Origin of the sequence: Falsiroseomonas stagni DSM 19981 (genome assembly GCF_900114315.1) — a bacterium.
In the GTDB taxonomy this organism is placed as follows: domain Bacteria; phylum Pseudomonadota; class Alphaproteobacteria; order Acetobacterales; family Acetobacteraceae; genus Falsiroseomonas; species Falsiroseomonas stagni.
Genome location: NZ_FOSQ01000015.1, coordinates 56974 through 113394, shown reverse-complemented (window position 1 = coordinate 113394; position 56421 = coordinate 56974). Strand labels below are relative to the sequence as shown.

Here is a 56421-nt window from a genome sequence, read left to right as displayed (position 1 = left end):
GCGTATTCCTTGTCGCCGCCGAGTTCACCGCAATACAGCACCGCATCCGTCGCGGAATCCTCGGCCAGCGCCGCCAGGTATTCATGCGGGTTGCGGCCGATCACCAGGTCGCCACCCATATGGATCACGGCGCGCTGGCCGATCCCCGCCTCCGTCAGCAGCCGCGCGATCGCCAGCGTCAGCGTGCCGCTGCGGCACAGCAGCGTCACGCGGCCCGGCGTGATGAATTCCGGCGCGATGGAGCCCAGCAGCATCTGCCCCGGCACCGCCAGGCCCAGCGTATTCGGCCCCACCAGCCAGCATCCAGCCTCCCGCGCGATGGTCGCGGCCTTCAGGCTGTCATGCACCGGGACGTATTCGGCCGCGGCGACGATCAGCGGGATGCGCGCCGCGACGCCATCGCGCACGGCATCCAGTACGCCATCCGGCGGCGTGTAGAGCACCGCCGCATCCGCCGGCGCATCGAGCTGCGAGAGGTCGTCCAGCAGCGGCAGCCCATCCTGGATGGTTCCGCCACGGCCGGGCGCGATGCCGGCCACGATCGATGTGCCCGCCGCACGCATGGCGGCGACCTGCGCGCTGGCGTAGCGTCCGGTAGGATTGACGATGACGACGCGTTGCGGCGCGCTGTGCAGGAATGTGGGTGTCATGGGGGGCGGAGCATGCGGTTGACGGAGTGGGACGGCAAGGTGGCGCTGCGTCGTCACGGCATATCGCTGCCCGATGCCGCGCTGATCACCGGCGACTTGCCGCCGCCCGGCTTCGATGACGCGGTGGTCAAGGCGCAGCTGCTGGAAGGCGGGCGCGGCAAGCGCGGCCTGGTGCGGCGTGCGGAGGGCGATGTGCCCGGCACGGCGCGAACCATCCGCGGCCTCCTCGGCGATCCCGCCGCGCCGCTGATGCTGGAACAGCCCGTGGCGATCGTGCAGGAGATCTTCCTCGCGCTGCGCGTCGACGGCACCGCGCAGGCGATCGAGGTGCTCTGCGCGCCCGATGGCGGCGTGGAGGTGGAGTCGGGCGCGCCGCCGCTGCGCTGGCACATCCTGCCGGAGGCGCCGGGCGCCATCGCCACGGGGCTGCGCGTGCTGCGCGACCGCTTCGCCCCCGACATCGCCGCGCGCCTGTCACGCCTGGCCGTGCGACTCGCCCGCGTGATGGTGGCCGAGGACCTGGAGAGCCTGGAGATCAACCCCCTCGCCCGCCTCGCGGACGGCACGCTGCTGGCCTGCGACTGCAAGGCGGTGCGGGACGAAGCCGCGGGCTTCCGGCACGACAACGCCGGCACCGCCCTTTCCGCGGCGCTGGAGGAAGCGGCGCTGACGCCGCTGGAACGCCGCGCGCGGGACCAGGGCTTCCAGATGGTGGAAATCCCCGGCGGCCGCGTCGCCATGGTCACGGCCGGCGCGGGGCTCGGCATGATGATGCTGGACCTGCTGGGCGATGCCGGCTGCCCCGCCGCGTGCTTCATGGACAACGCCCAGGGCGGCCCGGCCGAGACCGCCGTGCAGCGCTTCGCCGCGGCCTTCGAGATGGCGGAACGGCCCGGCATCGACGCGGTGCTGTTCTACACCACCCTCGCCTCCCGCCCCCTGAAGGGCCGGGTGGAGGCGCTGGCGGCGGCGCTGCGGGAGAAGCCGTCCCCCAAGCCGCTCTTCGTCGGCTTGGCGGCCGGCCACGCCGCGCTGGCGGGCTATTCGATGGAACGCGCGGCCGCGGACCTCGCCGCCGTCGGCGTCACGGCGCTGGAGGCAGACCCGCATGCGCTGGTCCGCCGCCTGGCCGCGACGATCGGCGGTTCATAGCACCGCATAGACATCGTAGACGGGGCCATCGGGAAAGCGATGCCCGACGGCCACCGCCAGCAGCCGGTTCAGCCATTCATGCGGCCCCGGCCCGGTTTCGAACCGGATCGCCGTGCGCATGTAGTAGCTGCCCGGCGGCACGGCCTCCCCGGCCGCCATCCGCGCCGCGACATCGGGTGGGGCGTGGCGCACGCCCTGGTAGGTGATGCCGATCACCTGTCCGTCATCGGCCTGCAGCACCGCCCGCACATCCAGCCGCGTCGCGCCATCGCCGCCCGTCAGCAGCCAATCCGCCCCGCCGGGCAGGACCGTGCCGTTCAGCCCCGGCCCGTGGAAGCGGCCCCCGGTGATGAGGGCGACCCGGCGTTCGCCCAGCGGCATGTCGCCGATGACCTGCGGCGCGGCCACGGCGATTTCCATGCGGAACAGGAAATCGGTGGCAAGCTCCATGCGTTCCATCGTGGCGTTCACCGCTGGCGCCAGGGCAGGCCATCGGCCTTCCAGCCGGCGACGCTGCCGCGATGCCCCTCCGCATCCACCGGGCCTTCGAAGCCATCGGCGACGTTGAAGGCGTGCGGGAAGCCCGCGGCCTGCGCCGCCTGCCCGGCCGCCAGGCTGCGCGCGCCCGACCGGCAGATGAAGTAGAGCTTCGAGGTGGCCGATGCGCCGGCGCGGCGCAGATGCTCCGCGAAGGCGCCATTCACCTGCATCGTCGGATAGACCTGCCACGGGATCAGCACGACCTGCTTGCCGAATTCGGACAGGTCCGGCACGCCCACGAAATTCCATTCCGCATCGGTGCGCACATCGACCAGCACCGCATCGGGATCCTCGGCCAGGGCCTGGAAGGTGGCGCGGGGACTGACATCCGGAACACCGGGCATGGGGGAATCTCCCTCGGAGTTGAATGGGGCCAGGATGGCCAAAGCCATACCTGGCGGCAACCTTCGCCGCGCACCGGCCTTTCCTGACGGTGCACTGCAAGGACCCGTAGCACCCATGTCAGGCATTACCCAGGACAACCGCATCCCGCTGACCGGCCGCGACATCGAATTGACCGATACCGATGTGCCGGTGGCCGACCATCGCGACCATATGGGCCGTCCCACCGTGAACAGCGTGGGGGAGACCTTCCGCCAGGACTGGCCCTGGATCGTCGCGTTGATCGCGCTGATCGCCTTCGATATCGCCGCCCTCGGCGGCTATTTCCGCTGAACGGCGTCAGGCCGTCTCCCGGAAGATCTCCCGCCCGATCAGCAGGCGCCTGATCTCGCTGGTGCCGGCGCCAATCTCGTAGAGCTTGGCGTCGCGCAGCAGCCGCCCCGCCGGATAATCGTTGATGTAGCCGTTGCCGCCGAGAATCTGGATGGCATCGAGCGCCGCCTTCGTCGCCGCTTCCGCCGCGAAGAGGATCGCCCCGGCCGCATCCTTGCGCGTCGTCCTGCCGCGGTCGCAGGCCTTCGCCACGGCGTAGACATAGGCGCGGCACGCATTCAGCTGCGTGTACATGTCCGCCACCTTGCCCTGGATGAACTGGAATTCGCCGATCGGCTGGCCGAACTGCTTGCGGTCATGGATGTAGGGCACCACCAGGTCGAGGCATGCCTGGAGGATCCCGATCGGCCCCGCCGCGAGCACCGCGCGTTCATAGTCGAGGCCCGACATCAGCACGCGCACGCCGCCGCCCACGGCGCCGAGCACATTCTCCTCCGGCACCTCGCAATCCTCGAAGACCAGTTCGCTGGTCGGGCTGCCACGCATGCCGAGCTTGTCGAGCTTCTGCGCCGGGCGGAATCCCTTGAAGCCGCGCTCGATCAGGAAGGCGCTGATGCCCTTCGGCCCGGCGGCGGGATCGGTCTTCGCATAGACCACGAGGGTCTCGGCGTAATGCGCGTTGGTGATCCACAGCTTGGTGCCGTTCAGCACCCAGCGATCGCCGCGCTTCTCCGCCCGCAGCTTCATGGAGACGACGTCGGAGCCCGCGGAGGGCTCGCTCATCGCCAGCGCGCCCAGATGCTCCCCGCTGATGAGCTTCGGCAGGTAGCGGCGCTTCTGGTCCTCCGTCCCGTTGCGGCGGATCTGGTTGACGCAGAGATTGCTGTGCGCGCCGTAGGAAAGCCCGACCGAGGCGCTGGCGCGGCTCACTTCCTCCATGGCCACGCAATGGGCGAGGTAGCCCATGCCGGCGCCGCCATACTCCTCCTCCACCGTGATGCCATGCAGGCCGAGTGCGCCCATCTCCGGCCACAGGTAGCGGGGAAATTCGTCGGTGCGGTCGATTTCCGCCGCGATGGGCGCGACGCGGGCATCGGAGAAGGCGCGCACGCTGTCGCGCAGGGCATCGACCTCATCGCCCAGGTCGAAATCGAGCAGCGGGAGCTGGTTGGCGGACATGGCTTCAGTCCTTCGTCGCGAAGCGGCGGCGCAACTCGCCGCGCATGATTTTTCCCGTCGTCGTCTGGGGCAGAGCGTCCACGAATTCCACCTGGCGGGGGTAGAGGTGGCCCGCGAGGCGCGTCGCCACGCTGCGCTGGATATCGCTGACCAGCGCCTGGTCCGCCACGATGCCGGGCTTCGGCACCACCACCGCGCAGACGCGTTCCGTCCGCAGCGCGTCCGGCAGGCCGATGACGGCCACCGCGGCGATGGCCGGGTGCGACTGGAGAAAATCCTCGATCTCGCCGGGGCCGATGCGATAGCCGGCGGAGGTGATGACATCATCGTCGCGACCGACGAAGGTGACGTAATCCTCCTCATCCATCACCGCCTGGTCGCCGGTCAGCAGCCAGTCGCCGTGGAACTTCGCGGCCGTCGCCTCCGGGCGGTTCCAGTAGCCCAGGAACATCACGGGATCGGGCGCGCGGATGGCGATGGTGCCTTCAGCGCCGCGCGGCAGCACCGCACCATCGGGGCCGAGGATCGCCACCTCATGCCCCGGCACCGGCTTGCCGATGGCGCCGGGCTTCACGGGGAACAGGCCGGCGCAAGAGGAGATCGTCAGGTTGCATTCGGTCTGGCCGTAGAATTCGTTGATCGTCAGGCCGAAGGCAGCGCGGCCCCAATCCAGCATCTCCGCGCCCAGGCTTTCGCCCCCGCTGCCGACGCTGCGGAGGTCCAGGCCGAAACTGGCGGGATTGGGCACCTGCCGCAGCATGCGGAGTGCTGTGGGAGGCAGGAAGGCGTTGCGCACGCGGTAATGCGCCATCAGCCGCAGCGCGTAATCGGGATCGAACTTCGCCATGCGGTGCGCGACGACGGTGACGCCGTGGTACAGGCTCGGCAGCAGCACATCGAGCAGCCCGCCGATCCAGGCCCAATCGGCGGGCGTCCAGAAGGTATCCTCCGGCTGGGGAAAGAATTCATGCGGCATCTCCACGCCCGGCAGATGCCCGCGCAGCACCCGATGGCCATGCAGCGCGCCTTTCGGGCTGCCCGTGGTGCCGCTGGTGTAGATGATGAGGGCGGGATCATCCGGCCCCGTAGCGACGCAGTCGTGCCGGTCGCTCGCGGGTTCGATCAGCTTGTGCAGATCGGCGCCGCCATCGATATCCAGCACGTGGCGCAGCGCCGGCAGATGATCGCGGATGAAGCGCAGCTTCCCCGCGCCGACGCCATCCGTCACCAGCGCCACCGCGGCGCAGTCGCGCAGCCGGTAGGCCAGCGCCTCCTCTCCGAACAGGGTGAAGAGCGGCACGGAGATCGCGCCGATGCGCCAGGCCGCGAGATGCGTCAGCAGCGTTTCCTGGCATTGCGGCAGCAGCACGCCGATCCGGTCCCCGCGCCCGATGCCCATGGCAAGGAAGAGGTTCGCGAGCTTGCAGGAGCGGTGGCGGAGATCGTCATAGCCGATGAGTTCCGTGACGCCATCGGCCAGCACCTGCATCATCGCGAGGCGGCGGCTGCCATCCGCCCAGCGGTCGCAGACTTCCTCCGCCAGGTTGCAGCGCGCCGGGATGTTCCAGCGGAAGCCCGCCCGCAGCGCCGCGTAAGCGTCCCCCTTCATGTCGGCCTGGTGTCGTCGATCACCTTGCCGTCGTTCTGCAGGGCCCCGGGCTCCACCAGATCGATCACGCCGCGCAGCCGCGTATGGCCGGCCAGGCTGCGCGCCAGGCTTTCCACCAGGCTCGCATCGCGCACCGGCGATTCGACGCGCAGCACCATCGTGTCCCGCGTCTCCGCCAGGCCGATCACGAGGCGTGCGCGGCCGAGGCCGGGATGGTCCCGCATCACCGCCGCCACCTGTTCCGGCCGCACGAACATGCCGCGCACCTTGGCCGCCTGGTCCGCGCGCCCCATCCAGCCCTTGATGCGCATGTTGCTGCGCCCGCAGGGCGAGGCCCCCGGCAGCACGGCGGAGAGGTCGCCGGTGGCGAAGCGGATCAGCGGATAGGTCTCGTTGAAGGTGGTAACGAGAACCTCGCCAACCTCGCCCTCCGGCATCGGATCGCCGGTGCCGGGGCGCACGATCTCCAGCAGCACATCCTCATCGACGATCAGCCCCTCCCGCGCCTCGGACTCATAGGCGACAAGGCCGAGATCGGCGGTGCCGTAGCTCTGCAGCACCGTCATGCCGCGCGCGGCGTAGAAGGCGCGCAGCGCGGGCAGATAGGCGCCGCCCGTGACGTGGCCGAGCGTCAGGGAGGACAGGTCAAGCCCGAGCGCATCACCCGCTTCGAGGATCGACTTGAGAAAATCCGGCGTGCCCGCATAGCAGGTCGGCCGCAGATGCGCCGCCGCCCGCGCCTGGCTTTCGGTGTTGCCGGGCCCGGCGGGAAAGACCGGGCAGCCCAGCGCCCGCGCGCCTTCCTCCAGCATCATCCCCGCGGGGGTGAAGTGGTAGGCGAAGCAATTGTGCAGCAACTGGCCCCGTCGCAGCCCCGTCGCGTGCAGCGCGCGCGCGAAGCGCCAGGGATCGCGCCCTTCCGGCTGCGGTTCGTGGATCGGGCCCGGGGAGGCGAAGACGCGCGGCAGATCGGCAAGCGGCAGGGTCGTGAAGCCGCCGAGCGGGGGCGCGGCCGCCTGCGCCTCGATCAGCGCGGACTTCCGCGTGACGGGCAGGTGCGCCAGCGCCGCGCGATCCGTCACCGCGTCAGCGTCCACATCCGCCAGCATCATCGCATAGGCCGGCGCCCGCGCCTTCGCATGGGCCACAAGCCGCGGCAGCGCCGCGCGCAGCGCGTCATCCCGCGCCGCCGCGCTCCGCGTCTCCCGGTCGTCGTAATGGGTCACAGCCACCGCTTTCGCCGCTTGTAGGATTTCAGGTTGCGGAAGGATTTCCGGTCCGCGCCATGACCGCCGAGGTAGAATTCCTTCACATCCTCATTGTTCGCCAGCGCCTCCGCCGATCCATCCAGCACCACCTTGCCCTGCTCCATCACATAGCCGTGCGAGGCGACCGACAGCGCCATGCGCGCATTCTGTTCGACGAGAAGAATGGTGATTCCCAGATCCTCGTTCAGCTTGCGGATGATGCCGAAGACCTCCTTCACCAGCAGCGGCGACAGGCCCATGGAGGGCTCGTCCATCAGGATCAGCGTCGGGCGCGCCATCAGCGCGCGGCCGATCGCCAGCATCTGCTGTTCGCCGCCGCTGAGGTATCCCGCCAGACCCGTGCGTTCCTTGAGACGCGGGAAGTAGTCATAGACCATCTCGATGTCGCGCTTCACGCCGGCGTTGTCGCTGCGCGTGAAGGCGCCGAGGCGGAGATTCTCCAGGCAGGTCATGTCGCTGATGATCCGTCGGCCTTCCATCACCTGGAAGATACCCTTGCGGACGATCTGATGCGCCTCGATTCCGTTCAGGCGTTCGCCAGCGAAGCGGATGTCGCCGCGCGTGACCTCCCCTTCCTCCGATTTCAGCAGGCCGGAGATCGCCTTCAGCGTGGTGGATTTGCCCGCACCATTGGCACCCAGCAGCGCGACGATCTTCCCCTTCGGCACCGTGAGCGAGAGCCCGCGGAGCACCAGGATCACATCGTTGTAGACAACCTCGATATTGTTCACCTCAAGCAAGGGTGGCTCCCCCGTCGCCGGGGGAGCCGTTGCCGGAAGCGTTGCCGCCTCGCTCACCAGCCGAGCCAGTCGCGGCGGCGCTCAAGCTCCACCACCGTCACGGGTTCGACCTTGATCGTGCCGGCCTGCACCAGTTCGGCCACCGAACCGGCCGAGGTGTTGCCGTTGACGACGGCGCGGTAGATGCCGACGCGGAGCGTGCCGCGATGGTCATCCGGGGCGAAGCTGGAGGGGTTGCAGACGCCCTCGAAGCCCCGCGGCACCCAGTTCTGCCGGGCGTAGAAGCCTTCCCGGATGCGTTCCGCCGCCACCTGGCCGCCATTGGCACCGGCGGTCTCCATCGCCTCCACCATCAGCATCGCGCTGCAGATGCCGGCGAGGTAGTGGACCGGCCGATAGGCCGTGCCGGCGGCGTCGGAGATGCGGCTGATCTCCCGCACCGCGCGCATGCCCGGCACATCCTGGCCCCAGACGGCGCCGGTGCGGACGGGGAAGATGACGCCATTCGCCGCCGTGCCCGCGGCCTTCATGGCGTTCTCATCCATGCCCCAGACATTGCCCATGAACTGGACATTCACCCCGGCCGTCTGGCAGGCGCGAAGGACGGAGATATTGGAGCCCGCGGTATTGCCGAGATAGGCGTAGTTGGCGCCGCCATTGCGCAGCGTCAGGCATTGCGCGGTGTAGTCGCCCGGCGTCAGCGCGAACTGGATCGCGGGCAGCACATCGAAGCCAAGTTCACGCGCCAGCGTCTCACCCGCTTCCTTCGGCGAATTCGGATAGGGGTGGTTGGCGCCCATATGGACGTATTTCGGCCGCCCCTGCTGGCCCCGCGCGCGCCAATCCTGCGCCGCCCATTGCAGCATGGCGCGCAGCGCGTCCGAATAGGACGGGCCGTAGAAGAAGTTGAAGGGTGCAGCCTCCACGCCCTGCCGCCCGGATCGCCCGGCGGCATCCGTCAGCGTCGCGGCATAGGACCCGCTGATGTAGGGGATGCGGTCGCGCGTGACGAAGCGCACCAGCGCTTCCGTATCCGCCGTGCCCCAGCCCTGGATGGCGACGACGCGCTGGCGCCCCGTCCAGGCCTGGTACTGGCTGACCGCGCGCGGCGCGGCATAGCCGTAGTCGAAGCCGGAGACATCGAGCTGCCGCCCATTGATGCCGTTGCGCGTGCGGTTCACCCACTGCAACGCATCCGCCACGCCCTGGCCATAGGGCACGCCCACATCGCTGGTGGCGCCCGAATTATCCATGAGGTGCCCGACCGGAATGCGCTGCGCGGCCGCGGGCAGCGCCGCCGCCATCGCCGCCATCGCGCCCATCAGCAGATGCTTGACCTTCATCGCCTTGGTCCTCCCCTTTGCCGGCGTTGGGCCGGTCAATGTGAATACGGGTAGAGCTTCCAGTACGCCTTGATCAGGCGCCACCGCCTCGCGAGCCCATCGGGCTCGAAGATCAGGAACAGGATGATGGCCGCGCCCACCACCATCTCCCGCAGGAAGGAGATGGAGGCGCCGAGCCGAAGCGCCTGGTCGATCGCGCTGCCCGCCAGCGCTTCCGCCCCCCATTGCGTCACCTCCGGCAGCATCACCATGAAGGCCGCGCCCATCAGGCTGCCCATGACGGAGCCCAGGCCGCCGATGATGACCATGCCGAGGAACTGGATGGAGAAGAGGATGTTGAAGGCCTCCACGCTGACGAAGAGCAGATAATGCGCGTAGAGCGCGCCGCCAATGCCGGCATAGAGCGAGGCGATCCCGAAGCTCAGCGTGCGGTAATAGGCCAGGTTGATGCCCATCATCTCCGCCGACAGGTAATGGTCCCGCACCGCCACCAGCGCCCGCCCATCGCGCGACCGCATCAGATTGGCGGCGCCCACGAACATGATCACCACCCAGGCCAGCGTCAGGTAGAAATAGGTCTCGTCCCGATCGAAGGCGAAGCCGAACAGTGTCGGGCTTTCCGTCATCCGCCCCGCCACGCCGCCGGTGAACCAGCGCGCGCGGGCGAAGAAATCCTCCAGGATGAACTGCGCCGCCAGCGTCGCGATGGCGAGGTAGAGGCCCTTCAGGCGGGCCGCCGGCGCGCCGAAGACGAGCCCGATCAGCGCTGTCACGATCCCCGCCAGCGGAATGCAGAGCATGACCGGCACGCCAAGATTCTCGTGCAGCCAGGCGGAGGTGAAGGCGCCGAGCCCGAAGAAGGCTGCGTGCCCGATGCTGATCTGCCCGGTGAACCCAACCAGGATGTTCAGCCCCAGCGCCGCGATGCCGAGGAAGCCGATATTGATCAGCAGGCTGAGTTCATACCGCCCCAGCAGCAGCGGCGCGGTGCACAGCAGCAGGATCCCGATGACCAGCGCGATGCGGCTGTTGCGCGTCGGAAAGATCGTGGTGTCGGCGCGGTAGCTGGTGCGGTAGTCGCCCGCGGGGGTCATCGCGACCATGTCACACGCGCTCGATATTCTTGGTGCCGAACAGCCCGTAGGGCTTGATCAGCAGGATGATGACCAGGGCGTAGAAGGGCGCAATCTGGAACATGTTGCCCCAGTTCAGCCATTCGCTGTCGATGTAGTGCGCCCAGTTCTCCAGCAGCCCGACGATCACGCCGCCCAGCACCGCGCCGATGATGCTGTCCAGCCCGCCCAGGATCACCGCCGGGAAGACCTTGATGCCGTAGAAGGACAAGGCGGAGGACACGCCATTCACCACGCCCACGACGACACCCGCGACCGACGACACGACGGCCGAGATGGCCCAGGACATGGCGAAGACCTTCGGCACGGAGACGCCGAGTGACTGCGCAACCTGCTGGTCGAAGGCCGTCGCCCGCATCGCGAGGCCATGCTTCGACGCCGTGAAGAACCAGCCGAAACCCGCCATGATGAGCAGCGAGATGCCAAGGCTGACCAGGTAGACCGTCTGCACCTCCAGCCCCAGCACGCTGATGCGTTCCACCGTGAAGATCGGCGGAAACGGCTTGGCAAAAACACCAAAAATCCACTTCATCAGCGCCTGGAAGAAGATGCCGAGGCCGATGGTTGCCATGATGACGCTGATCACCGGCTCCCCGATCAGCGGCCGCAGCACCACCACCTGCAGCACCAGGCCGAACAGCGTCATGAACACCAGGGTGAAGAGGAAGCCGGCATAGAAGGGAAGCTGCCATTCCGTCAGGAACCACCAGCACACCCAGGCGCCAACGAGCAGGAACTCCCCCTGCGCGAAGTTCACGACCTGGGATGCCTTGTAGATCAGCACGAAGGACATCGCGACCACGCCATAGAGCGCGCCGACAATCAGCCCGTTCAGCGTGAGTTGCAGCAGCAGCGTCAGGTCCATCGTCGCCCCCTATTCCGCCGCCATGGCCGGCGCCACCGTATCCGTCACGATCACGCGCAAGGTGGTGCGGATGCGCTGCTTCGTGCCGTCCTGGAAGGCGATCGTCGTATCCACGGGAATCTGTTCGTCGCCGCGGTAGATCGCCGCGATGATGTCGCCGTATTTCTGCGCGATGACGCCGCGGCGCACCTTGCGCGTGCGCGTCAGCTCCTCGTCATCCGCATCCAGTTCCTTGTAGAGCAGCACGAATTGCCGCAGGCGCTGCGCCGGCGGCAAGGTGGCATTCACCTTCACCACCTCCGCCCGCAGCAAATCCAGCACCTGCGTTCGCGCCGCCAGGTCGGAATAGGTGGTGAAGGCGATGCGGTTGCGCTCAGCCCATTTGCTCACGATGGGGAAGCGGATGCAGATCATCGCCGCCAAATGCGACTGCCCCGCGCCCAGCACCACCGCCTCCGCCACGAAGGGCGAGAATTTCAGCTTGTTCTCGATGTATTGCGGGCTGAAGCGATCGCCGCCGGATGTCTCGGCGATGTCCTTGATGCGGTCGATAACGACCAGCTGCCCGCCCTTGCCGAAATAGCCGGCATCGCCGGTATGCAGCCAGCCATCGCGGAGGTCGGCCGGCGCTTCCATGCCGAAATAGCCGCTGAACATGTTGGGATGGCGGGTCACGATCTCTCCCACGCCATTCGCATCGGGCTCATGCACGCGCAATTCGACGCTGTCGTCGAAGGGCACGCCGACCGTGTCGAAATCGACCTCCCCCTTCCGGTGCAGCGTATAGGCGCCCAGCAGTTCCGTCTGGCCGTACAATTGCCGCAGCGGCACGCCCATGGCCTGGAAGAAGCGGAAGGTCTCCGGCCCCAGCGCCGCGCCGCCCGTGGCGGCGGAGGTCAGGTTGGTGAAGCCGAGACGGTCCCGCAGCGCGCGGAACAGCAGCGTATCCGCCATGCCGGACCGCGTGCCCTTCGCCACCGCCTCCAGCCCCAACTTCATGCCAAGGTCGAACATCTTCCGCTTGAGCGGGCTCGCATCCATCACCCGCGCCCGCACCTCGGCCGCCAGCGATTCCCAGACGCGCGGCGCGAAGAGCACGAAGGTGGGCCCGATCTCCCGGAAATCGGCCATCATCGTCTCGGGCTCCTCGACGAAGTTGACCTTCATGCGCGCGATCAGCCCCCAGCCGAGGACGTAGATCTGCTCCATGATCCAGGGCAGCGGCAGGACGGAGACATATTCGTCCTGCGGCCCCTTGGGGTCCGCTTTCAGATAGGCCCGGCAATGCCGCACCAGCGCGCCGCTGGTCAGCATCGCCAGCTTCGGCCGCGCCGTGGTGCCCGATGTGGTGCAGAGGATGGCGATATCCTCCGCCTGCATCGCTGCCAGCAGCGCATCGTAATCGGCAGGGTCCTCGGAAGCCCCGATCCTGCACAATTCCTCCGCCGCCATCAGCCGCGGGTCGTCCAGCTTCCGCATCCCGCGGGGGTCGCTGTAGATGATGCGCCGCAGCCCCGGCACCTGGTCGGAGACCGCGAGCAGCTTGTCGACCTGCTCCTCATCCTCCGCGAAGACGATGGTGGCGCCGGCATGGGCCAGCAGATAGGCCACTTCCTCATCCAGCGCGTCGCGATAGATGCCGAGGCTGCGGCACCCCAGCGCATGGGCCGCGATCTCCCCCATCACCCAATCCGGCCGGTTGTCGCCGATCAGGGCGATCACCTCGCCCCGCTCGACGCCGAGGCGCTTCAGCCCCAGCGCGAACAGCCGCGTGCGAGCGTGGTAGTCGGCCCAGGTGAAGCTGCGCCAGATGCCGAACTGCTTTTCCCGCAGCGCGATCTCGTTGCCATGCTTGGCCGCATTGTCGGCCAGCAGTCGGGGAAGCGTGTCGGTCATGCGTCGATCTCGGCGGGATTCACCGCCTCATCGTCCACGCCGAGATAGGCGCGCCGCACCTGCGGATGCGCCATCACCTCCTCCGGCAGGCCCTCCGCGATCTTGCGCCCGAAGTCGAGCACCATGACACGATGGGAAATGTCCATCACCACGCCCATGTCGTGCTCGATCATCAGCACGGTCATGCCCCATTCCTGGTTGAGGTCCAGGATGAAGCGGGCCATGTCCTCCTTCTCCTCCAGGTTCATGCCCGCCATCGGCTCATCCAGCAGGATCAGCTTCGGCTTCAGCGCGACGGCGCGCGCCAGTTCCACGCGCTTGCGAAGACCATATGGAAGGGTGCCCGCCTGCGCCTTGCGCACATGCTGGATCTCGAGGAAGTCGATGATCTCCTCGACCTCCGCGCGATGGGCCAGTTCCTCGCGCTGCGCGCCGCCCCACCAATACATCATGCCGCGCAGGAAGCCGGCCTTCAGCAGATGGTGGCGGCCGACCATGATGTTGTCGAGCACGCTCATATGCCCGAACAGCGCCAGGTTCTGGAAGGTGCGCCCGATGCCGAGCCCCGCGCGCCGGTTCGGCCCCAGCTTCGTGATGTCCTGCCCATCGAACAGGATGCGCCCCTCGGTCGGGCGATACCGGCCGGAGACGCAATTGACCATGGAGGTCTTGCCCGCGCCGTTCGGGCCGATGATGGAGAAGACCTCGCCCTTGCGGACGCTGAAGGAGACGTCGGTCAGCGCCTTCACGCCGCCGAAGCGAAGGCTCACGCCCTCCGCCGACAGAATCGGATCCTCGTCGGCCACGCCGCCGTGTCCCCCCCTGGTTCGTCTCCTTGGGGCGAAGCTTACGCATGCGGCGCGGCAAGCCGCAACCCGTTACACCATGGCAGACTCGCTGCCCGTTTGCTGAGACATGTTCAGGCGCCGCCGTCGCGCAGGCGGATCGCCAGCGGCGGATCGTCGGTCGCGAAGATGTCGACGCCGATGTCGAGCATCCGGCGGATGCTCGGCGCGTGGTTGGCGCCCCACGTCCCCACCCCCAGCCCCGCCGCGCGGCAGCGCGCCAGGAATTCGGCGTCGATCACGCCTTCCGTCACGCCGATCTCGGGAAAGCCGTGATGCTTCGCCACCGCGATGATGCCGTCCAGGCCGATGTCGCGCAGCGTGGAGAGTTCGGACAGCCAGGCGACGCCCGCCAGGCCCCCGGCCTGCTGCGCCTCCGCCATCGTCTCCGCCTGGAAGCCGATGATCCAGCTGCGCGCCCGCTGCCCGCTGGCATCCAGCGTCGCCATCACCTTGGGCACGATGCCGGGATGGGGGCGGTTGTTCGCATCCACCTTGATCTCGATCCGCGGCGCCACCGCGGATGGCGCCAGGATGTCGAGATAGTCAGCCAGCGTCGGCGGCGCCTCCCCCGCCGTTCCGCGCACGCGAACGCGTGACAGTTCGGCGGCGCTGCGGGCGGAAACCGGGCCGCGCGTGTCGGTGGTGCGGTCCAGCGTCGCGTCATGCATCACGATTACCTCCCCATCCGCGGAGAGATGCACGTCGCATTCCGCCTGTTCCACCGCGAGGGTGGCGGATTCGCGGAAGGCCCGGGCGCTGTTCTCGGGCCAGAGGAAAAGGCCGCCCCGATGGGCGGCGATCAGGGTGCGGTGTGGCATGGCGCGGATGCTGGCGCGGGCGCGCGGCGAAATCCAGCCCCGGGGTCCGGGAACCGTTACCGTCCCTTCGCGCTAGGCCGGGGCACGGAGTTGTCAGCAGCGCGTGTCGGCAGAGCCGCCATATTGCACTGCACAAATCGCCGCCCCCTGCCAAGGAATACCGCCCTGCGACTCCCAGCCTCCCGCTCCCCCACCTGGGTCCTGGCGGAGACGGCGACCTCCGCCGTGTTCTCCCTGCTGTCGATGCTCGTCATCGGCCGCGTGATCGGCCCGGAGGCCACCGGCACCGGCATGGTGGCGATCGCGGCCTTCATGCTGCTGGATGTCGCCGGCGCCACGCTGTTCACGGATGCGGTGGTACAGCACCCGAGACTGACTCCGCAGCATGCCGGCAGCGCGCTGATCGGCGCCACGCTGGTGGGTTGCGCGGCGGCGCTGATCCTGGCGGCCGGCGCGCCTTTCCTGGCGAGTTCGGCGGATGCGCCGGCCGTGACGGCGCTGGCGCTGACCCTGGCGCCGCTGCTGCCGCTTTCCGCCTTCTCGGGCTGTGCCTCCGGCCTCGTGCTGCGGCAGCAGCGCTTCAAGCTGCTGGCGGCGCGGGTGCTGCTGGGCCAGCCGCTGGCGCTGGCCGTGGGGCTCGGCCTGGCGGCGCAGGGCTACGGCCCCTGGGCGATGATCGGCAACCAGGTGATCGCGACCATCACCAGCTTCCTGCTGATGGCCTTCCTCGGCCGCTTCGCCGCACGCCCCGCCATCGACCGCGCATCGCTGGCCGCGCTGTGGCCCATCGCCGGGCCGCAGGTGCTGGCGGTCTTCGTCATGGTCGGGCGCTACCGGCTGTTCCTGCTGGCGCTCGGCCTCGTGACCACGGAGGCGGTGCTGGCCGTCTGCCACTTCGCCTTCCGGATGCTGGATGCCGCACTCGTGATGGTGTGGCAGGCGACATCGCGCATCGCCATGCCGCGGCTCTGCGGCCTGCAGGGGGATGACCACGCACAGGCGGAAGCCTTCGGGGACCTCGCGCAGTTGCAGGCGCTGCTCGGCATGCCGCTGGCCGCCGGCATCGCGCTGACGGCGCCGGACCTGGTGCAGGCGCTGCTCGGCCCCGCCTGGTACCAGACCGCCCATGCCGCGCAGATCGTGGGGCTCAGCGCCGTCGTTACCTTCATCCATGGCGACACGACCAGCCTGTTCGTGGCGCGCGGCAAGCCGAAGCGGAACGTGACGGTCGCGGCGGCGGCCACCATCATCCCGCTGACGGCGCTGGCGATCTTCCAGCCCGCCACCCCGGCCGGCGTCGCCCTCGCCTGGGCGTCCCAGGCCCTCATCATGCCGCCGATCCTGACCTGGATGGTGCTGCGGGAGGTCGATCGTCCGCTGACCTGGCTGCTGGCGCGCATCGCGCCTGCCCTGGTGGCGACGGGCGCGCTGGCCGCCACCGTCATCGCGCTGGAACTCACGCTGCAGCTCTCCGCGATGGCGGAGCTGCTGGCGGCCGCGGCGCTGGGCGCCAGCGTCTATGGCGCGGTGGCCTGGATGATGCTGCGCGGTCGCCTGCCGCGCGCCCTGTCCCGCCGCGCCGGCCTGGTCGCCGCCGAATAGCCCGGAGGATTTCGTCCCCATGCCGGCCCGCACGCTGCTGCTGCTGCAGACGCACTACTTCGACGCCGGGGCGGCACGCGCCTTCCGTCGCCTGGTGGCGGAGGCGCCCGCCCATTTCGATTGCCGCGTGCTGATGCACCTGCCGCCCGGCGCGCCCGTGCCGCCGCGCCTCGCGCGCCATCCGCACCACATCGTCCGCACCGATGCGCTGCGCGCCATGCCCTATCCCCGAAAGACCGCGGCGGCGGACTGGACGGGCCGGGCGTGGGAGCTGTGGGGCGGCGGTCATTGCGACCTGATCCCGCTGCACGCCATGCGCGCGATGCCGGATTTCGACCGCTGCTGGGTGATGGAATACGACGTCGCCTTCACCGGCCGCTGGTCCCGCTTCTTCGATGCGTTCGAGGCCAGCGACGCGGATCTCCTCACCACCTGCGTCCGCACGCGCGACCACGACCCGCATTGGGTGTGCTGGCCCTCGCTGGCCGGGATCGAGACGCCGGAGCGGCTGGCGGAGGCCGCGACCGCCGCCTTCCTGCCGCTGTTCCGCGTCAGCCAGCGCATGTTCCGCACGATGGACGCGGCCTATGCCGCTGGCTTCGGCGGGCATCTGGAGGCCACCTGGTCCACGCTGGCGCGGCTGCGCGGCTTTGCCATCGAGGATATCGGCGGAGAGGGCCCCTTCGTCGCGCCCGGCAATGCGCGGCGCTTCTACACCTCCGCCGCCACCAGCGCCGCGCAGTTCTACCTGGCCCCCGGCACCTTCTTCGCGAAGCCCGCGATGTACCGCGCCGGCACGCGGCGGGACACGCTGTGGCATCCGGTGAAGCCCTGGCACTGGAAGGACGAGATCGGCGCGGGTTTCCGCGAATGGCGCATCATCGCCGGCGCGAAGCGCCGCGCGCTGCGGGACTGGATCGCCCGGCGCCGGGGTGGACCGGCGCCGGGCTGAGGATCAGGCCGCGCTGGCCACGACCTCATTCGCGGGCTGCGCCACGGTCCCGGACTGCCGGCGCAGATCGCCGTCGATCCGCCCGCGGCTGCGCAGCGCATCCAGCACGCGCAGCCGGATGAAGCGCCCCTCGCGGTAGTGCCGGTCGGCGAAGCCGATGGCGGCCAGCCCGTCGCGCAGCCCCTGGATCGCCTCCGCCACGCCGATGCGCGGCTGGTGGTCCGGCGCCAGGCGGCGGAACAGCCCGAAATCGACGCGGTAGCTCCGCTTGTCAGGCGGCGCATCGGCATTGATGGACAGCCGCGTGCCGGGGATCGCGGCCACGCAGGCCTCCGCCAGATCCTTCACCTGCAGGTTCCAGCCATCCGATCCCGCATTGACGGACAGCACCTGTCCCCCCGCGGCGGCATCGCGGCCGATCGCCCATGCGACGGCGCGCGCCATGTCCCGCACCTCGATCAGCGGGCGCCAGGGCGTGCCGTCCGACAGCACGCTGATCTCCCCATTCGCCAGCGCGCCCGCGACGAAATCGTTCAGCACCAGGTCGAGCCGCGTGCGCGGCGATGCGCCGCAGGCCGTCGCGAAGCGCAGGCAGGTCACGGTCATGTCGCGTGGCGCCATGGCGTGCAGCGCTTCCTCGGTCGCCACCTTGCTGCGGGCATAGGCGGTCAGCGGGTTCAGCGCGTCATCCTCCCGCCTCGGCCCGCCTTCCGCGAAGCCGTAGATGGAGCAGGAGGAGGCGAAGACGAAATGGCGCACCCCCGCCTCCCCGGCCAGCGCCGCCAGGCGGAGCGAGGCGCGGGCATTGATCTCCGCCGTGGGCGCCTCATACCGCAGGCCCATCGGGTCGTTGGAGATGGCGGCCAGGTGCACCACGGCGTCCACATCCCGCAGCAGCGACGCGGGCAGGTCCCGCACATCGCCGAAATGCTGCGCGTCCAGCAGCGATTCCGGCAGGCCTTCCGTCGTCGTCAGGCAATCCGCGAAGAAGGCGGCGTCGTAGCCGACCAGCGTGGCGCCGGGCAGCGTCGCGCGCAGATGCGCCGCGACCACGGGCCCGACATAGCCCATGTTGCCGGTGATGAGGATGCGCATGGAGGTCTTCCTCAGACGATGTCGATGGCGGGAAGAGGCACGACGAAGCGGCCGCCCCAGGCGCGGATGCCCGGCAGGCGGCAGGCCAGTTGCGCCGCCGACGCATCGGCCAGCAACAGCACGAAATCGGGCTTCGCCTGGTCCAGCGCCGCCGGCGGACGGATCGGGATGCTGGTGCCGGCAAGCATCATCCCCTGCCGGGCGGGGTCGTCATCGATCGTGAAGGCCAGCAATTCGGGGCCGATCCCGCACCACGTCAGCAGCGTGGTGGAGGCTGGCGGCACGCCGATCCCGATGACGCGTTGCCCCGCGCGCTGGACGCCGACGAGGAAATCCAGCAGCGCGCATTTGGCCTCCACAAGCTGGACGGCGAAGGCGCGATAGGCATCGGCCCCCGGCAGGCCGGCCGATGCCTCGCGGCGGCGCAGGGCCTCGATCGCCGGGGTCAGCGGCTTGCCGCGATCCTCCGCATGGCGCGCCAGCAGCCGCAGTCCGCCGCCGTCGCGCCCGGTGGCGACGGCATCGAAGATCACCAGCCCGTGCTGCGCCAGCACCATCTCCGCCGTCGCCAGCGTGAACCAGGACAGCAGGCCGTGCCGGATCCGGTCGATCCGCCTGCCTTCCATCATCCGTTGCAGCGACGGCACGTCCAGCATCAGCACGCCGCCAGGCGCCAGGAATTCGCGCAGCCCCGCCGCCAGCGCGTGCAGGGAAGGCGCTTCCGCCATCGCATCCGGCACCAGCAGCAGCGCGGGTTCCAGCCCCTCCGCCCGCAGGCGGCGCGCCTGGTCGATGGAGAATCCGCCGGCCTGCTGCTGCATGACGGGCACACCGCGGCGCGCGAGGGCGGGCAGCATGGCGCCCGGCCCGATCTCCGCCACCGGCGTCCAGGCATCCAGCCGCAGCGCCGCCACCATGGCGGCCGCGAAGCCTTCGGCCTGCCAGGGCGCCGAAGGCGGCAGCGCCACGGAAGGCGCGGGATGCGGCAGCTGGACCAGGCGGCAATCCGAACAGACCATCAGCCGCAGCGGGTGGCAGGACAGGCCGCCCCCCGGCGGCGCCGGTGCCGCATCCAGCGGCGCCAGGCCGAGATCGGCGACCACCTCCTCCAGCGCCAGGCCGCAGCAGCGGCAGGGCGGCGCGGCGGCCGGCGGGGCGCGCATGCCGTCCCAGCATGCCTCATGCAGCCAGGCCATGGCGGGCGCCCTCAGGCCGGTACCGCGGCCCGGGGCTGGTCCATCCAGGGCGCCTCGCCCGCGCTCCACATCGCTTCCAGCGCGCGCTTGTCGCGCAGCGTGTCCATGGAATGCCAGAAGCCGTCATGCTCCCAGGCCATCAGCTCGCCATCCTCGGCCAGCCGCTCCATCGGCTCCTTCTCGAAGACCGTCTCGTCGCCGGGGATGTAGTCCAGCACGCGCGGCGACAGGATGAAGAAGCCGCCATTGATGCGCATGCCGTCGCCGGGTGGCTTCTCCCGGAATTTCTCGACGCGGCCCGATTCATCGGTCTCCAGCGCGCCGAAGCGGCTGGGCGGGCGCACCGCCGTCACGGTGGCGGCGCGGCCATGGCTTTCGTGGTAGTCGATCAGCCCGCGGATATCGATCTGCGCGACGCCGTCGCCATAGGTCATGCAGAAGGGCTCGTCGCCGACGTAATCCGCCAGGCGCTTCAGCCGCCCGCCCGTCATCGTCTCCGCCCCCGTATCCACCAGCGTCACCTTCCAGGCTTCCGCGCGGCCGACATGGGTGGAGATGTCGTTGCGGCCGTAGTCGAAGGTGACGTCGGACATGTGCAGCCGGTAGTTCGCGAAGAACTCCTTGATCATGTAGCCCTTGTAGCCCAGCGCGATCACGAACTCGTTGATGCCGTGCGCCGAATAGATCTTCATGATGTGCCACAGGATCGGCCGCCCGCCGATCTCCACCATCGGCTTCGGCCGTGTCTCCGTCTCCTCCATCAGCCGGGTCCCGTAGCCGCCCGCGAGGATGACTGCCTTGCGCACCGTCATGACGTGATTTCCCTGATGGCCCGGCGCCCGCCGCGGTGCCGGAACGACTGGCTGGGGAAGCGCGGCCGCAAGGCGAAGGTTCCGCCACTCACGCGGTTGCCAGAAGCGCCCTCCCATCCGCGTGCGTCGCGGCATCTTGAGGCGCATTGCGATCGCGCAGCGCGCAGGCTGGGGCGCGACGATCACGGCGCCCGATGCGCGCCGCACGACAAGGCCCCGCCATGCCGCCGACCACCGCGCTGCTGTTCCAGACCCACTTCTTCGATCGCTGGGCGGCCCGGGCCTTCGACCAGCTCCGCGCGGGCTGCCCGCCGCATATCCAGCCGGTGGTGGTGATCCACCTGGCCCCCGGCGCGCCGGTGCCCCGGCGCCTGGCGGCGGTGCCGCACCACATCGTCCGCTCCCCGGAGATGCGCGACCCCGCCTATCCCGCCAAATCCGGCGGCGAGGCCTGGACCCTCTGGGCCGGCGGGCACACCGACCTCATCGCCCTGCATTACTGGCGCGCCCAGCCGCAGCACGCCCGCTACTGGGTGGTGGAATACGATGTCCGCTATTCCGGCCGGTGGAGCCGCTTCCTTGCCACTTTCGAGGATGACCCGGCGGACCTGCTGGTGCCCGGGCTGATCCCGCGGGTCTCCGACCCCGACTGGTACAACTGGCCGTCGCTGCATGCGCCGATGCCGGTGCCGGAATCGCGGCAGTGGCGCGCCTTCCTGCCGATCTACCGCGCCTCTGCCACCATGATGCGGGTGATGGACACGGCCTATCGCGAAGGCTGGGGCGGGCATTGCGAGGCCACCTGGCCCACGCTCGGCATGGAAGCGGGGCTGACGGTGCTCGACCTCGGCGGCGATGGGCCGATGACGCCCCGGCGCTACCGCGGGCGGCACTACACGAACACGCCGCTGCAGGTGAACCTCGCCCCCGGCACGCTGGTGTTCAAGCCGCCGCTGTACCGGATGGGCACGAGGCCCGACATGCTCTGGCACCCCGTGAAGCCCTTCTTCTGGCGGGCGGAGGTGAAGGAGGGGCTGCGCGACATCCGCCGCCGCGCCGGCATCGTCATCCGCGGCGGCCTCGCCTGGTGGCGCGGGCGGCGTGCGCCCCTGCCCGGGCCGGCGGCGGAGCCCGCGCGCCCCGCCCCCATGGCCTGACCGCCCCGCCCCCCCGGCAGGCAACCGCATCGCAGCCGGGACGTTGCGCGGATGCCCTGACCGGAGACGACCCTTCCCGTGAGCACCGCCTGCTTTCGACCGACCACCGCCGCCGATCCCGCGCCCGCGCCGCTCCTCGGCGTGGCGGTGCTGGGCGCCGCGCCAGGGCTGGCGGACCGGCTCGCCGGCTGGGGGGCGCGGGCCATACCGGGGCAGGACGAGGCGGCGCTGCGGCAGGCGCTGGCCGATCCCGGCCTCCGCTGCCTTGCCTGGCTGCCGCCCGGCGCCCTGCCCCTGCGCCGCCCGGCGGCGATCGCCACCGCGCTGCTGGCGGGCGACCATCCCGGCATCGGGCCGGGCGATGCCTGGTGCCTGGCCGCCCCGACCGCCCGGCGGCTGGCGGCCGAAGGCCCGGCCGATGCGCAAACCCTCGTCGCCCGCGCCCGCGCCAGCCTGCCGCCGCCCCCGGCGCCGCTGGCGCATCGGCGGCCGGATGGGGCGGCGCTGGGGCTGGCGGATCTGCCGGCGGCCTTCGGCAGCGGCCTGCCCTTCGCCGCCCCCTTCCATGACGACCCCATGGTCACCGCCCGGATCCTGGGCGGCTCCATCGCCACGGCGCGCAGCCCGCGGCCCACCCTGCCCGACGGCCTGGCCCCGATCGGCCCGCCGCCCGCGCCCCGGCCCGGGGAGATCCTGGCCGTGCTGGTCGTGCGGAACGAGGCGCTGCGCCTGCCCGCCGCCCTCGATGCCGCCCGCGCGCTCGGCGTCGACCGCGTCATCGTCATCGACAACCGCTCCACCGACGGCACGCGGGATGTGGCGCTGCAAGCCGGGGCGCATCTGGTCGATGCGCCGGGGGACTACCCGGCCTCCGGCTTCGGCATCGCCTGGGCCAATGCGGTGCTGGATGCCTGGGGACGCGGCCATTGGGCGCTGGTGCTGGATGCCGATGAACAGCTGGTCTTCCCGGGCAGCGACCGGGGCGGGCTGCGCGCCCTGACCCGGCACCTGGACGCGGCGGGCGCGGAAGCCTTCCGCACCATCCTGCTGGACTGCTTCCCGCGCGGGGCGCTGGCGGAGTGCGGCTATCGCGCCGGGGAGGATCTGCGCGCCGCCGCGCCGCTGTTCGAACCGCCCCGCCTGCGCCGCGAAGCGATCGAGGGCTTCCCCGGCACGCTGGACTATGGCGGGGTACGGGAGAGGCTGTTCTTCCCGGAGGCCGACCCGACGCGGGGGCTGCGCTGGGTCCGGCAGAAGCTGTTCAACCTCGGCCTGCGCATCCCGGCGCTGAGGACCGATGCCCGGTTCCTGGCGCTGGCGCCGCCGCGATCACCCACTCTGACGAAGCTGCCCCTGATCCGCTGGCGGGACGGCGCGGCGCTGCTGGCCTCCACCCACCGGATCGCGCCCATGCGGATGGCGGCGGAACAGCCGACCGGCGTGCTGCTGCACTTCAAGTTCCTGCAGGATTTCCACGAACGCGCCGTCGATGCGGTGACGCGGGGCATCCACTACGACGGTTCCCGCGAATACCGCCGCTACCTCCGCAAGCTGGAAGCCGACCCCGCCTTCGCCCTTGCCGGGCCGGACGCCCGGGAATGGCAGGGGCCGGAGGCGCTGGTGGCGCTGGGGCTGATGCAGGACACCCCGGCCTGGCAGCGGGACCGCCTGGCGGCGCACGACCAGGGGGCGCGCCTTCCGGGCTAGGGCCTGAGGACACGTGGCTGCGGGCGCGCTCGGCGGCGTCTTTCCGCGCCTGGGGCGTCGGGGTCAGGGCGACGATGGAACCCCATCGCCGCCCCGCCCCCTCCTGCCAGGCACGAAAATCCACTCGCCGATCGCATCCCGGGCCAGGTGTCCACAGGCCCTAGGCGAAGCGACGGTTTGGGGCAACAATCCGGGCATGAGCCTGTCCCTCGTCATCCATCGTCCAGAACCCGCCGATGCGGCGGATGCCAGCCCGGAGGCCGGGGGCGTGGAGGAGATGCGCAAGGCCGTGCGCGATGCCGTGTGGGAAGTGGCGGATGCGCATTGGGCGGTGGCGGAGGACAGCATCCTCGTCTCCACCGACCTGTCGCCCTCCTACCTCGTCAGTCATTTCAAGCGCGCCCTGGCGCGGCGGGGCTTCACCCGCAGCGGCCTGCTGCTGGTGACGGCCGTCGGCCCGAAGGCGGCGTGGTCCGGCCTTTCCCCGGATTCCGAGGCGTGGCTGCGCGATATGCTGCCCTGACGGCCACGCCGTCTTTTCCCCTCATGCTTGCCCAATCCTTCAGCAATTTCATCGCCCGCGAGGCCTTCGGCGCGATGCGGACCGGCGTGACTCGCGTTAGGGTTGTCGCAATCGTTAAAGAAATTGCTATACCATCGCGGGAGACGGTCCCGGCGCCCGCTACACGGGATGGTCAGGACGGTGATCGCTGTTTCGGGGAATTCCGCATGCGCTTGGCACGCTGCCGCCTGGGTCTTGCCGCCGCGTCCCTGATGGCGCTGGCGCTGGCGGCCTTCACGCCGGCCCAGGCGCAGCAGGAACCGCAGGCGCGCCTGAAGATCGTCGGCGGCCTGGCCGATGTCAGCCAGTATGTCCGGTACGAGGAACCCTTCTGGCGCCGCCGCATCACGGAACTGACGCAGGGCCGGGTGGTGGCGGAGATCGCCCCCTTCGACCGCAGCGGCATCCGCGGGCAGGAGATGCTGCAACTCATGCGCCTCGGCGTCGTGCCCTTCGGCACCGCGCTGCTGGCCATCGTGGCGACCGAGGAGCCGGAGTTCAACGCGGTGGACCTGCCGGCGCTGTCGCCGGACATGCGCACGCTGCGCCAGACCGTCGGCGCCTATCGCCCCCACATCGAACAGGTGCTGCGGGAGCGGTATTCGATCGAGCTGCTGGGCATCTACACCTACCCCGCCCAGGTGGTGTTCTGCACCCGCCCCTTCGCCGGCCTGTCGGACCTGGCCGGCCGGCGCATCCGCACCTCCTCCGTCGGGCAGTCGGAGATGGTGCAGGCCCTCGGCGCCACCCCGGTCGTGACGCCCTTCGCCGAAATGGTCCAGGCGATCCGCGGCGGCGTGGTGGAATGCGCCATCACCGGCACGCTGTCGGGCAACGCCGTCGGGCTGCATGAGGTGACGAGCCATGTGCACGCCATGGCGATCACCTGGGGCATCTCCATCTTCGGCGCCAATTCCACCGCCTGGGCGGCCCTGCCCCCCGATATCCAGGACATCATCCGCCGCGGCGTGGCGGATCTGGAGCCCGAGATCTGGAACGCCGCGGACAGGGAGACGGGTGACGGCCTGGCCTGCAATGCCGGCCAGCCCGCCTGCACCACCGGCCGCCGCGGCAGCATGACGGTGGTGCCCGTCACCGCCGCCGATGATGAGCGCCGCCGCCGCCTGCTGACGGAGGTGGTGCTGCCGCGCTGGGTGAACCGCTGCGGCATGGATTGCGTGGATGCCTGGAACGAGCACCTGGCCCCCACCCTCGGCATCCGGGCGCGGCCTGAGTAGATGCAGACCGCCCGCCGCCTCCGCCTCGCCGTCCTCGGCGCCGTCTTCGCCATCCTGCTGGCGCAGGTGGTGGCGACGGCGCTGCTGATGGAACGATCGCGCGATGCGGCCCTGACCGCGGCCAGCGACACGGCCAACCGCGTCAGCCGGGCGGTGGAAGCCTCCATCAACCGCAACTTCGTGCAGGTGGACGCCATGCTGGCGGGCCTGCCCTCCATCCTGGCGCCCTATGCCCAGAACGGGCGGTTCGATGCCAATGGCGCCGGCCGCGTGATGCGGGAGTTGAACAACCAGAACTTCACCTTCCGCGACGTGCTGCTGGTCGGGGCGGACGGGATGCCGATCGCCACCGCCCTCGCCGTCTCCCGCCGCCGGCCGCTGCCGCTCCCGCTCGGTCCCGCCTTCACCGATGCCGCGCCCCATGCCGGCAGCGTGATGATCGGCGGGCCGGTGCAAAACCCCGCCACCGGCGAATGGGCGCTGTTCTTCGCCCGCCCGATCCGGATGCCGGTCATCGGCAATGTCACCGCCGTGGCGGAGGTGCCGGTGCCGCTGGTCGGCTCCCTCCTCGCCGTCGGCGGCGAAGCGCCCGGCATGCGCGTGACGCTGGAACGCGATGACGGCACGCTGCTGGCCGCCCTGCCGCATGACGAGACACGGATCGGCCGACGCCTGGCCGTGCCCGCCGGCGCGCTGACCGGCGCCAGCCAGGCCCGCAGCCGCTTCAACGACGAACCGGTCCTCGTCTCCGTCCGCCCGACCCTCTACCCCTCCCTCTCCGTCGTCACGACGGTGGAGCGTGGCGCAGCGCTGGCGGGGTGGGAGTTCGACCGCGAACGCGCGCTGCTCGTCTCCGGCGCCTTCGCCGCCCTGGTGCTGGCGCTGGCCGCCGCCCTGCTGCTCGGCCTCCGCCAGCGGGAGAAGGTGGAGGCCGAGCGCGCGCGCTGGCGATCGACGCTGGAGAATGCGCTGGAGAGCATGTCGGACGGCTTCGTCATGTTCGGGCCCGACGACCGGCTGATCGCCTGCAACCAGCGCTACAAGGAATTCTACGCGATCAGCGCGCCCTTCATCAAAGCGGGCGCCGCCTTCCGCGACATCATGCGCGAAGGTGCCAAGCGCGGGCAGTATCCCCAGGCCGTGGGCGACCTGGAGGCCTTCATCGACGAGATGGATGCCTGGCGCCACGCCAACAACCCGCCGATCGAACGCCTGCTGCCCGATGGCCGCTGGGTGCTGATCACCGAACGCAGCACGCCGGATGGCGGCACCGTCGGCATCCGCACCGACATCACGCCGCTGAAGCGCGCGATGGACGAACTGGCCGCCGCCCGCGACGGCGCCCGCGCGGCCGGGGAGGCCAAGTCCCAGTTCCTGGCGCGCATGTCGCATGAACTGCGCACGCCGCTGAACGGCGTTCTCGGCTTCGCGCAGGTGCTGCTGCGCGACCCGAACCTGACGGATGAGCAGCGGGAGCAGGTGGAGACCCTGCACGATGCCGGCCGCCATCTGCTCGAACTCGTCAACAGCCTGCTCGACCTCTCCAAGATCGAGGCCGGCAAGCTCGACCTTCATTTGCGGGACGTGGCGGTGCGCCCGCTGCTCGACGCATGCGCCGGCCTGCTGGCGCCGGAGGTGGACCGCAAGGGCCTGATCCTGGCGCTGGACATCGCCCCCGCCACGCCCCCGGCGGTGGAGGCCGATGCCACGCGGCTGCGGCAGATGCTGCTCAACCTGCTGTCCAACGCCGTGAAGTTCACGCCGCCCGGCGGCCGCGTCGATTTCCGCGCCCTGCCGCTCTCCGGCGGCCGCCCCGGCCTGCGGATCGAGGTGAAGGATACCGGCCCCGGCGTGCCGCCGGAAAAGCGGCACCTGCTGTTCGAGGATTTCTCCCAGCTCTTCCCCGTGGCGGGGCAGGATGGCGCGGGCACGGGCCTCGGCCTTGCCATCTCCGCGCGCCTTGCCGCCGCGATGGGCGGGCAGATCGGCTGCGACAGCGCCGCCGGCCAGGGCGCGCTGTTCTGGGTGGAACTGCCGCTGCGGGAGGTCCCGCTGCCCGCCGCCGCGCTGGCCGCCGCGCCGGCGGAGATGCTGCCCGCCGCCCCGGGCCGCAGCCTGCGCGTGCTGGTGGCGGACGACGTCGCCGCCAACCGCATGGTGGCCCGCGCCATGCTGGTCGCCGCCGGCCACCGCGTGGACAGCGCCGCCGACGGCGCGGAAGCGCTGGCCGCGGTGGAGCGCGACAGCTACGACGTGGTGCTGATGGATGTGCAGATGCCGGTGATGGACGGGCTGGAAGCAACCCGCCGCATCCGGGCCCTGGATGGCGCGCGCCAGCGCGTGCCGGTGCTGGCCGTCACCGCCTCCGCCCTGCCGGAACAGGTGGCGGCCTGCCGCGCCGCCGGCATGGATGGGCACCTGGCCAAGCCGATCGACCGCGAAAGCCTCCTCGCCGCCGTGCAGCGCCTGGCCGCCGGCCATTCGCTGGATGAGAGCGGGCACGCCACCTCCCGGGAGATGCAGCAGCCGCTGCTGGATGGCGCCGCGCTGCGCAACCTGGCCGCCGACCTCGGCCCCACCGCCGATGTCGTGATCAGCGAATTCGTGGGCGAGGTGCGGCTGGGCTACGAGACCCTGTCCACCCCCGCCATCGCCCAGGACCTGCCCCGGCTGCGCCACGCCGCGCACCGGCTGCTGGGGGCCGCCCGCACGCTGGGCGCCCGGCGCCTCGGCGCGGTGACGGAGTTCATGCAGGCGGAACTCCACGCCGGCCGCGACCCCAGCGCCAGCCTGCGCCAGGTGCTGGAAGTGGCGGCGGCGACGCTGCCGCTGGTCGAGGCCCCGACGAGCCGCCTCGCCACCAATGATACCGTGCCGCCGCCGCGCCTCGCCCAGGGCGTGGGGGACTGAGGGTCAGGGCAAAGGCGCGATCCGCGCCGCCAGCAGGTCGAAGAAGCCGGGCGCGTCCAGCGTCTCCATGAGCGCGAGGTTGGCGGGCCGGCCCAGCCGGTTCCAGCGGTCGATCACCGTCCGGCCGCGCGAAGGCCCCGTCGTGCAATCGACCTCCGCCTCCGCTTCCTTCACGCCGAACAGATCCGGCGCGATCACCCAGGCGATGGCGCAGGGATCGTGCAGCGGGAAGCCTTCATGGTGCATGCGCCGCGACATCGGCAGCGCCCGCAGGATGGCCAGCGCCGCCCGCCAGCAGGCGCCGCCCTCCCGCGCCGCCAGTCCCTCGATCACCGCCGGCGTCACCTTGGCCTGGAAGGTCAGGTCCAGCGTCGCGATCGCGACCTTGAGGCCGAGGTTGAGCAGGATGGCCAGCGCCTCCGGGTCGTTCCAGGCGTTGAACTCGGCGGCCGGGGTGATGTTGCCCTCCGACCAGGCGCCGGACATCAGCACCAGATCCTGCACGCGGTCCACCAGCGCGGGTTCGGTCGCGAAGGCCAGCGCCAGGTTGGTGACGGGGCCGAGGCCGATGACCGTGACGGAACCCGGGGGCGAGGCCCGCAGCAGGTCCCGGATGGCATCGGCCGCGATCCCCGGCGCCAGCGGCGGCCCGGCGGGCAGCACCACGCCGCCCAGCCCATCATTGCCATGCACCGCCGTCTCCGCACGGAAGGGCGCCATCAGGGACCGCTCGGCCCCGGCGACGATGGGAATGTCCCGCCCCGTCAGCCCGACCACGGCGCGGGCATTGGCCGTGGTGCGGTCCAGCCCGACATTCCCGCCCGCCACGGTGATGAGCTTCACATCCAGTTCCGGCGACCCCAGCGCCAGCCACAGCGCGACGGCGTCATCCGTCCCCGGGTCGCAATCGATGATGGTGGTGCGCGGCATGGCTCGTCCCGGGTTGCGGCTGTGCGGCGCAGCATGCCACGGTGCGGCGTCCACACCCAATGGAAGCCTGATGGAGTTCTGGCAGCGGTTCGAGGCGCCCGACGGTGCGTCCGGACCCTTTTCCGCCTCCTACCCCGCGACGATGCCCGATGGCCGCGTGCTGTCCCTGCCGCTGCGCGATTTCGGCGATTTCGGCGTCGCGGGCCTCATCGCCAACCAGGCCAGCTTCCCCGTGGTGCGCGCGCTGGCGGGCTGGATGGCGGAGGCGGCGCGGCCGATCGGCGCCGAGATCGTGGTGGGCCTGCCGAGCCTCGGCCAGGTCTTCGCGCCCCTGGTGGCGGAGGCGCTGGGCCACCCGAACTGGGTCGCGCCCGGCTGGTCCCGCAAGCGGTGGTATGAGGAACGGCTGTCGGTCCCCGTCCACTCCATCACCTCCCCCGCGGAGCGCCGCCTCTGGCTCGACCCGCGGATCCTGCATCGGCTGGAGGGTCGGCGCGTGCTGCTGGTGGATGACGTGGTCAGCACCGGGGCCTCCGCCCTCGCGGGCCTGGCGCTGCTGAAGGAAGCGGGCGTCACGCCTGTCGGGCTGCTGGTCGCCATGGCGCAGGGCCATCGCTGGCAGGCGGGATGGCCGCCCGCCATCCCCGTGCGCGCCGCCTTCGCCACCCCCATCTTCCGCCCCGCGGGGGCCGGCGGCTGGCTGCCGGAAGCCGGCACCGCGCCCTACGCCCTCTGCCCGCCTTTGGATCACGCCGCATGATGAAGTCGCTTCGCGCCGCCCTGCTGGCCGCGCCGCTCCTCGCCGCCCCCGCCATGGCGCAGGATTCGATCCGCATCGGGGTGGAGGCCGGGCCCACCAGCCTCGACCCGCATTTCGCCAGCCTCATCACCAACATCGCCTTCAGCCGGCACATCTTCCAGCCGCTGATGGAACAGGATGCGCGCCAGGCGCTGCGCCCCGCCATCGCCCTGTCCATGCGCGCGGTCGATGAACTGACCTGGGAGGTGAAGCTCGACCCCGTCGCGCGCTTCCATGACGGCGCGCCGGTGACGGTGGAGGATGTGGCCTTCACCATCGCCCGCGCCGGCGACGTGCCCAACTCCCCCTCCTCCTTCCGCTACGCCACCCGCCCCATCGCGGCGGTGGAGGCTGTGGATGCGACGACGCTGCGCCTCCGCACCACCCAGCCGACGCCGCTGCTGCCGAATTTTCTGGCCCTCGTCATGATCGTGTCGAAGAAGCACGGCGAAGGCGCGACCACGCAGGACTACAATGCCGGCCGCGTCATGGTCGGCACCGGGCCCTTCCGCCATGTCTCCTGGCAGCCCGGCAGCCCCGTGGTGATGGAACGCAACCCCGGCTTCCACGGCACCGCGCCCGCCTTCGCCCGCGTGGAATTCCGGCCCATCGCCAATGCCGGCGCCCGCACCGCCGCGCTGCAATCGGGCGATGTGGACCTGATCGAGATCGTGCCGCCCGACCACCTGGCGCGCTTCCGCGCCGATGCCGCGCGCTTCACCGTGGCCGAGAGCCCGTCCAACCGCCTGCTGTTCCTGACGCTGGACAGCGACCGGGAGGACAGCCCCCATATCCGCGGCAAGGATGGCGCGCGCATCCCGAACCCGCTGCGCGATGCGCGGGTGCGGCGCGCGCTGTCGCTGGCCATCAACCGCGATGCGCTGGTCAGCCGCGTGTTGCAGGGCCAGGGGATGCCGGCGGGGGACCTCGGCCCGCCCGGCTATTTCGGCACCTCCCCGGACATGACGCCACCGCCCTTCAACCTGGAGGAGGCGCGGCGCCTGCTGGCGGAAGCCGGCTGGGCGCAGGGCTTCGCCGTGCAGGTCAACGGACCCAATGACCGCTTCGTCAATGACGAACAGGTGGTGCAGGCCATCGCGCAGATGTGGACGCGGCTCGGCCTGACCACCACGGTGGAAACGCGCACCCGCGCGGTGTGGCTCAGCGAGGCCGCGCAGCTGCGCTACAGCGTGAATTTCGCGGGCTTCTCCCCCAACCCCGAGCTGCTCGGGATGCTGGAGACGCAGATCCACAGCTGGAACACCACCCTCGGCCTCGGCACCGCCAATCGCGGCCGCTTCAGCAATGCGGAGGTCGATGCGCTGATCCAGCAGGCGCGCACGACGATCGATGACGAGCAGCGCCGGGCGCTCACGCAGCGCGCGACGCGCCTCGCGCTGGTCGACCACACCGCGCTGATCCCGCTCTATTTCGCCCAGAACACCTGGGCGATGCGCCGCGGCTTCACCTACGAACCCCGCACCGATGAGATGACGCTGGCCTTCAGCGCCGGAAGGGCTGCCCGATGACCCACGACCCCGTCGATCCCGCGCTCCGTGCCCGCGCCGTCCAGGCCGCGCGCGGTTCCGCCCGCTTCGACCTGCTGCTGATGGGCGGCACCGTGGTCGATGTCGCCACCGGCGAACTCCGCGCCGCCGATATCGGCATCGTCGGGCCGATCATCGCCTCCGTCCACGCGCCCGGAAGCCGGGAGGATGCGGAGCGGATCGAGGATGTGTCGGGCAAATTCCTCGCCCCCGGCTTCATCGACAGCCACCTGCATTACGAAAGCAGCCTGATGGCGCCGGCCGATTATGCCGCCAGCGTCGTCCCCGCCGGCACCACCACCTGCGTCTGGGACCCGCACGAACTCGCGAATGTGCTGGGCCTGCCCGGCGTGCGCTGGGCCATCGATGCGTCGCGCGACCTGCCGCTGCGGTCCCTGGTGGCGGCGCCCTCCTGCGTGCCCTCCGCGCCGGGGCTGGAGGTCGCAGGCGCCGATATCGGCCCGGCGGAGATGGCGGAGATGCTGTCCTGGCCGGAGATCGCCGGCGTGGCGGAGGTGATGGACATGCCCGGCGTGCTGCGCGGCACGCCGCATATGGCGGGCATCGTCGGCGCGGGGCTCGCTTCCGGCAAGAACGTCAACGGCCATGCCCGCGGCATGGTGGATGGCGACCTGCAAGCCTATGCCAGCGCCGGCGTCACCAGCTGCCATGAGATCGTGGGCCCGGAGGATTTCCTCCAGAAGCTCCGCACCGGCATGACGGTGGAGCTGCGCGGCAGCCACGACTACGTCCTGCCCGGCGTGCTGACGGCGCTGGCCGCGCTGCCGATGCTGCCGCCCAACCTGGTCTTCTGCACCGACGACATCTTCCCGGATGAGCTGCTGGAGAAGGGCGGGCTGCGCGACACGATTTCCCGAATCATCGCCCGCGGCATGAACCCCATCGCCGCGATCCGCTGCGCGACCTTCCACGCGGCGATGCGGCTGAAGCGCGACGATATCGGCCTGATCGGTGCCGGGCGGCAGGCGGATATCGTGGTGCTGTCGGACCTGCCCTCCGTGACGGTGGAGCGCGTCTTCACCGCGGGGAAGCTCGTTGCGCGCGACGGCAAGCTGATCGAGCCGCCGCGCCGCACCAAGGGGCCGACGGACACGGTGAAGCTCGCCGTCCAGCCCATCGAATCCTTCATGCCGCGCGTGAACGGCGTCGGCGACGGCACGGCGCGCCTGAGAAAGATCGTCGGCGCGCGGCATGGGAAGTGGGGCAGCGTGGAGGTCGCGGTCCGCAACGGCTTCGCGGTCCTCCCGCCCGACCACGCCTGCATCACCATCATCCACCGCCATGGCCGCGTGCCCGCCACGCCGCAGACCGCCATCATCGAGGGCTGGGGCAACCCGCGCGGCGCCATCGCCACCACCATCAGCCATGACAGCCACAACCTGCTGGTCCTCGGCCGCGATCCCGCCGACATGCAGGCCGCCGCCAATGCGCTGATCGAATGCGGTGGCGGCATGGCCGTGGCGCGGAACGGCAAGGTCACCGCCCTGGTCCCGCTGCCCATCGCCGGCCTGCTGGCCGAAACGCCGCCCGACGTCACCGCCGCCAATTTCGCGGCCCTGCGGCAGGAGGCCGACCAGGTGATCGACTGGCAGGGCCCCTTCCGCGTCTTCCGGGCGATGACGGGCCTGTCGCTGGCCTGCAACCCGGCGCCGCACCCGACCGACCTCGGCCTGACCGATGGCGCGACGGGGGAAATCTTCGACCCCGCGGAGCCGCTTCCCGCCTGATGGGACTTGTTGCGGCGCATCGGCCTCCTTAGCCTTCATGCCTTGAAGGCACGGAGATCACGCATGCGCCGCCGTCCCCTGCTGCTGACTGCGCTCGCCACCCTGCCCTGCCCCGCCTTCGCGCAGACCGCGCGCGCCTGGGCGCCGCCGACGCGCATGATCATCGGCTATGGCGCCGGCAACATCACCGACCAGGTGGCGCGGGTGCTGCTGGATGTGATCGGACAGCGCCATGGATGGCGCACGGCGGCGGAGAACCTGCCCGGCGCCGGCGGGATGCTGGGCGCCAACAACCTGATCCGCGCGCCCGCCGATGGCAGCGTCTGCGGCGTGGTGGCGGCGGCGGCGCTGACCATCCTGCCCCACATCCAGCGCAACCCGCGCTTCGATCCCTTCCCCGATCTCCAGGCGGTGACGGGGCTCGCGATCTCCAGCTCCTTCCTCGCGGTGAATGCGGCGCTGCCGGTGCGCAGCCTGGCTGACCTTGTGGCCTATGCGCGGTCGCGCCCGGCGGACAGCCCGGTCTTCTACTACTCCCCCGGCAACGCCACCGTGCCGCATCTGAACCTGGAAGCGCTGTCGCGGGGGCTCGACTTCCCCATGCAGCACGTGCCCTACCGCACGAGTGCCGCCGGCAACACCGACCTGCTGGCCAATCGCGTGCAGGTCACGATGGACAGCTTCTCAATCACCCTGCCGCACATCCAGTCCGGCGTGTTGCGGCCGCTGGCCTTCAACGGCACCGAACGCCATCCCCTGCTGCCGGAGGTGCCGACCATGGCGGAAGCGGCGCCCGGCATCCAGCTGATGAATGCCTGGATGGCGGTCTTCTTCCCCAAGGCCACGCCCGCCACGACGGTGGATCGCGCGGCGGCCGATATCCTGGACGCCGTCCGGTCCCCCGCCTTCGCGGAGAAGCTGCCCATCGGCACCTCCCCCTTCGCCCTCGGCCCGGCCGAACTGGCGGACCGCGTGCGGAGCGAGGGCGCGCGCATCGGCCGCCTGATCGCGGATATCGGCCTGACGCCGGATTGACGGCTGCCGGTCAGCAACAGGCGATGCAGTCGATGGAGACGAGGAAGTCGGGATGCGCCAGCTTCCGGCTCTCGATCGTCTGCCGCGCGGGGTAGTTGCCGGGCTCGAAGTAGGTCTTGAAGATCGCGTCGAACTCCGCGTAGCGGTCCATGTCCGTCAGCGCGATGGTCATCTTCACCGCGCGGTCGAGCCCGCTGCCCGAATCCTCCAGGATCGCGATGATGTTCTTCATCACCTGGTGGAGCTGCGCGGCGAAATCGCCCTTGGCGATCTGCCGGTCGCCATGGAAGGGCGTCGCGCCCGTGACATAGACCATCCCCCCCGCCTTCACGGCGTGGGAGACGCCGGATCGCATCCAGGTGACCCTGGATGACGTGATGACCTGCCTGTCCAACGCGGGAGCCTCCGGATCGTGGGGCCGCAGTGTAGGCACGCTTCCTTGTTGCGTCCCAACCCGGTTCGGGCACAATCCCTGCAATCGATTTCGGAGGAAACGGACATCATGATCCGCATCACGCGACGCCTGCTTCTGGGCACCTCGGCCGCGGCGCTGGCCGCCCCCGGCATCGCCAGCGCGCAGGCCACGACGCTTAAGGTGAAGGTCTTCCCGGGCCTCGCCAACCTGCCGCTTTTCGCCGGGCAGCACACCGGCGCCTTCGAACGCCGCGGCCTCAACATCGTCATCGAGAACACGCCCAATTCCGACGTGCTGCGGAACGGCCTTGCGGCAGGCGACCACCAGCTCGTCGTGGCCGGCGTGGACAATGCGGTGGCGATGGCCGAAGCGGGCCATGACATCGGGATCCTTATCGGCGGCGACAGCGCCTTCAACGCCTTCTACGTGAAGCCGGAGATCCAGAACTGGGCCGGGCTGCGCGGCAGGACGCTGATCGTCGATGCGCCCAACACCGCCTATGCGCTGGTTGCCTACAAGATGCTGGCGATGAACGGCCTGCCGCGCGGCAGCTACGAGATCCGGCCGACGGGCGGCACCTTCGCCCGCTACGAGCTGATGTTCAACGACCCGACCGCCCATGCCTCCATGCTGAACCCGCCCTTCTCCCTCCAGGCGGAGGATCGGGGCCTGCGGCGCCTGTCCACCGTCACCGAAGCGGTCGGCCCCTATCTCGGCAATGCGGGCTGGGCCATGCGGGCCTGGGCGGCGGCGAACCGGGACGTGGTCCATCGCTACCTCCAGGGCTATATCGAGGGCATCCGCTGGATGCTGGCGCCGGCCAACACCGATGCGGTGACGGCGCTGCTGGCCGACCGCCTGCGCATCCCCGCCCCGCTGGCGCGGCGCAACCTCGCCTTGCTGACGGCGCCGGAAACCGGCTCCGCCATCGATGGCCGCTTCGACCTGCAGGGCTTCCGCACCGTGCTGGCCGTGCGGGCGGAGGTGCTGGGCAGCTGGGGCGGCACGCCGCCGGCGCCCGACCGCTACCTCGACCTCGGCTACTGGGAACGCGCCGTCGCTTCCCTGTAGGAGACGGCCCTGTCGCCTTCGCGCCACCGCGCGAAGGCGATCAGCAGCGCGATCCCGGCCGGGATCAGCGCCAGGTCCAGCAGCAGGCGATCCGCCGGGAACAGGCGGAACAGCGCCGCCGCCATCCAGGACAGGAACAGCCCCACGCAGAAGACCTGCAGGCTGTTCCGCCCGATCGCGGCCATGGCCTGCGGGAAGGCGTGGTGCATCCAGCGCGCCTCCCGCGGCACGATGATGGACACCAGCCAGGCCAGCGACAGCGCATGGGCCAGGCGCAGCGGCGCCAGCACATCCTTGTCCGTCAGCGACAGGACCCAGGCCGGCATTTCGGGCACGAAGCCGTGCATCGACAGCTTCACCCAGAACCCCATCAGCACGACGCTGACGGCCAGCGAGACCAGCCACCAGGGCCGTGGCAGCGGCGCCGCGCCATGCAGCGCCCGCCATCCAAGCCAGACGCCGGTCATGAACAGCACCTGCCAGGCCAGCGGGTCGAAGGCGATAGAGGTCCCGCCCAGCGCCGGCGGCATCAGGCCGAGGATCTGCGTCGCGGCGTACAACCCCCAGGGCAGCAGCAGCGCCCGCGCGCCGAAACGTCCCAGCAGCAGCACGAAGCCCGGCAGCAGCAGCATGAGCAGGACGAACAGCGGCAGCACGCCCATGAAATCCGGCTGGTAGAGCCCGACCATGGCGCCCGGCAGCGCGAACCAGGGCTCATTCAGAAGCCACCCCCAGCCCCCCGCCTGCGCCACGCCGGCCAGCGGCGTCAGCCGGTCGAAGGCGAAGACCATGGCGGCAAAGCCGAGGAAGACCAGCAGATGCATCCGCCACAGCCGCCCGGCCCGCATGGCGATGTCCCGCCAGGCCGCGCCGAAGCCGTCGCGCGCGAATTTCAGGGAGAAGACGGACCCCAGCACCAGCCCCGACAGCAGCACGAATTGTTCGGAGCTGTCGGAAACACCCCAGGCCGCATGGATGCCCCAGGCGAAGGCGGTGCCGAAGGCGTGGCTGACGAAGATGGAGACCTGCATCCATCCCCGCAGCACATCGAGCCGCAGGTCGCGCGGCGGGCGCTTCAGCACCGCCATGGTCACGCCGCCACCGGCAGGAAGCGCGCCCGTAGCCGCGCCAGCAGGCCCACCGCTTCCGCCCGATGCGCGAAGAGCACCAGCAGCGCCATGAACCAGGTGAAGACCGCTTCCTTGAACAACTGCCCGCCATCGCCGTAGGGATCGATGCCGAGCGGGCTGACGGTGTGGAAGAAGATCGCGCCCGACATGGTGCCGAGCGACAGCGCCGCGCCGATCATCCGGGTGCGGGGGATCAGCACGAAGACCGCGCAGAAGATTTCCAGGATGGCGACGAACAGCCGGAAGGGCTTCTCCCCGCCCGGCGTGCCGAGCCAATCCGACAGGATGGTGAAAAGGTGGACCGAGCCCTCGTTCCCCGTCAGCTTGAACTGCTGGTACCAGGTCAGCTCATAGGCGATCCAGATCGCCGCCGGCCAGGCCAGCAGCGTCAGGATGCGATCGGCCTTGGGTGAGAGGGGGATGAAGGGGGACATCGGGGGCTCTCCGCTCGGGATCTGCCCCCTGCTTCGCCCCCGTGATGCGCCCCGTTACGCCACCGCGTGCGTGAATAGTTCGTCAGACGGCTCCACCCCCAGCCCCGGCCCATCCGGCAACACGTAGAAGCCGGCCTCGCAGGCCATGTGCCGCGCGCCCGTCGGCCGGGTCAGGCGGAGGTTCGGGTCGAAGATGCTGTGCTGGTATTCATGGCAGGGCAGTTTCTGCTGCGCGCTGGCGGCCTGGAGGCTCGCCGCCATGAAGATGCCGACGCCGATGGTGGCGTGCGGCATCACCTCGACATTGTAGGCGTGGCACAGCGCGCCGATCCGGGCGAACTCCGTGATGCCGGTGCGCCCCATCTCCGGCTGGCCGATGCCGAAGGCGCGGCGTTCCAGGCGTGGCAGCCATTCGAAGACCGTGCGCAATTCCTCCCCCAGCGCCACCGGCACGCCGACGCTGCGCGCGACCAGCGTCGTGCCCTCGATATCCTCCGGCGCGCAGGGCGCCTCCGCGAAGGCAAGCCCATGCGGTTCCAGGCGGCGGATCAGCCGGATCGCCTCCGGCGCCGTGTATTTCCAATGCAGGTCGGCCATGATCCGCGCGCGCGGGCCGAGGCCCTCCCGCAGCGCCGCGATCTCCGCCTCAGCGCCCTCATCCGCGACGACGGCGGCAAACTTGAAGCCGTTGAAGCCGCGCGCCTGCCAGTCCCGCGCGAAATCCACGCGCTCCGCCAGCGTCGCGCGCGGCAGGCCGGAGACATAGGCCGGGATGCGATCGTGCCGCCGCCCGCCGAGCAGGGTGGAGACCGGCACGCCGAGCGACTTCCCCAGCAAATCCCACAGCGCGATATCCACCGCCGCCAGCGCATCCCCGTAGAAGCCGCCGAAGAAGCCGCGGACGCGCATCAGGTCGTACAGATCCTCATGGATCACCGCCGGCGCGGCGGGGTCCCGCCCTTCCAGCACCGGCGCCAGCACATCATCCACGATGGCCCGCACGGCTTCGGGCGCCACGATGCCGTAGGTCTCGCCCCAGCCCGTCAGCCCCTTCTCCGTGTCGATCCGCAGCACCACGCTGCGGTCCTTCGTCGGGTAAAGCGTCCGGTTGCCTTTCCGCACGATGTAGCCCGCACGGTTGACGAACTCCCCTTCGCGCAGCGGGCCGAGATAGGGCACGTCGCGGGGGATCTCGATGACGAAGGCGCTGACCTTTTCGATCCTGTCAGGCATGGGGGGGATGCATCGTCATGGTGGGCCGCGCCGTCTCGATCAGCTCGCCGATCTCCGCCAGGTCGCCGGCATCGAATCTCGGCCCAGCGGCGCGCGCGCCGGTGTGGTCCAGCAGGCCGCGGCGCTTCAGCACCTCCTTCGTCGCGCGCACGCGGAAGGTCATCTGGAAGGCCAGCAGCGGCAGCGTGTCGCGATAGATGGCGCGCGCCGTCGCGCGGTCACCCGCCTTCCAGGCGCGCCACAGCGCGGCATGGGCATCGGCCAGTTCCAGGGCCGGCATGGTGCCGTTGGCCCCGCGCGCCAGCTCATCCAGCACGAAGCGCGCGCCGGCGCCGCCCATCACGCCATCCAGCGTGCCGCCGGCGGCGGCCAGGATGCGCGTGACATGCTGCCCGCAGGGCAGCGTCTCCTCCTTCACGTAGCGGATGGCGGGCACGGCGGCGGCGACGGCCGCGACGGCTTCCGGCGACAGCGCGGCGCCATTCGGCGCCGGCGCGTTCTGCAGCATGATGGCGATGCCCGGCGCGGCTTCCGCCACCGCCGCGTAGAAATGCGCCTGCTTCGCCACATCCTGCCCCGCATGGGGCGGCGCCATGATCATCGCCGCCACCGCGCCGGCCGCCATCCCCTCCCTCGCCCGCGCCGCGCTTTCCACCGGATCGGCGTGGGAGGCACCGACGATGAAGGGCAGCCGCCCCGCCAGATGCACGCCCAGCACCGCCACCATCCGCCCGCGCTCGGCGGCCGACAGCGTCTCCACCTCGCTCGCCATGCCGGGGAAGACGATGCCGTCCACGCCGGAGTCGACGGCGAAGTCGATCAGCCGCCGGAAGGCGGCCTCATCCACCTGGTTGTCCGGCGTGAAGGGCGTGGGCAGCACGGGAAAGACGCCCGAAAGACTGGTCATGAAGGTCGTTTCCTCATCCCTGGAAGTCGGGTTCCGGCAGGCCGCGAATGCCCCCCGGATCGATGGCGAAGACGCTGCCCGACAGCGGCGCGGCGGCGAGTTCCGCGGCCGAGAGCCGCACGCGGGCGCTGGTGACGAACAGGGTGTCGAAGGCATCGCCCCCGAAGGTCACGCTGGTCGGGCGCGGCACGGGCAGGTGGATCACGCGGTCGGGCCTGCCATCCGGGGCGAAGCGCGCCACGCGCCACCCATCCCACAGCGCGACCCAGACGAAACCCTCCGCATCCACCGTCAGCCCATCCGGCACGCCCTCCCCCTCCGCGAAGCTTGCGAAGGGGCGGCGGTTGCCGATCTCGCCGGTGGCGACATCGACATCGAAGGCATCGATCCGCCGCGCCGCCGAATCCGCGAGGTAGAGCACAAGGTCATCCGGGCTGAAGCCGATCCCGTTCGCGACATGCAGCCCCGCCTGCATCACCCGCGCGCTGCCATCGGCATCGATGCGATGCAGCGCCCCCGCGCCCGGCGTCGAATCCAACGCGAGCGATCCCACCCAGAAGCGCCCCGCGCGGTCGCATTTGCCGTCGTTCAGCCGCAGCGCCGCGCCTTCCGAGATCGGCGCCGCCAGCACCGCGCCAAGCCCACCGGGCCCCAGCGCCCGCAACCCGCTGCGCGCCGCCGCCACCATCCCGCCGCCGCGGCGGGGCGCCAGCGCCGCCACCAGCTCCTCCACCGGCGTCACCGCATCCTCGCCGGTCGCGGGATCGCTGCGATGCAAGGCGGGGGCCAGGATATCCACCCAATGCAGCCGCCCCTGGTGCCAGAGCGGCCCCTCCCCCAGCAGCGCCGCCGCCCGCACCGCGACCGTGACGCCGGGTGAGACAGCGGCGGGCCTGGGCGCGACCGTCAGCGTCATGGCGCTCTGCGCCGCATTGCCGGAGATGCGGCGCGCCGCCTCCATCACCTCCCGCCCCAGCGCATGCAGCCTTGCCTCGTCCAGCCGGAAGGCAGGACCGACCAGGCAGATGGCGCCCAGCGGCCGGGCACGGCGGTCCAGCACCGCGGCCGCCACGCCATTCACCCCCGCCGCCGCTTCCTCCAGCGACAGGGCGTAGCCGCGGGCGGCGGAGAGCGTCATCTCCCGCTCCAGCGCCGTGGCCTCCGGGATGGTGCGGGGCCCGGGGGCCGCCAGCGGCGCGATCCGGTCCAGCAGCGCGCGGCGCTCCGCCGCCGGCAGTTGTGCCAGCATCGCCTTCCCGCAGGCGCTGGCATGGGGCAGGGCGCGGGCGCCGACGCGGTTGACCAGCCGCACCGCCTCCTGCTCCGCCTCCCGCTGGTCCACATAGAGCACGCCATCGCCATCCAGCACCGCGAGGCGCGCCGTCTCCCCCGCCAGGCGCGCCAGGCGTTCGAGTTCGGGCGCGGCGGTGGCGCGCAGGTCGAACCCCTCCCACACCCGGTGCGCCATCTCCAGGAAGCGGGAGCCCAGCGCATAGGTCTGGGTCAGCGGGTCCTGCCGCAGCATCCGCGCCTCCACCAGCGCGGCCAGGATGCGATGGGCGGTCGGCCGCGCCAGGCCGGCGCGATCCGCGATCTCCGCGAAGCGCAGGGCCGCAGGGCTGTCGGCGACGAGGTTGAGCAGCGCGATGCCGCGTGTGAGCGCCTGCGTGCCCTGCACGCCGGGGGTCGCTGCTTCCTCATCCTCGATCGGCTTGCGCCGGTTCATGGCCTTCCCTTGCTGGCACGGAGGGGTGCGACCCGATTGACCCCGCCCCACCATGTCCATATCCTGGAACCAAGTTCCACGGCCTGCAAGGCCGGCAGGGAACACCCAGGAGGAAGCCGACCATGCGCGCCACCCGCCGCAGCCTCATCCTCGCCAGCCTCGCCCTGCCCGCGGTGGCCCCCGCCCGGGCGCAGGAAGCCTGGCCGAGCCGCCCCGTGCGCTTCATCGTCCCATTCCCCCCCGGCGGCGCGGCGGACCTGGTCGGCCGCATGCTGGCGGCGCATTTCCAGACCGCCTTCGGCCGCGGCTTCGTGATCGAGAATCGCGGCGGCGCGGGCAGTTCCATCGGCGTCGATGCGCTCGCGAAGGCGGCGCCGGATGGCTACACGATCGGCCTCATCAACATCGCCGCCAACGCCATCCTGCCGGCGGTGCGGCGCATCCCCCTGCCCTACCGCCCGATCGAGGATTTTTCTCCAGTCTCCAACCTGGCGGTCACGCCGGCGCTGGTCCTGGTGAACCCCCAGAAGCTGCCGGAGGTGCGGACCATCGCGGACCTCGTCGCCGCGGCGAAGGCGCGGCCGGAGGCACTGAACTTCGGCTCCTCGGGCGTCGGCTCCTCGCTCCATCTCGGCGTGGAGCTGTTCATGGCCAAGGCCGGCATCCGCATGACGCATGTGCCCTTCAATGGCGGCGGGCCGCTGTTGCAGGCCCTCGTCGCGGGGACCATCGACGTCTCCTTCGACGTCGCCGCCACCACCGCCCAGCTCCTGCGGGAAGGCCGCATCCGGGCGCTGGCCACGACCTCCCCCACCCGGATGCCGGACTATCCCGACCTGCCCGCGCTGAACGAAACCTATCCGGGCGCGGAGCTTGCCTCCTGGCACGGTCTCGCCGCCCCCGCGGGCACGCCGGCGCCAATCCTCGCCCGGCTGGCGCAGGAAACGCAGGTCTTCCTGCGCAGCGCGGAGACCGCCGCCCGCTACAAGCAGCTGTTCCTGGAAATGCCGCAGCAGACGGAGCCCGAGGCCTTCGCCGCCTTCATGGCCCGCGAACTCGCGACCTTCCGCGACCTCGCCCGCGCCCAAAGCATCGTGGTGGAGTGACGCCAATGCTGCGCCGGTCGCTGCTCGCCACGCCCTTCCTCGCCGCGATCCCGGCCCGCGCGCAGGCGCCCTGGCCCGACAAGCCCATCACGCTGATCGTCGGCTATGGCGCGGGCGGCGCCACCGACATCATCGCCCGCACCTTCGCGGAGCGGATGCAGCCGCTGCTCGGCCAGCCCATGGTGGTGCAGAATGTGACGGGCGCGGGCGGCACCATCGCTTCCGACCGCGTCGCCAAGGCGGCGCCGGATGGCCACACCATCCTGCTGATCCCGAATGCCCATGCCGTGGCGCCGGGCCTCTATGCGCGGCTGCCCTATGACACCACGGCCGATTTCACCGCCGTCTTCTTCGCCGGCAATTCCGCCAACGTCCTGGTCGTGCCGGCCGGGTCGCCGGACCAGACGCTCGCCGCCCTCGCCGCCCGCGGCCGCGCCGCCCCGGCCCCCTTGCAGACCGGCAGCGCCGCGCTCGCGGGCTGGCAGCCCGCCCACCAGATCATGAAGGAGGCGCTGGGCCTCACCCTGGAACACGTCCCCTATCGCAGCGGGCCGCAGGGGCAGACGGACCTCATCGCCGGGCGGCTCGATTTCATGGTGAGCAACGTGCTGGAGGTCGCGGAGCATGTCCGCGCCGGGCGCCTTCGCGCGCTGGCCGTCACCAGCCCGACGCGCAGCCCCCTGCTGCCGGAGGTCCCGACCTTCGCCGAACTCGGCGTCACCGCGCTGCAGGCCGATAGCTGGTTCGGCTTCATCGCCCCGCGCGGCACGCCGCCCGCGGCGCTGGACCGGATGCACGCCGCCTTCACCAGCATCGCGGGGGTGCCGGAGGTGGCGTCGCGCCTCCAGACCCTCGGCCTGATCCCCGCACCGATGGAGCGCGAGGCCTGGCAACGCTTCTACGTCGCGGAGGTCGCGAATTGGTCCGCCGTGCCGCGCCGGGCCAATATCCGCATCGAATGAAAGCCTTGCATTTTCATCAGTGTTCCTGATATGTTTCTAGCAACCTCTGCCTCGGTTGCGTCCGCCTCGCCCAGTCCGTCCCGACCGCTGCCGGCCCCCGCAAGAATCGGTGCTAAACGCACCTAATCGGCATAATCGGCTAAAAAGGGTTAGTGACTAAAAAGACACGGCCGCCCCTCATTCCGCCGCGGCGGCCACCGCGCAGACCGCGCAATCGCCATCCGACCCCAGCACCGCCCCGGCCGCCACCATCTGCGACAGCCGCGCCAGCGATGGCAGCCGCCGCAGGGCCGCCGCCGCCGGACGCAGGCCGAGCACCGCCTGCATCTCCGCCACCTTCAGCGCCACCGCCAGCGGGTTCAGGATGGGCAGGCGGGACCGCAGCCGCGCCGCGATCGGCGACATGCAGGTGCAGCCGAGGATGATGGCATCCACCCCATCCTCCGCCGCCGCCGCGTCGCAGGCGGCCTGGATGCGCGCGACGATGTCGCCCTCGGCGTGCTGCAACGCGCTGACATAGCCATCCGGGCGCGCGCTGCCGGCCACCACCTCTTCCGTGCCGACATGCCGGATGCGGACGCACCCACCCTCAGCCCCCGCATCCCGCATCACCTGGCGGGGCATGTAGTCGAGGGATGGCGGCCAGACCGTCACGATGGAGAAGCGCGGGCCGAGCGTGGGGACGAAGCGCAGCGTCGCCTCCGCCGCGCCGATCACGGGAATGTCCACCGCGGCCTTCAGCGCCGCGATCCCGTAGTCGGAGAAGGAATTGATCACCAGCGCGTCGCAGCCCGCGGCGGCGGCGGCCACCCCGGCCTCCGCCGTGTTCAGCGCCTGCATGGCGAATTCGAGGGGGCTGTGCGCGAAGACCGGCATCCGCGTCGGGAAGGCCTGGATGACCGTACCGGGGGCGGCGATGGCCGCGAGTTCGGCCGGCGCGCCGAGGCCCGCCACCGCGGCCTGGGTGGCACCGACAAGGCCGATCTTCATGGCGGGCGCTCCTGCTCTGGCCGGGTGGCACGCTACGCCCGGCCGTGGCGCCGCCTCAAGCCATCAGCGCCATCGCCTCCTCGCTCGGCGGATGGTCCCAGATGTCGGCGGCGTCGCGGATGTTGAAGCGGGCGCGCAGCGCATCGACGCTCGTCTCCCAATCCCGGTGATAGTCCCAGCCGACCAGGCAGGTGCTCTCCATCCCGCGCTGGAAGGCGTTGGCGAATTCGCGCGGGTTCAAATTGCCGGTGGAGGCCGCGTATCTCCCGCTCTGGTCCAGCCCGCCCTTGTTGTGGAAGGACAGCAGGCCGGTGACCGCGATCATCAGGGAATGCTTCGGCATGGACCCGCCGGCGAAGGCGTTGGCGCAGATCTCACCATTCGCATCGGTGTTGTAGCCCGACAGCATGTGGGTGATGTCGTGCGTCGCCAGCAGATCCTCCGGCATGCAGCCGGGCTCGCCGGGCAGGGCGAAGCCGCGGGCGCGGTGGAAGCGGTAGAACACGTTGCCCAGCGTGCGTTCCGGCAGCCGGCCCAGCGCCTGGAAGCGCGCCGCCTTGGCGGCGTCCCCGCGATTCTCCCGCAGCATGCGGATGGCGCGCGTCACCTGCGTCATCGGCCCGCCGGGCAGCAGCTTGGGCAGCAGCTTGCGGGCGATGCAGAACTGGCTGGCGCGGACATGCTGGTGCGCGATGTTGTCGAGGAACTTCAGCGCATCGCTGCCGCGGCCGACGAAGGCGAAATACTCGCCGACCAGCTCCGCCTTCGCGGCCTCGATCTCCACATCCACATAGGGAACGATGGTGAGGTATTCGAGCGCGCGTTCGCGATGCTCCGTCACCGGCACCAGGGCGGCGAATTCGCCGGGGCCCACGGGGCGCACCGCCAGCGGATCCAGCCCGGGCTGGCGGAACACGGTGTCCCGCATCGCCAGCAGGAACTCCGCATGGATCGGCGCCAGGTCGCGCTTGCCGTAGAGCGTGAACACCGCCTTCATCGCCGCCAGCGCCAGTTCGGCATCCCGCCGCGACCAGTCGAGTGGATGCATCGCGCCCGCCCCGTTGCCGTTTCGCAACTTGATTAACGCGATGCGCGGCGCGGTTTCAACCTACGCGAGAGCCGATCAGGGGAGAGCCAGTTCCACGAAGATGGGCAGGTGATCGCTGCCCGTCGCGTCTTCGCCGATCCAGGCGCGACGCAGAAGCGGCGCCAGCGCGGGATGCAGGAAGGCGTAGTCGATGCGTCCGCCGGGCTCCCCGTTCCATTCCGCCAGGGTGCAGCCCGTGCGTTCCGCCTGGCCGGCCTGCACCCAGGCATCGACGAACTGGCCCCGCAGCGGCACGCGATGGCCCGCCATGCCGATATCGCCGACCAGCAGCGGGTATTCCGGGTCCGCCGGGCGCAGGTTGAAATCGCCCATCAGGATGCAGGGCTCGGGCGGCGCGGGCTCGGGCCAGCCCTCGGCCCAGCTCGGATCGGTGTTGCGTTCATTCGCCCAAGCCATGCCGTCCCGCGGCGCGGAGGCGACCATGGCCTTCAGCGCCTCCACCTGCGGGATGCGCGTGCCCGGCGTCAGGTGCGACAGGTGCAGCGAATAGAGGCGGAGCGGCCCGCCCGGCAGGTCCAGCACCGCCTCCACCGCGCAGCGCTGGATGTCCTGGTCCAGCGCGGGCGGGTTGAACGGCAGCACCAGCGTCCGGGTGGACCGGATCGGCCAGCGGGACAGCACCATGTTGCCGAAGCGCCGGCGGCGGTTCACGACGCGGCCCGTCGTGGCGTCCCGGTAGCTGGCATCGACATCATAGGGCGCGCCATAGACGGCGTAGCGGTCCAGCCGCTCGGCGAACCAGGCGGCCTGGTCCACGAAATCGTTGCGCGCGAAGCCGGTCGCGACTTCCTGCAGCGCGATCACGTCCGCCGCCTCGACCTCCCGCGCGATGCGTTCCAGGTCGTAGCGGCCGTCCTGCCCCTTGCCGTACTGGATGTTGTAGCTCGCGAAGGTGATGGTCACGCGACCTCCTCCTCATCCACCGGCACCAGGTCCACGCTGACCTCCAGCCCCTGCCGCCCGCCGCCCAGCAGGATGCCCTTCACCGGGCTGACATCGGCATAGTCCCGCCCCCAGCCCAGCAGCAGGTGTTCGTCCGAGACGACGAGGTCATTGGTGGGGTCGAGGTCCACCCAGCCGTGATCGGGGCCGAGCCAGCAGCCGACCCAGGCATGGGACTGGTCCGCCCCCTGCCGGCGCTTCTGGCCGGGCGGCGGGCGGGTGCGGACATAGCCGCTGGCATAGCGCGCTGGCAGGCCGATCGCACGCAGCCCCGCGATCATCAGATGGGCGAAGTCCTGGCAGACGCCGGCGCGCAGCGCGAGGACCGTGGCCACGGGGGTGGAGATGGTGGTGACGCCGGGCTTGAAGGCGAAGTCCCGCCGGATGCGGCCGCACAATTCCCGCAGCCCGGCCAGCACCGGCCGCCCCGGCGGGAAGGACCGCGCGGCATAGGCCCCCGCCCCCCGGTCGGCGGGCGCCAGGGCGGAGGGCAGCGCGAATTCAGCCGCGTCCCACCCCTCCGGCCGCATCGCCGCCGCGCGCACCGCTTCCCAGGGCGGCGTCGCGCCATCGGGCGGCGGTGGGGCGAAGGCGACATCGACGGTGGCTATCAGCGTCACCTCGAAGGCGGCGTGGGGCGCTTCCAGGAACAGCCAGGTGACGCCGTTGCCGAAATGGTCATGGCCATCGACGCGGTAGCCGGAATCCGGGGCGACCAGGATGGTCGCGGCCTCCACGCGCTGCCCGGGCACCGGGCGCGGCGACAGGTGCAGCAGGTGGGATGCGAGGTCCACCGCCCTGCCATAGCTGTAGGCCGTGTGGTGCCGCAGCGCGTAGCGCGTCACCCCGTTCCTCCCGATTCATCCTCGTCCAGCGCGCGGGCGCGGACATGGCTGACATAGCGCCGCGCGACGGCGTCGGACAGCGCCGCTGTCTCACTCTCCAGCGCCAGCAGCGCATCGGGCAGGCGGGCGGCGGCGGCGTCCCGGTCCGCCTCCATCAGCACCTCATCCACCAGCAGCTGCGGCCGGGCGGCGAGGACGGAGGCCGTCGCCGCCAGCGCGTCATCCGCGCCGCCGATCTCCGCCAGCCGGTCCTTCACGGCGGTCAGCTGGTAGCCCAGCGCGCGGGGATTGCCCGGATCGGCCAGCACCAGGTCCAGCACCGGCGCGGGCTGGATGGTGGCGAGGTAGCGCGCCCGGTAGGTCAGCGCGCTGTCACAGATCTCAAGCGCGAGGCGAAGCCCGGCCTCCATCCGCCGTGGCGGCTGGTCCAGCGCATGGGCCAGGTTGCGCGCCGTGGTGGTGGCGCGTTCGATCCGCCGGCCGAGGTCGAGGAACATCCACGCGCCGCCGCGGACCATGTTCTCCGCCGCGATGCCGGCGACGGCGGTGCAGGCGCGGATGATGACGCCCATCGCCTCCACCAGCGAATCGAGGCCGCTGGTCCCGGCGGCGAGGCCCGCGCGGCCTTCCTGGCTGAGCTGGGCGAAGGCGGCCCACATGTCATGCGTCAGCCGGTCCCGCACCGCGGCCTGCGGGCGTTCCACCATCTCCAGCAGCCCGGAGAACGCGCCGGAGGGGCCGGCGGCGGCCAGCACGGCGCGCGGCAGGGCGTTGCCATCGGCGGGGCCGGCGGCCACCTCCGCGTCCAGCAGCCCCGCGGCGTGCAGGCAGCGGGTCAGGGCGCGGATCTCCGCCAGTTCGCGCGGCAGGGTGGCGCCGCGCAGCAGGCGGCCCAGCAGCGCACGGGTCAGCCGGGCGATCGATTCCAGCCGTTCCAGGTAGCGCCCGAGCCAGTACAGGTCATCCGCGACGCGGGACGGCAATTCGCCGGAGGACCGGCGGATGGGCAGCGTCGCCGCCCGCGGCGCGGCGGGGCCGAGGATGTCGCCCCCATCTTCCGCCAGCACCCAGACATCCTTGGCCGCGCCGCGCCGCGGCGGCGGGCCGGCGACGGCGCCGCCGCCTTCCAGCACATGGGCGAGCCCGCCCGGCATGGCGCGCCAGGCACCCCCGGCATCCCGCGCCAGGAACATGCGCAGCGCCACCGGCGCGGGGTCCAGCCTCTCCCCCATCAGCCGGGGCGCGGCGGAGGGCGCCATGGGCCGCGTCGCCGCCACCATCCAGGGCGGCGTGGTGCCGCGGCCCGAGAAGACATCGAGCGCACCGAGCGGCACGGGCAGGCCGGGATCGAAGGCGGAGCGCAGCCGCCAGCCATCGGGATCGGCCTGCACGATCCGGCGCGATTCGTCATCGCCGAGCCAGAGCGTCTCCAGCGCGCCGAGGCGCAGTTCCTCCCCCAGCAGGAAGCGGGCGCAGGCGGCGTGGTAGGGCGCGGCGCCCGGGGCCTCCACCAGCATGGAGCCGGGGGCATTGACCAGCCGCACGGCACCGGATCGCAGCACCTGCATCAGCCCCGGCACGCCGGACCCCGCATTGAACTCCAGCGGGTCCGACTGCTCCCCCTTGATGCGGCGGAGGATGACGTCGATCCGGCGCAGCCCGCGCAGCGTCTTCAGGAAGACCTGGCCGTCCCGCACCGTCAGGTCGCCGGGCTCCACCAGTTCAAGGCCCAGTTCGCGCGACAGCAGCAGGTGTTCCAGCCAGGTCTCCTGCTTCGCGCCCGGGGTCAGCAGCGCCATGCGGGGATTGTCCACGCCCGCGGGCGCCAGGTTCTGCAACCCGTCGAGCCAGGTGTCGAAGAAGGGGCGCAGCGGGCGGACCTGCACGGCGCGGAAGGCTTCCGGCAGCACGCGGGCCAGCAGCGCGCGATTCTCCGCCGCGAAGCCCACGCCATTGGCGCCGCCGCAGCGATCCGCCACCACGCGCCATTCGCCATCCGGCCCGCGCAGCAGGTCCGCGCCGTAGAACATCAGCCGCGGGAAGGGCTGCGGCGCGGGGGCGCGGCAGGGGCGGAGGAAATGCGGGTTGCCCACCACCAGCGCCGCCGGCAGCACCCCTTCCCGCAGCAGCGCCTGCGGGCCGTAGAGGTCGTCCAGCATGGCAGAGAGCAGGCGCGCGCGCTGCGCGAGGCCGCCTTCCAGCGCCTCGAACTCCTCCGCCCGCAGGATCAGGGGAACGGGATCGCAGCGCCACGGCCGGCGCGACCGCGCGACGCCGCCGCTGGCATCGGCCGCGAGGACGGTGGCCACGCCCTCCTCCTCGAAGGCCCGGTCCAGGCGGCGGCCGCGCTCGGCGACCGCGGCATAGCCGAGGGAGGAATAGGCGCCGAGCAGCCCGCGCCAATGCGGGCGCACCCGGCCGCGGCCATCGACCATCTCGTCCAGCTGAGGGGGGGCGCATCCCCCCGGTGCCGCCATGTCGGTCAGCTTGCGCGCCTCAGGTCGAGGGTGCGGGGCGTGGCGCGGCTGGTCACCACGCGGGGCGGCGCCATCGGGCCGGGCGTGTGGCCCATCGGCAGGAACAGGGCGCGGCGGCGGGCCTCGGCCTCGTTCGCATTCACCGGGAAGGTCTGGTAGTTGCGCCCGCCGGGATGCGCCACATGGTGCGTGCAACCGCCGAGCGACCGGCCCGTCCAGCCATCATAGACATCGAAGGTCAGCGGCGCCTGGGCGCGCACCGTGGGGTGCAGGGCGGAGGGCGGGTCCCAGGCCTTGAAGCGCACGCCGGCGACGTATTCGCCTTCGGTGCCGGTGGGCTGGAGCGGCACGGCGACGCCGTTGCAGGACAGGGTGAAGCGTTCCTCCACCCAGCCCGTGACGCGCGCCTGCAGGCGTTCCACGCTGCTGTCGACATAGCGCGTGGTGCCGCCGGCGGCCGCTTCCTCCCCCAGTACATGCCAGGGTTCCAGCGCGTTGCACAGTTCAAGCTCCATGCCGCGCACCGCGATGGCACCGACCCTGGGGAAGCGGAACTCGAAGTGGGGGGCGAACCAGGCGGGGTCCAGCCGGAAGCCGAGGCCGGAGAGTTCGGCGAGGACATCACCGAAATCCTGCCGGCAATAGTGTTCCAGCATGAAATCGTCATGCAGCCGGGTGCCCCACTTGATGAGCTTCCGCTCATAGGGACGCTGCCAGAAGCCGGCGACGAGACTCCGAAGAAGAACCTGCTGGGCCAGCGACATGCGCCAATGCGGCGGCATCTCGAAGCCCCGGAATTCGACCAGACCCCTTCTGCCAGAGGGCCCGGAGGGGTCGTACATCTTGTCGATGCAGAATTCCGTCCGGTGGGTGTTGCCGGTCATGTCCACCAGCAGGTTCCGGAAGATGCGGTCCACCATCCAGGGCGGCGTATCGACGCCGGGCGGCGGCACCTGCGCCAGCGCCGTCTCCAGCTCATGCACCGCATCCCCGCGGGCCTCATCCACGCGGGGATGCTGGCTGGTCGGGCCGATGAACATGCCGCTGAACAGGTAGGACAGGCTCGGATGGTTGTGCCAGAAGCCGACGAGCGACTTCAGCAAATCCGGCCGCCGCAGGAAGGGGCTGTCCGCCACCTCCGCCGCGCCCATGACCATGTGGTTGCCGCCGCCGGTGCCGACATGGCGCCCATCCAGCATGAATTTCTGGGAGTCCAGCCCGACCTGTCTCGCTTCCTCGTAGAGCTGTTCGGTGCGGGTCGCGAGGTCCTGCCAATCCGAGGCGGGGTGGATGTTCACCTCGATCACGCCGGGGTCGGGGGTGACGGAGAAGTTCAGCAGGCGCGGGTCCGACGGCGCGAGATAGCCCTCGAGGAACACCTTGCGGCCGGTGTCGCGCGCCGTCGCCTCGATGGCCGCCACCAGGTCCAGCCAGTCATCGGCAAGGGTCAGCGGCGGCAGGAAGCAGTGGATCAGGCCGCGACGCGCTTCGACGCAGAGCGCGGTGCGGACCACGCCCGGTTCCTCCCGCCCAGGCACCGGCAGCGTCTGCTCCACGATGCGGGCGCGGCCTTCCGGCAATTCGCGCCGCGGGCGGAGCGGTTCGCGGCGGGTGAAGGGATCGGGATCGGGCTCGGCCTCGATCGCCTCCTCGGACGCCCAGGGCAGGCTGTCCAGCGGCAGGCGGAAGCCGATCGGGCTGTCGCCGGGGATGAGGAACAGCTCCCCCTCACGCAGCGCCCATTTGCCGGATTCCCAGGCGCGGGCCTCGCCATCGCCGCGGCGGCGCAGCGGCAGCACGGAGCCGACTTCCTCATTGAGCCCCTGGCCGAACAGCCTGGCGAGGCGCGCCCGTTCCATCGGATCGCGCAGCTTCGCGTCCTCCGCCACGACATTGGCGGGCAGCTTCTTCTCCCGCCAGAGGTAGTAGTCGATGTCCTCATGCGCCGGGATGCGCAGCGTGGGGTCGATGCCGAGATGGCCGGCGAGGATGGTGGCGAATTCCGCCGCGTCCTGCGCCGTGGCATCGCCCTTGTCGTCGTCGCTGGCCAGCAGCGCGGGATCCGTCCAGACGGGCTGCCCATCCGCGCGCCAGTGGCAATAGAGGCCCCAGCGCGGCAGCTGCTCCCCCGGATACCACTTGCCCTGCGCATAGGTCAGCGCCGCACCCGGCGCCCAGAGCGGTTGCAGGCGGCGCAGCAGGCGCCCGGCATAGGCGCGCTTGGTGGGGCCCAGCGCCTCCGTGTTCCATTCCGGCGCGTCGCGATCGGCCTCCGCCACGAAGGTGGGCTCCCCGCCCACGGTCAGGCGCACATCGCCGGCGACCAGCGCCTGGTCCACCTGTTCGCCGAGGGCGGCGATCCGCGCCCAGGCTTCCTCGGTGTAGGGCTTGGTGACGCGCGGCGTCTCCTCCACGCGCCGGACTTCCATGAAGAAGCCGAATTCGGTCTCCGCCTTGTCCACCCCGCCGGTGATGGGGGCGGCGGAGGCGGGCTCCGGCGTCGCGGCCAGCGGGATGTGGCCCTCGCCCGCCAGCAGGCCGGAGGTGGGGTCGAGGCCGATCCAGCCGGCGCCGGGCACATAGACCTCGCACCAGGCATGCAGGTCGGTGAAGTCGACGGAGGTGCCGACCGGGCCGGTCACGGACTTCACGTCCGGCACCAGCTGGATCAGGTAGCCGGAGACGAAGCGGGCGGCGAAGCCGAGATGGCGCAGGATCTGCACCAGCAGCCAGCCCGAGTCGCGGCAGGAGCCCTTGCGGTTGGAAAGGACTTCCTCCGGCGTCCAGACACCGGGCTCCATCCGCACGATGTAGCCGATTTCCGTGGACAGCTTCTGGTTGAGGTCGACGAGGTAATTGACCGTATTCGGTGCGCTGCGGGGAATGTCCTTGAGATAGGCGTCGAGCAGCGGGCCCGCTGCCTCCACCCGCCGGAAGGGCGCCAGTTCCTGGGCGAGGACGGGGTCGTATTCGAAGGGGAAGACCTCGGCCTGCGGCTCCACGAAGAAGTCGAAGGGGTTGATCGTCGCCATGTCGGCAAGGAGATCGACCGTCACCTCAAACTTCCGCACGCGCTCAGGGAAGACGACGCGGGCGATGAAATTGCCCTGCGGGTCCTGCACCCAGTTGAGGAAATGCGGCTTCGGCTGGATGTCGAGCGAGTAGGAGAGGATGGGCGTCCGGCAATGGGGTGCCGGGCGCAGCCTGATCAACTGCGGCGACATGCCGACCAGCCGGTCATAGCTGTAGGTCGTCCGATGCGTCAGCGCGGCGTGGATGCTCATGGGGAGGTTCTATCCGGCGGGGAGACGGTTCCTTCGCTATCCCACCGGAGTGCCCCGCCCCGCAAGGCCGCAGCGCAGCATGGACGGCATGGTGACCCCGCGGCGCCTGCCCTGGGTGGACAGGCGGGGGGCGGGCGATCCACCCTGCGGGCCGAAATCGACCATCTCGAGGGGGAAACCAGCATGGCCCAGAAATTCGCCTTGGTGACGGGCGCCGGATCGGGCGTCGGCCGCGCCGCCTCCATCGCGCTCGCCGCCGATGGCTGGACCGTCGCGCTGCTCGGCCGCCGGCGCGATGCGCTGGAGGAGACGGCGGGGCTGTGCAAGGGCGCAACCCTGGTCGTGCCGGCGGATGTGACGGACCCCGCCCAGATCGACGCCGCCTTCGCAACGATCGAGAAGGAATTCGGCCGGCTGGACCTGCTGTTCAACAATGCCGGCAACAATGTCCCCGGCACGCCGTTCGAGGAGTTGACGGCGGAGCAGTGGTTCAAGGTGGTCAACGTCAACCTGAATGGCGTCTTCCTCTGCGCCCATGCGGCCTTCCGCATGATGGCGAAGCAGTCGCCGGTGGGCGGGCGCATCATCAACAACGGATCGATCAGCGCCCATGCGCCGCGGCCGGGCAGCGCGCCCTATACCAGCACCAAGCACGCGGTGACGGGGCTGACCAAGTCCATGAACCTGGATGGACGGCGCTTCGACATCGCGGTCGGGCAGATCGATATCGGCAACGCCGCGACGCCGATGGCGGAACGCATGGCGCGCGGCGTGCCGCAGGCCGACTGGACCATCAAGGCGGAGCCGCTGATGGATGTGGACCATGTCGGCCAGGCGGTGGCGCAGATGGCGGCCTGGCCGCTGGCGACCAATGTGCTGACCATGACCATCATGGCCACCAAGATGCCCTTCGTCGGGCGTGGCTGAGGGAGCAATGGCGATGAACAGGCTGGACCTTCAGGGCCGGGTCGGAATCGTCACCGGCGGCGCGCGGGGCATCGGGCTCGCCGTCGCCCGGCGGATGGTGGCGTCGGGCGCCAGCGTCTCCATCTGGGACATGGACCCCGCCAAGGCCGAGGAAAGCCGCGCCGCGCTGGCGGCGGATGGCAATGTGACGGCGGAGGTGCTGGACCTCTCGGATGAGGTCGCGGTGGCGGAGGCCACGCAGCGGACGCTGAAGGCGCACGGCAAGATCGACCTGCTGGTGAACAATGCCGGCATCACCGGCGGCAACATGCCGTCCTGGGAGATCCCGGTGGCGCAGTGGCGCCGCGTGATCGACGTGAACCTCAACGCGCCCTTCATCGTGGCGAGCGCGGTGATGCCGCACCTGATCGCCAATGGCTGGGGACGGGTGGTGAATGTGGCGTCGGTGGCGGGCAAGGAAGGCAATCCGAACGCCGCGCACTACTCCGCCAGCAAGGCGGGGCTGATCGGCTACACCAAGTCGCTGGCCAAGGAAGTGGCGCAGAAGAACGTGCTGGTGAACTGCGTCTGCCCCGCGGCCGCCAAGACCGACATCTTCAACCAGATGACGGAAGCCCACATCGCCTTCATGCTGTCCAAGATCCCGATGGGCCGCTTCGTGGAGGTGGAGGAGATCGCGGCGCTGATCTGCTGGCTCTGCACGGCGGATTGCAGCTTCTCGACCGGTGCGGTGTTCGACATCTCGGGCGGGCGCGCGACCTATTGACGCGGATTGATACGGCGCAATGAGCATCGCATCGCCCTGGCCTAGCCTGGATGCCACCCGGTTGTGCCGGGATGGAGACTGGGATGCGAGCGATGCGATTCATGCGGCTGGGGATGTTGGCCGCCCTGCCCGCCACGGCGTGGGCGGATGGGGAAGCGGTGGACCGTGGCCGATGGCTGGCGCGGCAATGGTGCAGCGCGTGCCACACCATCGCCGCCCAGGCGCCCGGCGGGCGCAACGATGCCGCGCCGGCCTTCCCGACCATCGCGGCACGGCGGGGCGCGACGGCCGAGGGTATCGCCACCTATCTGCGCCTGCCTCATGCCAACATGCCGGACCATGGGCTGACGGCGCGGCAGGCGCAGGACCTGGCGGCCTATATCCTCGCGCAAAGACCGCGCTGACGCCGAGGAACTCAGAAACCGCGCGGGGCCAGGCGGCATGAGGGCGCTGCTGGCCGATATCGGCGGGACCAATGCCCGCTTCGCCCTGCTAGCGGGTGGCGTGATCGGCCCGCCCGTCATCCTGCCCGTGGCGGGCTTCCCGACGCCGGAGGCCGCGATGGAGGCCGCGCTGGCGCGGCTGTCGCCGGGCCCGGCGGTGGAGGGCGCGGTGCTGGCGGTGGCCGGGCCGGTTTCCGCCGGCACGGCACGGCTGACCAACGCGCCCTGGCGCTTCGACGAGGCTGCCATCGCCGCGCATTTCGGCCTGCGCCATGCCCGGCTGGTGAATGATTTCCAGGCCCTGGCGCATGCCCTGCGCCATCTGCCGCCGACCGACCTCGTGGCGATCGGCGACGCTACGCCGGACCCGTCGGCGCCGATGCTGGTCCTGGGGCCGGGGACGGGGCTCGGCTGCGCCGCGCTGCTGCCAGGGCCGTTGGTGATACCAACGGAGGGGGGGCATATCGGCCTGGCGCCGGCGGATGCGGCGGAGGATGCGGTGGTGGCCGGGCTTCGCGCGCGCTGCGGCCGCGCGGGGGCGGAGGAAGCGCTTTCCGGCCGCGGGATCGCCAACCTCCATGCCGTGGTGGCAGGGCTGCGGGGGGCCGATGTCCCCGACCGCGACGCGGCCGCGGTGGTGGCCGCCGCCGGCGAATGCCCGGTGGCGGCGGAGGCGCTGCGCCTGTTCCTCAGCCTGCTGGCCGGCTTCGCGGGCGATCTCGCCCTGGCCTGGGGGGCGCGGGGGGGCGTGTTCCTGGCGGGCGGCATCCTGCCGCGCCTGGCGCCGGGGCTGGACCGGGGTGCCTTCCGGGCGCGGTTCGAGGACAAGGCCCCGATGGCGGGCTGGATGCAGGGTGTGCCGCTGTCCATCGTGACCCATCCCGCCCCCGCCTTTCCGGGCCTGGCGGCGCTGGCGGAGGCGTGGGCCGGATAGGCCGGTGGCAGAAAGCTAACCCTTCGTGCCTATAGCTGTGCTTTGATCTCGGCGCGGGACCATGCAAATTGTTGCATCGCAGCGCGTCGGGTTACCCATCGCCTCTTCGGCACCCAGGAAGGAGCCACCCGCCCATGGACACCCCGACGACGTCGAGCGCCCCGCCCATCCCCACCCGGCCCGGGGAAAGCGAGGACGCCGCCGCCCTGCGCGAGGTGATCCTGCGGAAGCTGACCTATGACCTCGGCAAGAGTCGGCTCGGCGCCCGGGACCGGGACTGGTTCATCGCCACCGCGCTGGCGGTGCGGGACCGCATCGTCGATCGCTGGATCGACCTGACGCGCGCCACCTACCAGTCCGGCGCGAAGCAGGTCTATTACCTCAGCCTCGAATTCCTCATCGGCCGGCTGCTGCGCGACAATGTCAGCAACCTGGACCTGCTGCCGACGCTGCGGGAGGCTCTTGAGCCGCTCGGCGTGGATCTGGAGAAGCTGCGCATCGCGGAGCCTGATGCGGCGCTGGGCAATGGCGGCCTCGGGCGGCTGGCGGCCTGCTTCATGGAAAGCATGGCGACGCTGTCCATCCCCGCCTTCGGCTACGGCATCCGCTACGACCACGGGCTGTTCCGCCAGATCATCCGCGATGGCTGGCAGCGGGAATATCCCGAGGATTGGCTGAACGACGGCAACCCCTGGGAATTCGCCCGCCCCGAGAT

General features: G+C 70.9%; 50 protein-coding genes (2 of these 50 cut by a window edge). 21 read left to right on the top strand and 29 right to left on the bottom strand.

The genetic code is table 11. The features are described 5' to 3' along the window. A protein-coding gene (locus BM041_RS25940) for a CoA-binding protein (protein ID WP_092962823.1) crosses the window boundary here: on the bottom strand, positions 1–650 show its 5' portion. 211 nt of this gene lie to the left of the window's left edge; 650 of the gene's 861 nt are visible here — the first part of the coding sequence; it begins with the start codon at positions 648–650; its stop codon lies off the left edge, out of view. Between the two features lie 12 nt (positions 651–662). On the opposite strand from BM041_RS25940, the gene BM041_RS25935 reads away from it, so the two are divergent. Next, a complete protein-coding gene (locus BM041_RS25935; RefSeq protein WP_092962822.1) occupies positions 663–1802 on the top strand; it encodes an ATP-grasp domain-containing protein in 1140 nt (379 codons plus the stop codon). On the opposite strand, the gene BM041_RS25930 is transcribed toward BM041_RS25935, so the two are convergent. Both BM041_RS25930 and BM041_RS25925 read right to left on the bottom strand, forming a co-directional pair. Continuing rightward, entirely contained in the window at positions 1797–2252 is a 456-nt protein-coding gene (locus BM041_RS25930; RefSeq protein WP_217648849.1) for a DUF3237 domain-containing protein, read from the bottom strand. The two genes, BM041_RS25935 and BM041_RS25930, sit on opposite strands and share 6 nt — an antisense overlap. A 17-nt stretch (positions 2253–2269) precedes the next feature. After that, positions 2270–2686, bottom strand: a complete 417-nt coding sequence (locus BM041_RS25925) for a rhodanese-like domain-containing protein (protein WP_092962838.1) — start codon at positions 2684–2686, stop codon at positions 2270–2272. Between the two features lie 115 nt (positions 2687–2801). Here BM041_RS25925 and BM041_RS25920 point away from each other — a divergent pair, with 115 nt between their 5' ends. After that, positions 2802–3017 (top strand): hypothetical protein, encoded by a 216-nt coding sequence (locus tag BM041_RS25920; protein WP_092962821.1) that lies wholly within the window; start codon positions 2802–2804, stop codon positions 3015–3017. Between the two features lie 6 nt (positions 3018–3023). Here BM041_RS25920 and BM041_RS25915 read toward each other — a convergent pair whose 3' ends face one another. The 10 genes from BM041_RS25915 to BM041_RS25870 form a co-directional block, all read right to left on the bottom strand. Continuing rightward, entirely contained in the window at positions 3024–4196 is a 1173-nt protein-coding gene (locus BM041_RS25915) for an isovaleryl-CoA dehydrogenase (protein WP_092962820.1), read from the bottom strand. A 4-nt stretch (positions 4197–4200) separates the two neighbouring features. Then, the gene (locus tag BM041_RS25910; protein ID WP_092962819.1) at positions 4201–5805 is read right to left on the bottom strand and encodes an acyl-CoA synthetase; all 1605 of its coding nucleotides are present in this window, start codon (positions 5803–5805) and stop codon (positions 4201–4203) included. After that, positions 5802–7037, bottom strand: a complete 1236-nt coding sequence (locus BM041_RS25905) for a phenylacetate--CoA ligase family protein (protein ID WP_342713820.1) — start codon at positions 7035–7037, stop codon at positions 5802–5804. Before BM041_RS25905 ends, BM041_RS25910 begins: the two co-directional genes overlap by 4 nt. Beyond that, the gene (locus BM041_RS25900) at positions 7028–7804 is read right to left on the bottom strand and encodes an ABC transporter ATP-binding protein (RefSeq protein ID WP_456303969.1); all 777 of its coding nucleotides are present in this window, start codon (positions 7802–7804) and stop codon (positions 7028–7030) included. The genes BM041_RS25905 and BM041_RS25900 overlap by 10 nt, the downstream gene beginning before the upstream one ends. A gap of 62 nt (positions 7805–7866) precedes the next feature. Beyond that, positions 7867–9156, bottom strand: coding sequence for an ABC transporter substrate-binding protein (locus BM041_RS25895; RefSeq protein ID WP_092962816.1), 1290 nt, complete (start codon positions 9154–9156; stop codon positions 7867–7869). A gap of 35 nt (positions 9157–9191) precedes the next feature. After that, a complete protein-coding gene (locus tag BM041_RS25890; protein ID WP_092962815.1) occupies positions 9192–10259 on the bottom strand; it encodes a branched-chain amino acid ABC transporter permease in 1068 nt (355 codons plus the stop codon). Between the two features lies 1 nt (position 10260). Next, on the bottom strand, positions 10261–11154 hold the full coding sequence (locus tag BM041_RS25885; protein ID WP_092962814.1) for a branched-chain amino acid ABC transporter permease: 894 nt from the start codon (positions 11152–11154) through the stop codon (positions 10261–10263). Between the two features lie 9 nt (positions 11155–11163). Beyond that, complete coding sequence (locus BM041_RS25880; RefSeq protein WP_092962813.1) at positions 11164–13050, bottom strand: AMP-binding protein; 1887 nt, start codon at positions 13048–13050, stop codon at positions 11164–11166. Beyond that, on the bottom strand, positions 13047–13856 hold the full coding sequence (locus tag BM041_RS25875) for an ABC transporter ATP-binding protein (protein WP_092962812.1): 810 nt from the start codon (positions 13854–13856) through the stop codon (positions 13047–13049). The genes BM041_RS25880 and BM041_RS25875 overlap by 4 nt, the downstream gene beginning before the upstream one ends. A 113-nt stretch (positions 13857–13969) precedes the next feature. After that, the gene (locus tag BM041_RS25870; protein ID WP_092962837.1) at positions 13970–14716 is read right to left on the bottom strand and encodes a glycerophosphodiester phosphodiesterase; all 747 of its coding nucleotides are present in this window, start codon (positions 14714–14716) and stop codon (positions 13970–13972) included. A gap of 225 nt (positions 14717–14941) precedes the next feature. Between BM041_RS25870 and BM041_RS25865 the strand changes: the two genes are divergently transcribed. Both BM041_RS25865 and BM041_RS25860 read left to right on the top strand, forming a co-directional pair. Beyond that, positions 14942–16318 carry an oligosaccharide flippase family protein gene (locus tag BM041_RS25865; RefSeq protein ID WP_175534183.1) on the top strand — a complete coding sequence of 459 codons (1377 nt, stop codon included), beginning with the start codon at positions 14942–14944 and terminating at the stop codon, positions 16316–16318. A 19-nt stretch (positions 16319–16337) separates the two neighbouring features. Next, entirely contained in the window at positions 16338–17270 is a 933-nt protein-coding gene (locus tag BM041_RS25860; protein WP_092962810.1) for a hypothetical protein, read from the top strand. Between the two features lie 3 nt (positions 17271–17273). On the opposite strand, the gene BM041_RS25855 is transcribed toward BM041_RS25860, so the two are convergent. Genes BM041_RS25855 through rfbF form a run of 3 tightly spaced genes read right to left on the bottom strand, consistent with a single transcriptional unit; the run spans position 17274 to position 20373 of the window. After that, the gene (locus tag BM041_RS25855) at positions 17274–18365 is read right to left on the bottom strand and encodes an NAD-dependent epimerase/dehydratase family protein (RefSeq protein WP_092962809.1); all 1092 of its coding nucleotides are present in this window, start codon (positions 18363–18365) and stop codon (positions 17274–17276) included. Positions 18366–18376: 11 nt separating this feature from the next. Further along, positions 18377–19561 (bottom strand): hypothetical protein, encoded by a 1185-nt coding sequence (locus BM041_RS25850; RefSeq protein WP_092962808.1) that lies wholly within the window; start codon positions 19559–19561, stop codon positions 18377–18379. 11 nt (positions 19562–19572) lie between these two features. Continuing rightward, positions 19573–20373, bottom strand: a complete 801-nt coding sequence (gene rfbF / locus BM041_RS25845) for a glucose-1-phosphate cytidylyltransferase (RefSeq protein ID WP_092962807.1) — start codon at positions 20371–20373, stop codon at positions 19573–19575. Positions 20374–20594: 221 nt separating this feature from the next. Between rfbF and BM041_RS25840 the strand changes: the two genes are divergently transcribed. The 5 genes from BM041_RS25840 to BM041_RS25820 all read left to right on the top strand — a co-directional run bounded on the left by BM041_RS25840 (position 20595) and on the right by BM041_RS25820 (position 27947). Next, positions 20595–21530 carry a hypothetical protein gene (locus BM041_RS25840; protein ID WP_092962806.1) on the top strand — a complete coding sequence of 312 codons (936 nt, stop codon included), beginning with the start codon at positions 20595–20597 and terminating at the stop codon, positions 21528–21530. A gap of 78 nt (positions 21531–21608) precedes the next feature. After that, positions 21609–23237: a glycosyltransferase family 2 protein gene (locus BM041_RS25835; RefSeq protein ID WP_092962805.1), complete on the top strand. Its 1629-nt coding sequence runs from the start codon at positions 21609–21611 to the stop codon at positions 23235–23237. A 196-nt stretch (positions 23238–23433) separates the two neighbouring features. Then, positions 23434–23760 (top strand): hypothetical protein, encoded by a 327-nt coding sequence (locus BM041_RS25830; protein ID WP_092962804.1) that lies wholly within the window; start codon positions 23434–23436, stop codon positions 23758–23760. A 206-nt stretch (positions 23761–23966) separates the two neighbouring features. Continuing rightward, complete coding sequence (locus tag BM041_RS25825) at positions 23967–25037, top strand: TRAP transporter substrate-binding protein (RefSeq protein ID WP_092962803.1); 1071 nt, start codon at positions 23967–23969, stop codon at positions 25035–25037. Then, on the top strand, positions 25038–27947 hold the full coding sequence (locus tag BM041_RS25820) for a response regulator (RefSeq protein ID WP_092962802.1): 2910 nt from the start codon (positions 25038–25040) through the stop codon (positions 27945–27947). It begins immediately after the preceding gene. Between the two features lie 3 nt (positions 27948–27950). Here BM041_RS25820 and BM041_RS25815 read toward each other — a convergent pair whose 3' ends face one another. Next, on the bottom strand, positions 27951–28877 hold the full coding sequence (locus tag BM041_RS25815; RefSeq protein WP_092962801.1) for a nucleoside hydrolase: 927 nt from the start codon (positions 28875–28877) through the stop codon (positions 27951–27953). A 70-nt stretch (positions 28878–28947) separates the two neighbouring features. On the opposite strand from BM041_RS25815, the gene BM041_RS25810 reads away from it, so the two are divergent. The 4 genes from BM041_RS25810 (at position 28948) to BM041_RS25795 (ending at position 34006) form a co-directional block, all read left to right on the top strand. Beyond that, positions 28948–29637 (top strand): phosphoribosyltransferase, encoded by a 690-nt coding sequence (locus tag BM041_RS25810; protein ID WP_092962800.1) that lies wholly within the window; start codon positions 28948–28950, stop codon positions 29635–29637. Beyond that, complete coding sequence (locus tag BM041_RS25805) at positions 29634–31205, top strand: ABC transporter substrate-binding protein (RefSeq protein WP_245762275.1); 1572 nt, start codon at positions 29634–29636, stop codon at positions 31203–31205. Before BM041_RS25810 ends, BM041_RS25805 begins: the two co-directional genes overlap by 4 nt. Continuing rightward, positions 31202–32971, top strand: a complete 1770-nt coding sequence (locus tag BM041_RS25800) for an adenine deaminase (protein ID WP_092962799.1) — start codon at positions 31202–31204, stop codon at positions 32969–32971. The genes BM041_RS25805 and BM041_RS25800 overlap by 4 nt, the downstream gene beginning before the upstream one ends. 63 nt (positions 32972–33034) lie before the next feature. Beyond that, the gene (locus BM041_RS25795; protein ID WP_092962798.1) at positions 33035–34006 is read left to right on the top strand and encodes a Bug family tripartite tricarboxylate transporter substrate binding protein; all 972 of its coding nucleotides are present in this window, start codon (positions 33035–33037) and stop codon (positions 34004–34006) included. Positions 34007–34016: 10 nt separating this feature from the next. On the opposite strand, the gene BM041_RS30180 is transcribed toward BM041_RS25795, so the two are convergent. Beyond that, complete coding sequence (locus tag BM041_RS30180) at positions 34017–34361, bottom strand: RidA family protein (RefSeq protein WP_139226183.1); 345 nt, start codon at positions 34359–34361, stop codon at positions 34017–34019. Between the two features lie 147 nt (positions 34362–34508). Between BM041_RS30180 and BM041_RS30175 the strand changes: the two genes are divergently transcribed. After that, positions 34509–35492, top strand: a complete 984-nt coding sequence (locus BM041_RS30175) for an ABC transporter substrate-binding protein (protein ID WP_139226182.1) — start codon at positions 34509–34511, stop codon at positions 35490–35492. Here the strand turns inward: BM041_RS30175 and opgC are convergent. From opgC to BM041_RS25760, 5 genes are read right to left on the bottom strand one after another with little or no spacing between them, the layout of a single operon-like run. Next, complete coding sequence (gene opgC / locus BM041_RS25780) at positions 35462–36580, bottom strand: OpgC domain-containing protein (RefSeq protein ID WP_092962795.1); 1119 nt, start codon at positions 36578–36580, stop codon at positions 35462–35464. The two genes, BM041_RS30175 and opgC, sit on opposite strands and share 31 nt — an antisense overlap. A gap of 2 nt (positions 36581–36582) precedes the next feature. Further along, on the bottom strand, positions 36583–37056 hold the full coding sequence (locus BM041_RS25775; protein WP_092962794.1) for a DoxX family protein: 474 nt from the start codon (positions 37054–37056) through the stop codon (positions 36583–36585). A 54-nt stretch (positions 37057–37110) separates the two neighbouring features. After that, positions 37111–38289 carry a mandelate racemase/muconate lactonizing enzyme family protein gene (locus BM041_RS25770; protein WP_092962793.1) on the bottom strand — a complete coding sequence of 393 codons (1179 nt, stop codon included), beginning with the start codon at positions 38287–38289 and terminating at the stop codon, positions 37111–37113. Next, positions 38282–39196 (bottom strand): dihydrodipicolinate synthase family protein, encoded by a 915-nt coding sequence (locus BM041_RS25765; protein WP_092962792.1) that lies wholly within the window; start codon positions 39194–39196, stop codon positions 38282–38284. The genes BM041_RS25770 and BM041_RS25765 overlap by 8 nt, the downstream gene beginning before the upstream one ends. Positions 39197–39209: 13 nt before the next feature. After that, positions 39210–40922, bottom strand: a complete 1713-nt coding sequence (locus BM041_RS25760) for an SMP-30/gluconolactonase/LRE family protein (protein WP_175534181.1) — start codon at positions 40920–40922, stop codon at positions 39210–39212. A 122-nt stretch (positions 40923–41044) separates the two neighbouring features. On the opposite strand from BM041_RS25760, the gene BM041_RS25755 reads away from it, so the two are divergent. Together BM041_RS25755 and BM041_RS25750 are read left to right on the top strand one after the other, a co-directional pair. Next, entirely contained in the window at positions 41045–42028 is a 984-nt protein-coding gene (locus BM041_RS25755; protein WP_245762274.1) for a Bug family tripartite tricarboxylate transporter substrate binding protein, read from the top strand. A gap of 5 nt (positions 42029–42033) precedes the next feature. Next, complete coding sequence (locus BM041_RS25750; protein ID WP_092962790.1) at positions 42034–42990, top strand: Bug family tripartite tricarboxylate transporter substrate binding protein; 957 nt, start codon at positions 42034–42036, stop codon at positions 42988–42990. Positions 42991–43167: 177 nt separating this feature from the next. Here the strand turns inward: BM041_RS25750 and BM041_RS25745 are convergent, their stop codons facing one another. The 6 genes from BM041_RS25745 to BM041_RS25720 all read right to left on the bottom strand — a co-directional run bounded on the left by BM041_RS25745 (position 43168) and on the right by BM041_RS25720 (position 52636). Next, positions 43168–43980, bottom strand: coding sequence for an aspartate/glutamate racemase family protein (locus tag BM041_RS25745; protein ID WP_092962789.1), 813 nt, complete (start codon positions 43978–43980; stop codon positions 43168–43170). 55 nt (positions 43981–44035) lie between these two features. Further along, positions 44036–45028 carry a Coq4 family protein gene (locus BM041_RS25740; RefSeq protein ID WP_092962788.1) on the bottom strand — a complete coding sequence of 331 codons (993 nt, stop codon included), beginning with the start codon at positions 45026–45028 and terminating at the stop codon, positions 44036–44038. Between the two features lie 75 nt (positions 45029–45103). Further along, a complete protein-coding gene (locus BM041_RS25735; protein ID WP_092962787.1) occupies positions 45104–45991 on the bottom strand; it encodes an endonuclease/exonuclease/phosphatase family protein in 888 nt (295 codons plus the stop codon). Then, positions 45988–46875, bottom strand: coding sequence for a transglutaminase family protein (locus tag BM041_RS25730; protein WP_092962786.1), 888 nt, complete (start codon positions 46873–46875; stop codon positions 45988–45990). The genes BM041_RS25735 and BM041_RS25730 overlap by 4 nt, the downstream gene beginning before the upstream one ends. Continuing rightward, positions 46872–49352: a circularly permuted type 2 ATP-grasp protein gene (locus BM041_RS25725; protein WP_092962785.1), complete on the bottom strand. Its 2481-nt coding sequence runs from the start codon at positions 49350–49352 to the stop codon at positions 46872–46874. The genes BM041_RS25730 and BM041_RS25725 overlap by 4 nt, the downstream gene beginning before the upstream one ends. 5 nt (positions 49353–49357) lie before the next feature. Continuing rightward, positions 49358–52636, bottom strand: coding sequence for a transglutaminase family protein (locus BM041_RS25720; RefSeq protein ID WP_092962784.1), 3279 nt, complete (start codon positions 52634–52636; stop codon positions 49358–49360). A 183-nt stretch (positions 52637–52819) separates the two neighbouring features. Here BM041_RS25720 and BM041_RS25715 point away from each other — a divergent pair, with 183 nt between their 5' ends. The 5 genes from BM041_RS25715 to BM041_RS25695 all read left to right on the top strand — a co-directional run. Further along, positions 52820–53563, top strand: coding sequence for an SDR family oxidoreductase (locus tag BM041_RS25715; RefSeq protein ID WP_092962783.1), 744 nt, complete (start codon positions 52820–52822; stop codon positions 53561–53563). 13 nt (positions 53564–53576) lie between these two features. Next, on the top strand, positions 53577–54329 hold the full coding sequence (locus tag BM041_RS25710; RefSeq protein ID WP_092962834.1) for an SDR family NAD(P)-dependent oxidoreductase: 753 nt from the start codon (positions 53577–53579) through the stop codon (positions 54327–54329). 83 nt (positions 54330–54412) lie between these two features. Beyond that, complete coding sequence (locus tag BM041_RS25705) at positions 54413–54733, top strand: c-type cytochrome (RefSeq protein ID WP_175534180.1); 321 nt, start codon at positions 54413–54415, stop codon at positions 54731–54733. Positions 54734–54770: 37 nt separating this feature from the next. Beyond that, positions 54771–55706 carry a glucokinase gene (locus BM041_RS25700; protein ID WP_092962781.1) on the top strand — a complete coding sequence of 312 codons (936 nt, stop codon included), beginning with the start codon at positions 54771–54773 and terminating at the stop codon, positions 55704–55706. A 134-nt stretch (positions 55707–55840) separates the two neighbouring features. Continuing rightward, a protein-coding gene (locus BM041_RS25695; RefSeq protein ID WP_092962780.1) for a glycogen/starch/alpha-glucan phosphorylase crosses the window boundary here: on the top strand, positions 55841–56421 show its start. The gene runs 1900 nt beyond the window's last position; the window shows 581 of its 2481 coding nt (coding positions 1–581); its start codon is at positions 55841–55843; its stop codon lies beyond the right edge, outside the window.

Excerpts from the sequence above, each read along its gene's own strand:
- BM041_RS25935 (WP_092962822.1), top strand. The coding sequence starts at position 663 with ATGCGGTTGACGGAGTGGGACGGCAAGGTGGCGCTGCGTCGTCACGGC.
- BM041_RS25930 (WP_217648849.1), bottom strand. The coding sequence starts at position 2,252 with ATGGAGCTTGCCACCGATTTCCTGTTCCGCATGGAAATCGCCGTGGCC.
- BM041_RS25925 (WP_092962838.1), bottom strand. The coding sequence starts at position 2,686 with ATGCCCGGTGTTCCGGATGTCAGTCCCCGCGCCACCTTCCAGGCCCTG.
- BM041_RS25920 (WP_092962821.1), top strand. The coding sequence starts at position 2,802 with ATGTCAGGCATTACCCAGGACAACCGCATCCCGCTGACCGGCCGCGAC.
- BM041_RS25915 (WP_092962820.1), bottom strand. The coding sequence starts at position 4,196 with ATGTCCGCCAACCAGCTCCCGCTGCTCGATTTCGACCTGGGCGATGAG.
- BM041_RS25910 (WP_092962819.1), bottom strand. The coding sequence starts at position 5,805 with ATGAAGGGGGACGCTTACGCGGCGCTGCGGGCGGGCTTCCGCTGGAAC.
- BM041_RS25895 (WP_092962816.1), bottom strand. The coding sequence starts at position 9,156 with ATGAAGGTCAAGCATCTGCTGATGGGCGCGATGGCGGCGATGGCGGCG.
- BM041_RS25890 (WP_092962815.1), bottom strand. The coding sequence starts at position 10,259 with ATGGTCGCGATGACCCCCGCGGGCGACTACCGCACCAGCTACCGCGCC.
- BM041_RS25885 (WP_092962814.1), bottom strand. The coding sequence starts at position 11,154 with ATGGACCTGACGCTGCTGCTGCAACTCACGCTGAACGGGCTGATTGTC.
- BM041_RS25880 (WP_092962813.1), bottom strand. The coding sequence starts at position 13,050 with ATGACCGACACGCTTCCCCGACTGCTGGCCGACAATGCGGCCAAGCAT.
- BM041_RS25870 (WP_092962837.1), bottom strand. The coding sequence starts at position 14,716 with ATGCCACACCGCACCCTGATCGCCGCCCATCGGGGCGGCCTTTTCCTC.
- BM041_RS25860 (WP_092962810.1), top strand. The coding sequence starts at position 16,338 with ATGCCGGCCCGCACGCTGCTGCTGCTGCAGACGCACTACTTCGACGCC.
- BM041_RS25855 (WP_092962809.1), bottom strand. The coding sequence starts at position 18,365 with ATGCGCATCCTCATCACCGGCAACATGGGCTATGTCGGGCCCGTGGTC.
- BM041_RS25850 (WP_092962808.1), bottom strand. The coding sequence starts at position 19,561 with ATGGCCTGGCTGCATGAGGCATGCTGGGACGGCATGCGCGCCCCGCCG.
- rfbF (WP_092962807.1), bottom strand. The coding sequence starts at position 20,373 with ATGACGGTGCGCAAGGCAGTCATCCTCGCGGGCGGCTACGGGACCCGG.
- BM041_RS25840 (WP_092962806.1), top strand. The coding sequence starts at position 20,595 with ATGCCGCCGACCACCGCGCTGCTGTTCCAGACCCACTTCTTCGATCGC.
- BM041_RS25830 (WP_092962804.1), top strand. The coding sequence starts at position 23,434 with ATGAGCCTGTCCCTCGTCATCCATCGTCCAGAACCCGCCGATGCGGCG.
- BM041_RS25825 (WP_092962803.1), top strand. The coding sequence starts at position 23,967 with ATGCGCTTGGCACGCTGCCGCCTGGGTCTTGCCGCCGCGTCCCTGATG.
- BM041_RS25820 (WP_092962802.1), top strand. The coding sequence starts at position 25,038 with ATGCAGACCGCCCGCCGCCTCCGCCTCGCCGTCCTCGGCGCCGTCTTC.
- BM041_RS25815 (WP_092962801.1), bottom strand. The coding sequence starts at position 28,877 with ATGCCGCGCACCACCATCATCGATTGCGACCCGGGGACGGATGACGCC.
- BM041_RS25810 (WP_092962800.1), top strand. The coding sequence starts at position 28,948 with ATGGAGTTCTGGCAGCGGTTCGAGGCGCCCGACGGTGCGTCCGGACCC.
- BM041_RS25805 (WP_245762275.1), top strand. The coding sequence starts at position 29,634 with ATGATGAAGTCGCTTCGCGCCGCCCTGCTGGCCGCGCCGCTCCTCGCC.
- BM041_RS25800 (WP_092962799.1), top strand. The coding sequence starts at position 31,202 with ATGACCCACGACCCCGTCGATCCCGCGCTCCGTGCCCGCGCCGTCCAG.
- BM041_RS25795 (WP_092962798.1), top strand. The coding sequence starts at position 33,035 with ATGCGCCGCCGTCCCCTGCTGCTGACTGCGCTCGCCACCCTGCCCTGC.
- BM041_RS30180 (WP_139226183.1), bottom strand. The coding sequence starts at position 34,361 with ATGCGATCCGGCGTCTCCCACGCCGTGAAGGCGGGGGGGATGGTCTAT.
- BM041_RS30175 (WP_139226182.1), top strand. The coding sequence starts at position 34,509 with ATGATCCGCATCACGCGACGCCTGCTTCTGGGCACCTCGGCCGCGGCG.
- opgC (WP_092962795.1), bottom strand. The coding sequence starts at position 36,580 with ATGGCGGTGCTGAAGCGCCCGCCGCGCGACCTGCGGCTCGATGTGCTG.
- BM041_RS25775 (WP_092962794.1), bottom strand. The coding sequence starts at position 37,056 with ATGTCCCCCTTCATCCCCCTCTCACCCAAGGCCGATCGCATCCTGACG.
- BM041_RS25770 (WP_092962793.1), bottom strand. The coding sequence starts at position 38,289 with ATGCCTGACAGGATCGAAAAGGTCAGCGCCTTCGTCATCGAGATCCCC.
- BM041_RS25765 (WP_092962792.1), bottom strand. The coding sequence starts at position 39,196 with ATGACCAGTCTTTCGGGCGTCTTTCCCGTGCTGCCCACGCCCTTCACG.
- BM041_RS25760 (WP_175534181.1), bottom strand. The coding sequence starts at position 40,922 with ATGAACCGGCGCAAGCCGATCGAGGATGAGGAAGCAGCGACCCCCGGC.
- BM041_RS25755 (WP_245762274.1), top strand. The coding sequence starts at position 41,045 with ATGCGCGCCACCCGCCGCAGCCTCATCCTCGCCAGCCTCGCCCTGCCC.
- BM041_RS25750 (WP_092962790.1), top strand. The coding sequence starts at position 42,034 with ATGCTGCGCCGGTCGCTGCTCGCCACGCCCTTCCTCGCCGCGATCCCG.
- BM041_RS25745 (WP_092962789.1), bottom strand. The coding sequence starts at position 43,980 with ATGAAGATCGGCCTTGTCGGTGCCACCCAGGCCGCGGTGGCGGGCCTC.
- BM041_RS25740 (WP_092962788.1), bottom strand. The coding sequence starts at position 45,028 with ATGCATCCACTCGACTGGTCGCGGCGGGATGCCGAACTGGCGCTGGCG.
- BM041_RS25725 (WP_092962785.1), bottom strand. The coding sequence starts at position 49,352 with ATGGCGGCACCGGGGGGATGCGCCCCCCCTCAGCTGGACGAGATGGTC.
- BM041_RS25720 (WP_092962784.1), bottom strand. The coding sequence starts at position 52,636 with ATGAGCATCCACGCCGCGCTGACGCATCGGACGACCTACAGCTATGAC.
- BM041_RS25715 (WP_092962783.1), top strand. The coding sequence starts at position 52,820 with ATGGCCCAGAAATTCGCCTTGGTGACGGGCGCCGGATCGGGCGTCGGC.
- BM041_RS25710 (WP_092962834.1), top strand. The coding sequence starts at position 53,577 with ATGAACAGGCTGGACCTTCAGGGCCGGGTCGGAATCGTCACCGGCGGC.
- BM041_RS25705 (WP_175534180.1), top strand. The coding sequence starts at position 54,413 with ATGCGAGCGATGCGATTCATGCGGCTGGGGATGTTGGCCGCCCTGCCC.
- BM041_RS25700 (WP_092962781.1), top strand. The coding sequence starts at position 54,771 with ATGAGGGCGCTGCTGGCCGATATCGGCGGGACCAATGCCCGCTTCGCC.